The sequence below is a fragment of the Cupriavidus taiwanensis genome (assembly GCF_900249755.1).
GTDB classification, from domain to species: Bacteria; Pseudomonadota; Gammaproteobacteria; order Burkholderiales; family Burkholderiaceae; genus Cupriavidus; species Cupriavidus taiwanensis_D.
Genome location: NZ_LT976853.1, coordinates 282,530 through 340,200 on the forward strand (window position 1 = coordinate 282,530; position 57,671 = coordinate 340,200).

The 57,671-nt window shown below is 62.1% G+C and carries 46 protein-coding genes (2 of these 46 running past the window's edge); 31 read left to right on the forward strand and 15 right to left on the reverse strand.

All coding sequences use genetic code 11. From position 1 onward, the window contains the following. The 13 genes from dnaN to CBM2594_RS27100 form a co-directional block, all read left to right on the forward strand. Positions 1 to 816, forward strand: partial view of a DNA polymerase III subunit beta gene (gene dnaN, locus CBM2594_RS01260; protein ID WP_116355248.1) — the 3' portion only. Its footprint begins 300 nt before the window's first position; the window shows 816 of its 1,116 coding nt (coding positions 301-1,116); the start codon falls outside the window, past its left edge; its stop codon occupies positions 814 to 816. Positions 817 to 1,069: 253 nt separating this feature from the next. Then, the gene (gyrB, locus tag CBM2594_RS01265; RefSeq protein ID WP_116355249.1) at positions 1,070 to 3,595 is read left to right on the forward strand and encodes a DNA topoisomerase (ATP-hydrolyzing) subunit B; all 2,526 of its coding nucleotides are present in this window, start codon (positions 1,070 to 1,072) and stop codon (positions 3,593 to 3,595) included. An 87-nt stretch (positions 3,596 to 3,682) separates the two neighbouring features. Continuing rightward, complete coding sequence (locus CBM2594_RS01270; RefSeq protein WP_116355250.1) at positions 3,683 to 5,221, forward strand: endonuclease NucS domain-containing protein; 1,539 nt, start codon at positions 3,683 to 3,685, stop codon at positions 5,219 to 5,221. Positions 5,222 to 5,366: 145 nt separating this feature from the next. Then, the gene (locus tag CBM2594_RS01275; RefSeq protein WP_010811378.1) at positions 5,367 to 7,103 is read left to right on the forward strand and encodes a class I SAM-dependent DNA methyltransferase; all 1,737 of its coding nucleotides are present in this window, start codon (positions 5,367 to 5,369) and stop codon (positions 7,101 to 7,103) included. After that, positions 7,087 to 8,466 (forward strand): restriction endonuclease subunit S, encoded by a 1,380-nt coding sequence (locus tag CBM2594_RS01280; protein WP_198048080.1) that lies wholly within the window; start codon positions 7,087 to 7,089, stop codon positions 8,464 to 8,466. The genes CBM2594_RS01275 and CBM2594_RS01280 overlap by 17 nt, the downstream gene beginning before the upstream one ends. Then, positions 8,463 to 9,770 carry an FRG domain-containing protein gene (locus CBM2594_RS01285; RefSeq protein ID WP_116355251.1) on the forward strand — a complete coding sequence of 436 codons (1,308 nt, stop codon included), beginning with the start codon at positions 8,463 to 8,465 and terminating at the stop codon, positions 9,768 to 9,770. Before CBM2594_RS01280 ends, CBM2594_RS01285 begins: the two co-directional genes overlap by 4 nt. 243 nt (positions 9,771 to 10,013) lie before the next feature. Beyond that, the gene (locus tag CBM2594_RS01290; RefSeq protein ID WP_116355252.1) at positions 10,014 to 13,160 is read left to right on the forward strand and encodes a type I restriction endonuclease subunit R; all 3,147 of its coding nucleotides are present in this window, start codon (positions 10,014 to 10,016) and stop codon (positions 13,158 to 13,160) included. 41 nt (positions 13,161 to 13,201) lie between these two features. Continuing rightward, positions 13,202 to 14,239, forward strand: coding sequence for a restriction endonuclease (locus CBM2594_RS01295; RefSeq protein ID WP_116355253.1), 1,038 nt, complete (start codon positions 13,202 to 13,204; stop codon positions 14,237 to 14,239). Positions 14,240 to 15,045: 806 nt separating this feature from the next. Continuing rightward, positions 15,046 to 16,491: a DUF3375 domain-containing protein gene (locus CBM2594_RS01300; protein WP_290367794.1), complete on the forward strand. Its 1,446-nt coding sequence runs from the start codon at positions 15,046 to 15,048 to the stop codon at positions 16,489 to 16,491. Then, positions 16,478 to 17,341 (forward strand): DUF4194 domain-containing protein, encoded by an 864-nt coding sequence (locus CBM2594_RS01305; protein ID WP_198048082.1) that lies wholly within the window; start codon positions 16,478 to 16,480, stop codon positions 17,339 to 17,341. The genes CBM2594_RS01300 and CBM2594_RS01305 overlap by 14 nt, the downstream gene beginning before the upstream one ends. Beyond that, on the forward strand, positions 17,338 to 20,814 hold the full coding sequence (locus CBM2594_RS01310) for an ATP-binding protein (RefSeq protein WP_116355255.1): 3,477 nt from the start codon (positions 17,338 to 17,340) through the stop codon (positions 20,812 to 20,814). The genes CBM2594_RS01305 and CBM2594_RS01310 overlap by 4 nt, the downstream gene beginning before the upstream one ends. Continuing rightward, the gene (locus CBM2594_RS01315; protein ID WP_116355256.1) at positions 20,801 to 22,021 is read left to right on the forward strand and encodes a Wadjet anti-phage system protein JetD domain-containing protein; all 1,221 of its coding nucleotides are present in this window, start codon (positions 20,801 to 20,803) and stop codon (positions 22,019 to 22,021) included. Before CBM2594_RS01310 ends, CBM2594_RS01315 begins: the two co-directional genes overlap by 14 nt. Positions 22,022 to 22,268: 247 nt before the next feature. Next, entirely contained in the window at positions 22,269 to 22,628 is a 360-nt protein-coding gene (locus CBM2594_RS27100; protein WP_116355257.1) for a type II toxin-antitoxin system RelE/ParE family toxin, read from the forward strand. Here the strand turns inward: CBM2594_RS27100 and CBM2594_RS01325 are convergent. The 7 genes from CBM2594_RS01325 to CBM2594_RS01355 all read right to left on the reverse strand — a co-directional run bounded on the left by CBM2594_RS01325 (position 22,556) and on the right by CBM2594_RS01355 (position 32,815). Continuing rightward, the gene (locus CBM2594_RS01325; RefSeq protein WP_116355258.1) at positions 22,556 to 23,389 is read right to left on the reverse strand and encodes a YdcF family protein; all 834 of its coding nucleotides are present in this window, start codon (positions 23,387 to 23,389) and stop codon (positions 22,556 to 22,558) included. The genes CBM2594_RS27100 and CBM2594_RS01325 overlap by 73 nt on opposite strands. Positions 23,390 to 23,416: 27 nt before the next feature. Continuing rightward, positions 23,417 to 25,189: a DUF6880 family protein gene (locus CBM2594_RS01330; RefSeq protein WP_116355259.1), complete on the reverse strand. Its 1,773-nt coding sequence runs from the start codon at positions 25,187 to 25,189 to the stop codon at positions 23,417 to 23,419. Positions 25,190 to 25,339: 150 nt separating this feature from the next. Then, positions 25,340 to 27,856, reverse strand: a complete 2,517-nt coding sequence (locus CBM2594_RS01335) for a phospholipase effector Tle1 domain-containing protein (protein WP_116355260.1) — start codon at positions 27,854 to 27,856, stop codon at positions 25,340 to 25,342. A 36-nt stretch (positions 27,857 to 27,892) separates the two neighbouring features. Beyond that, positions 27,893 to 28,468 carry a DUF3304 domain-containing protein gene (locus CBM2594_RS01340; RefSeq protein WP_232346541.1) on the reverse strand — a complete coding sequence of 192 codons (576 nt, stop codon included), beginning with the start codon at positions 28,466 to 28,468 and terminating at the stop codon, positions 27,893 to 27,895. A 121-nt stretch (positions 28,469 to 28,589) separates the two neighbouring features. Continuing rightward, complete coding sequence (locus tag CBM2594_RS01345; RefSeq protein WP_345775023.1) at positions 28,590 to 28,889, reverse strand: DUF3304 domain-containing protein; 300 nt, start codon at positions 28,887 to 28,889, stop codon at positions 28,590 to 28,592. Between the two features lie 114 nt (positions 28,890 to 29,003). Further along, the gene (locus CBM2594_RS01350) at positions 29,004 to 29,897 is read right to left on the reverse strand and encodes a DUF4123 domain-containing protein (RefSeq protein WP_116355262.1); all 894 of its coding nucleotides are present in this window, start codon (positions 29,895 to 29,897) and stop codon (positions 29,004 to 29,006) included. Between the two features lie 20 nt (positions 29,898 to 29,917). After that, positions 29,918 to 32,815, reverse strand: coding sequence for a type VI secretion system Vgr family protein (locus tag CBM2594_RS01355; protein WP_116355263.1), 2,898 nt, complete (start codon positions 32,813 to 32,815; stop codon positions 29,918 to 29,920). Between the two features lie 9 nt (positions 32,816 to 32,824). Between CBM2594_RS01355 and CBM2594_RS01360 the strand changes: the two genes are divergently transcribed. The 6 genes from CBM2594_RS01360 to CBM2594_RS01385 are packed head-to-tail and all read left to right on the forward strand — an operon-like array spanning position 32,825 to position 35,674. Next, positions 32,825 to 33,076 carry a hypothetical protein gene (locus tag CBM2594_RS01360; protein WP_147310397.1) on the forward strand — a complete coding sequence of 84 codons (252 nt, stop codon included), beginning with the start codon at positions 32,825 to 32,827 and terminating at the stop codon, positions 33,074 to 33,076. Then, complete coding sequence (locus CBM2594_RS01365) at positions 33,073 to 33,579, forward strand: hypothetical protein (protein WP_147310398.1); 507 nt, start codon at positions 33,073 to 33,075, stop codon at positions 33,577 to 33,579. Before CBM2594_RS01360 ends, CBM2594_RS01365 begins: the two co-directional genes overlap by 4 nt. 7 nt (positions 33,580 to 33,586) lie before the next feature. Continuing rightward, entirely contained in the window at positions 33,587 to 34,174 is a 588-nt protein-coding gene (locus CBM2594_RS01370) for a hypothetical protein (protein WP_198048083.1), read from the forward strand. Beyond that, a complete protein-coding gene (locus CBM2594_RS01375; protein ID WP_116355264.1) occupies positions 34,171 to 34,812 on the forward strand; it encodes a hypothetical protein in 642 nt (213 codons plus the stop codon). Before CBM2594_RS01370 ends, CBM2594_RS01375 begins: the two co-directional genes overlap by 4 nt. Further along, on the forward strand, positions 34,809 to 35,219 hold the full coding sequence (locus CBM2594_RS01380; protein WP_116355265.1) for a hypothetical protein: 411 nt from the start codon (positions 34,809 to 34,811) through the stop codon (positions 35,217 to 35,219). The genes CBM2594_RS01375 and CBM2594_RS01380 overlap by 4 nt, the downstream gene beginning before the upstream one ends. Continuing rightward, positions 35,216 to 35,674, forward strand: a complete 459-nt coding sequence (locus tag CBM2594_RS01385; protein ID WP_116355266.1) for a DUF2846 domain-containing protein — start codon at positions 35,216 to 35,218, stop codon at positions 35,672 to 35,674. Before CBM2594_RS01380 ends, CBM2594_RS01385 begins: the two co-directional genes overlap by 4 nt. An 84-nt stretch (positions 35,675 to 35,758) precedes the next feature. Here CBM2594_RS01385 and CBM2594_RS01390 read toward each other — a convergent pair whose 3' ends face one another. The 4 genes from CBM2594_RS01390 to CBM2594_RS01405 form a co-directional block, all read right to left on the reverse strand. Further along, complete coding sequence (locus CBM2594_RS01390) at positions 35,759 to 36,157, reverse strand: DUF350 domain-containing protein (RefSeq protein ID WP_116355267.1); 399 nt, start codon at positions 36,155 to 36,157, stop codon at positions 35,759 to 35,761. Positions 36,158 to 36,219: 62 nt separating this feature from the next. After that, on the reverse strand, positions 36,220 to 36,942 hold the full coding sequence (locus tag CBM2594_RS01395) for a hypothetical protein (RefSeq protein ID WP_116355268.1): 723 nt from the start codon (positions 36,940 to 36,942) through the stop codon (positions 36,220 to 36,222). A 3-nt stretch (positions 36,943 to 36,945) separates the two neighbouring features. Further along, positions 36,946 to 38,121: a glutathionylspermidine synthase family protein gene (locus tag CBM2594_RS01400; RefSeq protein WP_116355269.1), complete on the reverse strand. Its 1,176-nt coding sequence runs from the start codon at positions 38,119 to 38,121 to the stop codon at positions 36,946 to 36,948. After that, the gene (locus CBM2594_RS01405; RefSeq protein ID WP_116355270.1) at positions 38,121 to 39,515 is read right to left on the reverse strand and encodes a saccharopine dehydrogenase NADP-binding domain-containing protein; all 1,395 of its coding nucleotides are present in this window, start codon (positions 39,513 to 39,515) and stop codon (positions 38,121 to 38,123) included. Before CBM2594_RS01405 ends, CBM2594_RS01400 begins: the two co-directional genes overlap by 1 nt. A 295-nt stretch (positions 39,516 to 39,810) precedes the next feature. Here CBM2594_RS01405 and CBM2594_RS01410 point away from each other — a divergent pair, with 295 nt between their 5' ends. Continuing rightward, the gene (locus CBM2594_RS01410; RefSeq protein ID WP_116355271.1) at positions 39,811 to 40,134 is read left to right on the forward strand and encodes a nucleotide pyrophosphohydrolase; all 324 of its coding nucleotides are present in this window, start codon (positions 39,811 to 39,813) and stop codon (positions 40,132 to 40,134) included. A 31-nt stretch (positions 40,135 to 40,165) separates the two neighbouring features. On the opposite strand, the gene CBM2594_RS01415 is transcribed toward CBM2594_RS01410, so the two are convergent. After that, the gene (locus tag CBM2594_RS01415) at positions 40,166 to 40,675 is read right to left on the reverse strand and encodes a DUF2938 domain-containing protein (RefSeq protein ID WP_116355272.1); all 510 of its coding nucleotides are present in this window, start codon (positions 40,673 to 40,675) and stop codon (positions 40,166 to 40,168) included. Then, positions 40,668 to 41,561, reverse strand: a complete 894-nt coding sequence (locus CBM2594_RS01420) for a class I SAM-dependent methyltransferase (RefSeq protein WP_116355273.1) — start codon at positions 41,559 to 41,561, stop codon at positions 40,668 to 40,670. The genes CBM2594_RS01415 and CBM2594_RS01420 overlap by 8 nt, the downstream gene beginning before the upstream one ends. A 65-nt stretch (positions 41,562 to 41,626) precedes the next feature. On the opposite strand from CBM2594_RS01420, the gene CBM2594_RS01425 reads away from it, so the two are divergent. Then, positions 41,627 to 42,070 carry a helix-turn-helix domain-containing protein gene (locus tag CBM2594_RS01425; RefSeq protein ID WP_116355274.1) on the forward strand — a complete coding sequence of 148 codons (444 nt, stop codon included), beginning with the start codon at positions 41,627 to 41,629 and terminating at the stop codon, positions 42,068 to 42,070. Between the two features lie 12 nt (positions 42,071 to 42,082). Here the strand turns inward: CBM2594_RS01425 and CBM2594_RS01430 are convergent, their stop codons facing one another. Continuing rightward, complete coding sequence (locus CBM2594_RS01430; RefSeq protein WP_116355275.1) at positions 42,083 to 43,882, reverse strand: methyl-accepting chemotaxis protein; 1,800 nt, start codon at positions 43,880 to 43,882, stop codon at positions 42,083 to 42,085. Between the two features lie 299 nt (positions 43,883 to 44,181). On the opposite strand from CBM2594_RS01430, the gene CBM2594_RS01435 reads away from it, so the two are divergent. From CBM2594_RS01435 to dbpA, 3 genes are all read left to right on the forward strand, one after another. After that, complete coding sequence (locus CBM2594_RS01435; protein ID WP_116355276.1) at positions 44,182 to 45,387, forward strand: DUF4382 domain-containing protein; 1,206 nt, start codon at positions 44,182 to 44,184, stop codon at positions 45,385 to 45,387. A gap of 139 nt (positions 45,388 to 45,526) precedes the next feature. Further along, positions 45,527 to 46,435 (forward strand): DUF72 domain-containing protein, encoded by a 909-nt coding sequence (locus CBM2594_RS01440; protein WP_116355277.1) that lies wholly within the window; start codon positions 45,527 to 45,529, stop codon positions 46,433 to 46,435. Between the two features lie 33 nt (positions 46,436 to 46,468). Next, the gene (dbpA, locus tag CBM2594_RS01445) at positions 46,469 to 47,878 is read left to right on the forward strand and encodes an ATP-dependent RNA helicase DbpA (RefSeq protein WP_116355278.1); all 1,410 of its coding nucleotides are present in this window, start codon (positions 46,469 to 46,471) and stop codon (positions 47,876 to 47,878) included. Between the two features lie 181 nt (positions 47,879 to 48,059). On the opposite strand, the gene CBM2594_RS01450 is transcribed toward dbpA, so the two are convergent. Continuing rightward, entirely contained in the window at positions 48,060 to 49,175 is a 1,116-nt protein-coding gene (locus CBM2594_RS01450; RefSeq protein WP_116355279.1) for a DUF2855 family protein, read from the reverse strand. A gap of 66 nt (positions 49,176 to 49,241) precedes the next feature. Here CBM2594_RS01450 and CBM2594_RS01455 point away from each other — a divergent pair, with 66 nt between their 5' ends. From CBM2594_RS01455 to CBM2594_RS01485, 7 genes are all read left to right on the forward strand, one after another. Next, entirely contained in the window at positions 49,242 to 49,955 is a 714-nt protein-coding gene (locus CBM2594_RS01455) for a TetR/AcrR family transcriptional regulator (protein ID WP_116355280.1), read from the forward strand. Positions 49,956 to 50,111: 156 nt separating this feature from the next. Beyond that, positions 50,112 to 50,552 (forward strand): CBS domain-containing protein, encoded by a 441-nt coding sequence (locus CBM2594_RS01460; protein ID WP_116355281.1) that lies wholly within the window; start codon positions 50,112 to 50,114, stop codon positions 50,550 to 50,552. Between the two features lie 329 nt (positions 50,553 to 50,881). Then, positions 50,882 to 53,491 carry a type VI secretion system Vgr family protein gene (locus CBM2594_RS01465; RefSeq protein ID WP_116355282.1) on the forward strand — a complete coding sequence of 870 codons (2,610 nt, stop codon included), beginning with the start codon at positions 50,882 to 50,884 and terminating at the stop codon, positions 53,489 to 53,491. Further along, positions 53,481 to 55,307: a lipase family alpha/beta hydrolase gene (locus tag CBM2594_RS01470; protein ID WP_116355283.1), complete on the forward strand. Its 1,827-nt coding sequence runs from the start codon at positions 53,481 to 53,483 to the stop codon at positions 55,305 to 55,307. Before CBM2594_RS01465 ends, CBM2594_RS01470 begins: the two co-directional genes overlap by 11 nt. Next, a complete protein-coding gene (locus tag CBM2594_RS01475) occupies positions 55,304 to 56,518 on the forward strand; it encodes a T6SS immunity protein Tli4 family protein (protein WP_116355284.1) in 1,215 nt (404 codons plus the stop codon). Before CBM2594_RS01470 ends, CBM2594_RS01475 begins: the two co-directional genes overlap by 4 nt. Beyond that, a complete protein-coding gene (locus CBM2594_RS01480) occupies positions 56,515 to 56,805 on the forward strand; it encodes a PAAR domain-containing protein (protein WP_116355285.1) in 291 nt (96 codons plus the stop codon). The genes CBM2594_RS01475 and CBM2594_RS01480 overlap by 4 nt, the downstream gene beginning before the upstream one ends. Before the next feature lie 261 nt (positions 56,806 to 57,066). Then, positions 57,067 to 57,671, forward strand: the beginning of a protein-coding gene (locus tag CBM2594_RS01485; protein WP_116355286.1) for an MDR family MFS transporter. The gene runs 886 nt beyond the window's last position; 605 of the gene's 1,491 nt are visible here — the first part of the coding sequence; its start codon is at positions 57,067 to 57,069; its stop codon lies beyond the right edge, outside the window.

Genomic DNA, 57,671 nt, shown 5'->3' on the forward strand with positions numbered 1-57,671 from the left:
TCCGGCAAGAGCCGCTTTGCCCTGCAGACGCTGGCCGCCGAAGAATTCCCGACCGTCGCCGAAGCCAGCGAGTTCAACGCCAGCGTCAGCCTGCCGCAGAAGACCTTCAAGCACCTGCTGGCGATGGTCCACTTCGCCATGGCGCAGCAAGACATCCGCTACTACCTGAACGGCATGCTGCTGGTGGTCGAAGGCAAGAAGGTCATGGCAGTCGCCACCGACGGCCACCGCCTGGCCTACTGCGGCGTGGAACTGGAACAGGAAGCCAGCGGCGTGGGCGCGCGCCAGGAAGTCATCATCCCGCGCAAGACCATCCTGGAACTGCAGCGCCTGCTCGAAGACAACGACGATCCGGTGCAGGTGCAGCTGGCCGCCAACCAGGTCAAGTTCACCTTCGCCAATATCGAGCTGATCTCCAAGCTGGTCGAAGGCAAGTTCCCCGACTTCCAGCGCGTGATCCCGAAGGGCTACAAGAACGCCTTCGCGATCGACCGCGTGCAGCTGCAGCAGGCGCTGCAACGCACCGCGATCCTGACCACCGACAAATTCAAGGGCGTGCGCTGCATCCTCGACACGCACATGCTCAAGATCAGCTCCACCAACGCCGACCAGGAAGAGGCGCAGGAAGAGCTGGAACTCGATTACTCGGGCGACGCGCTCGATATCGGCTTCAACGTGACCTACCTGCTCGACGTGCTTGCCAACCTCAAGACCGAGCAGGTGCAGGTCAGCCTCGGCGACTCGAATTCGAGTGCGCTGATCACCGTGCCGGACGACGACAACTTCAAGTACGTCGTCATGCCGATGCGCATCTGATGATCCGGTAATAGGACCTGTGCCAAAACCAGCGCAGCCAGCAACCGGAGCAGCAAACGGCACGCTACGACAGCCGGCCCCGGCCGGAACGTCCAGGGGATGACCATCCCGCCGCGGGGGCAGGATCGTTACGACGATCCGCCCCTTTTGCCGTTTTTAGTAACCCGCCATGCGGACCCATCGCGCCCCGCAGCCGGCATGCCAGCCATGCCCGCCCGGCCCCGATCCCGCATTCGCCGCAAGTAGGAAAGACATGACCGAACAGCAGAATCCGCAACAGGAAAACACCTACGGAGCCTCCTCGATCCAGATCCTGGAAGGCCTGGAGGCGGTGCGCAAGCGCCCGGGCATGTATATCGGCGATACGTCGGACGGCACCGGCCTGCACCACCTCGTGTTCGAGGTGCTGGACAACTCCATCGACGAAGCGCTGGCCGGCTACTGCACCGAGATCCAGGTCACCATCCACAGCGACAACTCGATCTCCATCGTCGACAACGGCCGCGGCATCCCGCCGCTGGTCAAGTTCGACGACAAGCACGAACCCAAGCGCAGCGCGGCCGAAATCGCCATGACCGAGCTGCACGCCGGCGGCAAGTTCAACCAGAACAGCTACAAGGTGTCCGGCGGCCTGCACGGCGTGGGCGTGTCCTGCGTGAACGCACTGTCCAAGTGGCTGCGCCTGACCGTGCGCCGCGACGGCCAGGTCCACCTGATCGAGTTCGCCAAGGGCGAAGTGCAGAACCGCATCATCGAGACCGTGACCGGCCCCGACGGCCAGACCGTTGAAGTCTCGCCGATGAAGATCACCGGCGCCACCGACAAGCGCGGCACCGAAGTCCACTTCCTGGCGGATGAAGAGATCTTCACCAACGTCGAGTTCCACTACGAGATCCTGTCCAAGCGTATCCGCGAACTCTCGTTCCTGAACAACGGCGTGCATATCAAGCTGGTCGACCAGCGCACCGGCAAGGAAGAAGACTTTGCCTTCTCCGGCGGCGTGAAGGGCTTTGTCGAGTACATCAACCGCGCCAAGAGCGTGCTGCACCCCAATATCTTCTACGCCAACACCGAAAAAGACGGCATCGGCGTGGAAGTGGCCATGCAGTGGAACGACGGCTACAACGAGCAGGTGCTCTGCTTCACCAACAACATCCCGCAGCGCGATGGCGGCACCCACCTGACCGGCCTGCGCGCCGCGATGACCCGCGTCATCAACAAGTACATCGAAGAAAACGAAGTCGCCAAGAAAGCCAAGGTGGAAACCACCGGCGACGACATGCGCGAAGGCCTGGCCTGCGTGCTCTCCGTGAAGGTGCCCGAGCCCAAGTTCAGCTCGCAGACCAAGGACAAGCTGGTCTCGTCCGAAGTGCGCCTGCCCGTGGAAGAACTGGTCAGCAAGGCCCTGACCGACTTCCTGCTGGAAACCCCCGTCGACGCCAAGACCATCTGCGGCAAGATCGTCGACGCCGCCCGCGCCCGCGAAGCCGCCCGCAAGGCCCGCGAAATGACCCGCCGCAAGGGCGTGATGGACGGCATGGGCCTGCCCGGCAAGCTGGCCGACTGCCAGGAAAAAGACCCCGCCCAGTCCGAACTCTTCCTGGTCGAGGGCGACTCCGCAGGCGGCTCCGCCAAGCAGGGCCGCGACCGTAAGTTCCAGGCCATCCTGCCGCTGAAGGGCAAGATCCTGAACGTAGAGCGCGCCCGCTTCGACAAGATGCTGTCCAGCCAGGAAGTGCTGACGCTGATCACCGCGCTGGGCACCGGCATCGGCAAGGACGACTACAACCTGGACAAGCTGCGCTACCACCGCATCATCATCATGACCGATGCGGACGTGGATGGATCGCACATTCGCACGCTGCTGCTGACGTTCTTCTATCGGCAGATGCCTGACATTATCGAGCGCGGGTATGTGTATATCGCGCAGCCGCCGCTGTACAAGATCAAGCATGGGAAGGAAGAGCGGTATATCAAGGACGATGTCGAGCTCAATGCCTACCTGCTGAAGCTGGCGATGGAGAAGGCTGTGCTGGTGCGGCCGGATGGTACGGAGATCAATGGGGATGCGCTGACTGAGTTGGCGCGGCAGTATCAGCTGACTGAGGGGGTGATTTCTCGCCTGTCACGTGTTGTTGATACCGATGCGCTGCGTGCGATTGCTGATGGGGTGGCGCTGGATCTGGACAGCGCGGCTGCTGCTGAGGCGTCTGCTGTGGCGCTGAAGGCTAAGTTGGCTGAGATGCATGCCAAGACGTTGATTGGGGCGGCTGTTAATGATGACGGTACGGCTGATGTGTATGCGCAGTTTGATGAGAAGACTGACAAGCATCGGTTGATGATTGCGCGTCGGCATCATGGCAACGTGAGGCTGTCGCATCTGGATGCGGATTTTGTTCATGGTGCTGATTACGCTGCCCTCTCCAATGCTGCTAAGACTTTCCAGGGGCTGACTCCGGAAGGCACCAAGGTGCAGCGTGGCGAAGGCGAAAAGCTGCGTGATCAGACTGTCAACGACTTCCACGGGGCCATGCAATGGCTGCTGGCTGAGGCTGAGCGTGGGGTTTCTCGTCAGCGGTATAAGGGGCTGGGGGAGATGAATCCTGAGCAGCTGTTTGAGACCACCCTGGACGTTACGCAGCGGCGACTGCTGAAGGTGCAGATTGAGGATGCTATTGCGGCGGATCAGATCTTTACCACCCTTATGGGGGATGAGGTGGAGCCGCGGCGGAACTTTATTGAGTCCAACGCCCTTGTTGCGCGGAATATTGATGTTTAAATAGACTAAATTCCGCTTGGAATTCAATGAGGCCGACCATGGGAATGGTTGGCCTTTCTTTTGCAAAAAACCGATTTCGGTAGCGACATGAACAATCTTGAGGCGAAAATACGAGATTATTTGGCTGACAATCTGTCGATTTTGGATTCGGGGTTGCAGCTCATAAAAAAGGAATTTCCTCTCAAGAATGAGTTCGGAGCTGGTGGGTTCATCGACATTCTAGCTCGAGATGTGCATGGTCATCTGGTTGTAATTGAGATAAAGCGCAGTGATCAAGCTGCGCGCTCGGCCTTGCACGAACTTACAAAATATGTGGCTCTGCTTAAAAGCACCCAAGGCATCTCTGCGGACCGGATACGGGCCCTGCTGGTGTCAACCGACTGGAGGGAGCTTGCTGTTCCATTTAGTGAATATCAAAGAGTATGTGAAGTTCCAACAGAAGGGCGGGTGATTGAAACAACTGGCGATGGAATCGTGCGTTCATCGCGAACATTTTCGGTGATTGCTCTTGAAACACCGTTGAATATTAGTCGCTGTCAAGACATTATACTTTTCGCAAATAAGATGGCGAGAGATCAATCTTTGCCTCTTGTCATAAGTGCCGCCGCCGCAGCTGGGCTAAATGATTTCTCGGTATTTCATGTCTCCTATGAAGGGCAAAAATCGCAAGTAATATATCCTTTCGGGCTATACTTGATTTTTTCATCTCCGTTGGTATCTCCTCACGAAGTGCCGGATGCATTTAAAGAGATGGGGTGGGATGATGAGCTCGATGATCCTGACGAGAACTTCCTCTGCTTCTTCCGGAGCAAATTGGGCCCACTCGGTGAAGAGAGCGGAGTCGGATATCCTGAGAAGCTTCAGAAGATTATTCAGGACGGTTGGAAGGTGGCTGCTGTTCATCGCAATGGCAGATATGCGGAAAACTCCCTACTCCTAAGTGATGATCAGCTGCTCGCAGAGGCCACAAAGGCTGAGGGTGGAGCTGCATACTATCTCGATCGAACTGTTTCCCCAAAATATGCGCCTAGCTGGGGAGCATTCGGCAGGGATGTCGACGTGGTGCTTGTTGGAAATCGCCAGTGGCGAGAGATTTTTCAATTGTTGTTGCGCGAAGCTGAGGTCGCTGCTATCAGTACAGTTTCGGCAAGTATTTATAATCCTACTAATATCCTTCTTTCACTTGTAGCTATGTTTCGCAAAAGCGAAGTTGGCTATCTTCCAAGGTTTCAATTGGTTTTCACTGATGAAGGCCAAGTAAAGATTTATATCGGCATTCTCGGCTGGAATGGCAAGAAGGTACCGGCGGACGGAGCTCGGTGGATTGAAGGGGCGTTCGGTTCGTTGGAAGACTTCATGTTCTTCCAACATTTTGGATGCCTTCATGACTATGACGACAAAGCCCGTGAGCTATTAGGAATTACCAGTCAAGTTTTTGAGATATGTGATCCCGGTACGCCAAGGCAGACAATCTCTGAACTTGTCGTTGAAGAGGGGGAACTTGTAAAGAAGGCCGTGGAAAACAATCAGTTCATGTCTATCGTCCAGTTCCCTAAGGGCAACCCTTCCTTCGGGAGGACATTAGTTGAAAGAATTGACTCTGTTTCAGTGGGTTTTGGCGAATAAATAGAATTATCTATAGCGTTTATAGCCAAGCGATAGGCTCGGTCTCTACTAGCCAGTCAACAAAATTTAGCACTTCCTGTCACCTATGCAGAGCGCCGCTGGCATTCCGCGTATTGCCAGCTTGTCTCTCATGAAAGCCTCAGTCATGAACCCAATCGAACAACAATTCTTCAACGACCTAGAAAAGAAGCTTTGGACTGCTGCTGACAAGCTGCGCTCCAACCTTGATGCCGCTGTCTACAAGCACGTGGTTCTCGGGCTGATCTTCTTAAAGTATGTCTCTGATGCCTTCGATGAGCGGCAAAAAGAGTTGAGTGCCCAGTTCCGCGATCCGGATCATGATTATTACATGGCACCGGGAGATTACGCCGGCGACTACGAAGGCCACATCGCCACCGAACTTGAGCGGCGCGACTACTACTTGGAGAAAAACGTGTTCTGGGTGCCGCAGGAAGCCCGATGGCAAACCCTGCGCGATTCTGCCCAACTACCTCCAGGCTCGGACTTACCGTGGCAAGTCCAGCAGCGCAACAAACACACGGGTGAACTGGAATGGGTGCCCGAGAAGATGCGTTCTGTCGGGTGGCTCATTGACAACGCGATGGAGGCCATCGAACGCGAAAACGAAAAGAAGCTAAAAAACGTGCTGAACAGGGACTTTGCCCGCACGCAGATCGACTCGCAGAAGCTGGCTGACCTGATTGCACACTTTTCAGACACTGAATTTCACGCCAAGTATTACAAGGGCCAGCCGCTTAACCTCAAGAGCAAAGACATCCTCGGCCACGTTTACGAATACTTCCTCGGCCAGTTCGCTCTTGCTGAAGGCAAGAAGGGTGGACAGTACTACACGCCCAAGAGCATCGTCACGCTGATCGTGGAAATGCTGCAGCCCTTTAAGGGCCGGGTATATGATCCGGCCATGGGCTCCGGCGGCTTCTTCGTGCAGAGCGAAGAGTTCATCGAACAGCATGGCGGCAAAGCCGCCAACGGCAGGAGTGGTCAGATCAGCGTTTACGGTCAGGAAAGCAACCCGACCACCTGGCGTCTGGCGGCCATGAATATGGCCATTCGCGGCATCGACTTCAACTTTGGCGGGCAACCGGCCGACACGATGCTCAACGACCTACACCCGGATCTGCGTGCCGACTATGTGATGGCGAACCCGCCCTTCAACATGAAGGAGTGGTGGAACGATAAGCTAGTTAGCGACCCGCGCTGGATTGTCGGCACACCGCCACAAGGTAACGCCAACTTCGCGTGGCTGCAGCACATGCTCTACCACTTGGCTCCTACTGGCAGCATGGCTCTGCTCTTGGCAAATGGCTCGATGAGCAGCAACACCAACAATGAAGACGAGATCCGCAAGGCGCTGATCGAGCGCGATTACGTGGAATGCATGGTGGCGCTCCCCGGCCAACTGTTTACCAACACGCAGATCCCAGCCTGCATCTGGTTCCTTACCAAAGATAAGGTCAACGGCTTCAACCTGGACAAGAGGAAGCGCGATCGTCGCGGTGAGTTCCTTTTCATCGACGCCCGCCAACTGGGTTATATGAAGGACCGCGTATTGCGTGACTTCACAGTTGAAGACATCCAGAAGATCGCTAACACCTTCCACGCCTGGCAGCACGGTGAGGGTTACGAGAACGTGCCCGGCTTCAGTTATTCAGCCGAGCTGGACATTGTCCGCAAGCACGAACACGTACTGACGCCGGGCCGGTATGTGGGCTCAGCCGAACAGGACGAAGATGAAGAGCCTTTCGCCGACAAGATGGCGCGGTTGACAGCACAACTGGCTGAGCAGTTTGCCGAAAGCGCCAAATTGGAGGGAGATATCAAGAAGAACTTGGCGGGGTTTGGCTATGCCCTTGAAGACTGAGCCTCTTGCCTCCTTGTGCGAGGCTGTGGTCGATTGCCCACACTCAACACCCGTTTGGACAGAATCGGGATTTCTTGTTCTTCGAAATCAGAACATCAAAGACGGCAAGCTCGACCTATCTGATCCCAGCTTTACTGACGAAGAGCATTTCAAGCAGCGCATTCGGCGCATGGCTCCGCGCGCCGGGGACATCGTGATTACCCGCGAGGCGCCTATGGGCGAAGTCTGCAAGATTCCGGAGGGTTTGACATGCTGTCTAGGTCAGCGGCAAGTGTTGCTGCGACCAAAGCCCGACGTTGATCCTGACTACTTGCTCTATGCCCTCCAGTCCCCCTTCGTACAGAACCAGATTCGATGGAACGAGGGCACTGGCTCAACGGTTAGCAATATTCGTATCCCCGTGCTTGAGAAGATCGACATTCCTAGGCACGGCGATGCGGAGCCAGATATTGCGGCCGTACTCGGATCGCTAGATGCCAAGATCGACCTCAACCGCCGCATCAATCAAACGCTTGAAGCGATGGCGCAAGCCATATTCAAATCGTGGTTTGTCGATTTCGAGCCTGTCAAAGCCAAGGTCGCTGCTAAGGAAGGAGGCCGCGACCCGCTGCGCGTCGCCATGAGTGCTATCAGCGGCAAGCCCGATGCTACGCTAGACGCGTTGTCACGCAGACAGTTCGATCAACTCGCCGCCACGGCTATGCTGTTTCCCGATGAGATGGACGAGTCGGAGTTGGGGAAAGTTCCAAAAGGGTGGAAGGTTAAGAAAATCGACGATCTGGTTGAAACAGTCGGCGGTGCAACACCGGACACGAAGAATCCCAACTATTGGGAACCCCCGGAGTTTGCGTGGACAACGCCAAAAGACCTCTCCGGCCTTCGCTCCCCGATTCTTCTAAAAACGGAGCGGAAGCTCTCAAAAAAGGGGCTCGAGAAGATAAGTTCCGGCCTACTTCCTGAGGGCACGCTAATCATGTCGTCCCGCGCTCCGATCGGCTATCTTGCATTGACGCAAATGCCGGTCGCGATCAATCAGGGGTATATCGCTATGCTGCCAGGGGGAGAGATACCACCTCTGTATCTCCTATTCTGGTGCAAAGAGAGCATGGACGCCATCAAGGGGAATGCCAATGGATCAACATTTCTCGAAATCAGTAAAAAAGCATTTCGACCTTTGCCTCTTTTGCAGCCAATGCCTGAATTGGTTCTTGAGTTTTCACGACGCGTCAAACCACTTATTTCTCGGATGGTGGCCAGCGAGAGGGAATCAGCTGAGTTGACCGCCCTTCGCGATGCTTTGCTCCCCAAACTTCTTTCCAGCGAACTATCTCTCACTGACGGAATGACGGGAGTTGAAGCATGAGCGAGGAAGTATTGGCAGGTGAAACCTTTGCGCCGCAATCCAGTGATTACTTCGAAAGGATTCCTCGCTGGAGCGCTGGGGACTCGGTCAAGCGCTTCGAGATCATGGCTGATGGGATTAGTGGACGCATCCCGGTTACTAGGCTGGAATCGTGGCGCGAGTTCACTGATTTGTTGGAAAGCGATTTCTATAATCGCCTCGGAGTGCAGCTAGTGTTTCGTGGGCATCGCCGACACGATTGGAGCCTGATGCCAACACTCGGCCGGATTTCGAGCACTAAGGGCATTGTGTCTGAGGAGCTAGCTCTTGCTCAACTTGAACGGTTCCGGCGCGCGGTTCGAGGACGTCTCAAGGATACATCACTCGTTGATGTAGAGGAGGCGGATGAGCTGTGGGCCGTTGGCCAGCACTATGGTCTAATGACTCCGCTGCTAGACTGGACTTACTCGCCCTACGTAGCATTGTTCTTTGCATTTCAAAAGGAAGATAGTGAAGACGAAGCTGAAAACCCATATCGTGCCTTATATGTGCTCAACAAGACGTATATCACAGAGCATCAAGAGGAGACTGGTATTCGCCTGTGGGAGCCCCGCAAGGATGAGCACGGAAGACTGGTGAGCCAAGCTGGTCTTTTTACATTTTCGCCATACGGCAACACTATCGAGAATAAGCTTACAGATGCACTGACCAATGAAGACGGTTTCGATGACGAAGATCTGAAGAATGCTTCGGAAGATGAGCAGCCGGACATATTGGCGCGCTACATCTGCAAGATCTACATTCGCAACACTGGGCCTGATCGAGAGGCTTGTCTGCGCCATTTGCGGCGTATGAATGTGCACCATGCCAGCCTGTTTCCTGACCTCCTCGGAGCCTCCGAATACTGCAACATACTAACCGCTGAAGCGGAATTAGAGGCAGAGCTACAGCGATTGGCGAAGCCGACAACAGATACTGTGACAGTATTACCCATTGAGCCTGTGACCGGAGTGGTCGGCGCTCCTTCCGCGGCAGTGGGTACGTCAAATATCATCGAGGCTATCCTTCGTGCTAATGCTGAAGCCGCTCAAGTAGAACCGGGTCGTATCGCTTTGATTGCGCAGGAACTGGCCCAATCGCTGGAAAGGAATCAGGTGGTGGACTGGGAAAGCCGGGACGCGGCGCAGGCACGCCTGCGCAATGCTGCACGAGTGATTCTGCGCAAGCTTGGTTACCCTGCCTCGCTTCGGGACGAGGTGGCTGAGCGGGTGGTAGAGATGGCGAAGCCCACACGTGGCGGAGGTGAGGTCACTGAAGCCGCTTAAACCCTGTCTCTCATTTGCTGGGGCTGCAGGCATGCGCGGACTGTTGGTAGATTACCGTTCCGCTACACTCGTCAACTAGGGGGGCGTGGCATACCACCGCCGTGCCCTATGGCCGCAGCAGTGAAGCGCAAATTTGGACCAACGTGTACACGGGGGGCGGCGGCGTCGGCAACAATTGCTTGCAATGGGTTCCTCGATCCGACCCAGGGCGGGGATGCGCTGGGTACAAGGGATTTCGTCACTATGAACGAACAACAACTCGAAGAACTGTCCCTAGGCTGGTTTCAGGAGGTCGGCTGGCATCACCTGGCAGGTCCGCACATTGCGCCGGATAGCTCATCACCTGAGCGTACCGACTACCGCCAGGTCATTCTGCGCGAGCGGCTCCTGGCAGCGATGGCGCGCATCAACCCCCAAATTCCGCCGGCTGCACTGGAGCAGGCTGCTCACACACTGCTCACTGTGAGCGAGCCGCAGATGGTGGTGCGTAACCGTAGCGTGCACCGTCTGCTGCTGGCTGGCGTGCAGGTGGAGTTCAGTGCCGGCGAGCAGAAGAAGACCGACTTGGTCCACCTCATTGACTTTGCCGACCCCAGCAACAACGACTTCCTGGTGGTGAACCAGTTGACAATCACTGGCACGAAGCAACCACGCCGGCCAGACATCGTTGCCTTCATTAACGGCCTGCCCCTGGCGGTGATCGAGCTGAAAAACCCCGCCAACGAACAGACGGACGTGTGGGATGCCTTCAATCAGCTGCAAACCTACAAAGACGAGATCGCAGACCTCTTTAACTGCAATGCCGCTTTGGTAGTGAGCGATGGTTGGACGGCGCGCGTGGGCTCGTTGACGGCGAACGCTGAGCGCATGCTCCCATGGCGTACCATCGCCAACGAAGACGACCGCCCGCGCTTGCAGATGGAGCTGGAAACAGTGGTGCGCGGCTTCTTCATGCCCAAGCTGTTTCTGGACTATGTGCGTTACTTTGTGTTGTTTGAGCAGGATGGCGACGGCATCATTAAGAAGATTGCCGGCTACCACCAGTTCCACGCTGTTCGTGAGGCGGTGCATGCCACGGTGATCGCAGCCAGTTCGCCGGAAAAAGGGCTGCTGGAAGTGCAGCAACCGCGCGCTACGTATGGCAAAGATGTGCAGCTCGGTTCCCGCAAGGCGGGCGTGGTGTGGCACACGCAAGGTTCTGGCAAGAGCATCACCATGGCCTGCTACGCCGGCAAGCTGCTGCAACAGCCTGAAATGAAGAACCCCACTCTGGTTGTGGTGACAGACCGCAACGATTTGGACGGTCAACTGTTCGCCACCTTTTGTGCCGCCAGCGACTTACTCAAGACGATGCCGGTGCAGGCCGGCAGCCGCGACGAGCTGCGCGACATGCTGGCCTCTCGCCAGGCCGGGGGGATCATTTTCACCACGGTGCAGAAGTTCGCGTTGCTGGAGGATGAAGACGGACACCCGCTGCTGTCGGACCGCTCGAATATCGTCGTGATTTCGGACGAAGCCCACCGCAGCCAGTACGGCATGAACGGGCGGCTGGATACCAAGACCGGCAAGTACGTGTTTGGCTATGCTAAGCATTTGCGCGATGCGCTTAGGAACGCCACCTTCATTGGATTCACCGGTACGCCGATTGCGCTGGAGGACAAGGACACCCGCACGGTGTTCGGCGATTACGTCAGCATCTACGACATCCAGGATGCAGTGGATGATGGCGCCACGGTACCCATCTTCTACGAGAGCCGGCTGGCCAAGCTCGACGTCAACCAGGCCGAGATCGATGCCCTCAACGAGCAAGTGGATGAGGTGGTCGAAGACGAAGAGGACATCGCGGCGCGGGAAAAAACCAAGAGCGAATGGGCCGCTCTGGAAAAACTGGTGGGGGCTGAACCGCGTCTGCAACAGGTGGCCCGCGACCTAGTCCAACACTTCGAGGCGCGTATCGGGGTCGTTGATGGTAAGGCAATGATCGTGTGCATGAGCCGCGACATCTGCGCGCATCTCTACAACGCCATCGTGGCGCTCCGGCCCGAGTGGTACAGCGAAGACCCCGAGAAGGGTGTGATCAAGATCGTGATGACGGGTTCTGCGGCAGACAAAACTCTGCTTCAACCGCATCTATACAGCAAGCAGGTGAAGAAGCGGCTGGAGGCGCGCTTCAAGGACGTGAAGGACCCGTTGAAATTGGTGATCGTGCGGGACATGTGGCTGACCGGTTTCGACGCCCCGTGCTGCCACACTATGTACATCGACAAGCCCATGAAGGGCCACAACCTGATGCAGGCCATTGCCCGCGTCAATCGGGTGTTTAAAAATAAGCCTGGTGGCCTGGTGGTTGATTACATCGGCATTGCCAATGAACTGAAGGCTGCGCTCAAGACCTACACCGACGCCAAGGGCAAGGGCGACCCGACCCACAATGCCGCAGAGGCACTGGCAGTGCTGATGGAGAAAATGGATATTGTGCGCGGCATGATGCACAGGTTTGACTACAGCTCTTTCGAGACGGATGCAATCAAACTGCTGGTTCCGGCCGCGAATCACATTCTGGGTTTGAAGGACGGCAAAGAGCGCTTCCTTGACACCATGGTGGCGGTAAGCAAAGCCTTCTCGCTCTGTGGCACGCTGGACGAAGCAGCGGTGCTGCGCAAAGAGATTGCATTCTTCTCCGCCATCAAGGCGGCGATTGCCAAGTTCACCACCGTAGATAAGAAGCGCAGCGACGCGGAGAAGAACAGCGCGCTTAAGCAGATTCTCGACAATGCCATCATTGCCGACGGTGTGGCAGACATTTTCGCGTTGGCTGGGCTGGACATGCCCAATATCGGCCTACTGTCGGACGAATTCTTGGAAGATGTGCGGCAGATGGAAAGCCGCAACCTTGCAGTAGAACTGCTGGAAAAGTTGCTACGTGACGAAATCAAGGCCCGTGCTCGCAACAACGTGGTGCAAGAGAAGAAGTACGGTGACCGCTTGCTTGAGACGCTGCGTAACTATCACAACCGCGCCATCGAGACAGCGCAGGTCATCGAGGAATTGATCCAAATGGCCAAGGAGTTCCAGACCACGTTGGAACGTGAAGCGGCATTGGGATTGGGGCGCGACGAGATCGCCTTCTATGACGCGTTGGCTAATAACGAAAGCGCTGTTCGCGAGCTTGGCGACGAAATTCTGAAGAAGATCGCTGTTGAGATCACCGAGAAGCTGCGCGCCAGCACTACCGTGGATTGGCAGGTGCGCGAGAGCGTGCGGGCGAAGTTGCGCATTCTGGTGCGGCGTTGTCTGCAGAAGTGGAAATACCCGCCCGACCAGCAGCCGGACGCCGTGGAGCTCGTGCTCAAGCAGGCGGAAGAGCTGTCCAACAGTTGGTCCGTATGAGATCGCACCGCGTCTAAGAGGCCATCCATTAGGGGAGAGGAATGGCGATTTGGCTCACCCGTGCCGGTTCGCACGGCGAATACGAACAGAAGTTCATCCAGGAAAACAGGGTCTATGTGACCTGGGCTGACCTCGATGTGAATCTATCCAAGCTGAAGCAACGAAGCGAGCTGTCAGCGGTCATGACGCAACTCTATCCGGACACCAAACCGAAGGCGATCCTGAACTGGGTTAGCCAGGTTTGGCCATTCGCCCACGATATGAAATTGGGCGATCTTGTCGTCTTGCCTCTTAAGAGCCAGCCGGTGATCTACATCGGCGAGATTACGGGCGACTATCAAGCCGCACCGGAAGGACCGAACCCGTTCTTTCACTGGCGGACCGTCAAGTGGATCGGTGAAGGGGTGCCACGCACGCACTTTGGCAAAGATTTGCTGTTTTCCTTTGGGGCGTTTCTGACGATCTGCCGTATTCAGCGTAATAACGCGGAGCAGCGCATTGCGGCGATGCGGGCCAACGGCTGGAAAGCGGAAACGCTGACAGCAACGACGAAGGTTGCTGCCCAAGCGGACGACCTGGCCGCTGCTGACGCGGATCTAGAAGAGTTGGCACGTGATCAGATCGCCGCCTTAATTTCCGCTCGCTTCAAGGGACACGGACTGACGCGTCTTGTTGAAGGTATCTTGAAGGCGCAGGGCTATACAACCTACCGCAGCCCCGAGGGGGCAGACGGGGGCGCGGACATCCTTGCAGGGTCAGGACCGTTGGGTTTCGCAGCGCCGCGCCTATGTGTGGAAGTGAAGTCAGAAGACTCACTTATTGGCCGCGAACCTGTGGACAAGCTGCTCGGCGCGATGACCAAATTCAATGCCGACCAGGGCCTCTTTGTGGCCTGGGGTGGCTTCAAGGGCAATGTGCAGAAGGAACTAGCTACCCAGTTTTTTCGCTTGCGCCTCTGGACTCAGAAGGACTTGCTCGAACAGCTGTTTGAGTTTTACGAGCGACTGGAAGAAGACCTTAAGGCCGAATTGCCGTTCAAGCGGGTGTGGATGGTTGCTGCACAGGATGACGCGCTCTGATGCTCACCCTGCATGACAGGTGGCGAACAAGTGTGAACTTCATCACTGAACGGCGTTTACTGGCTCGGTACGTGTGCGCATCGTAGCCGGAGCGGCTCACCAGCAATACCCGTCCGAGGAAATTAGACCACCACACTGCCGAACGTAGGAAAGAACGAGCATTTTGACCGCAACCGTTGACGCCTCACCCACTGGACCAGAGGGCGGGCGTTGGCCATAGCCTGATGCTAATATTGCGGTGAATCTACTAGTTGTCCAAAATGGCTCCCGCGCCTATTTGCTCTCGGGCGGCGGCCCTCTCGATAGATGGTGCATCCGATATGAGATTGTTCAGAGGCACCCGCCGTCCGCTCGGCACCTGATGTCGGTCCAACTGGCATATCAGGAGCAGAAAGTTCGTCAACAATGCGAGAGCCCGATATCGGCACGGCGTGCCTTTGGGCCGGACGTTGCACGAACTCTCCATACTCGCCTTGCTGACCTGCGCGCAGCCGATTCGGTGTCCGACGTTTTCAGCTTGCGGCTCGCCAAGCCGAGCGACGCTCTTACTTGTAGACTAATCCGTTGCAGCTCGCCAACGAGATATAGAGCCAGTACGCCGCGTTGCCTCATAGACGTGAGCGAAACGTCTGTTGTCGAATGATCTTCGACAAAGCAAGGAAAGGCGGTTGAGGAAAAATGGCGATATCACTTATTGTCCCGGGCTTGCACGTCAAGGAAGGGGCAGGCAAGACAGCTCGATGCAGAACTGCTGAAACCTGCGGGGGGAAATGAAGACAGCGCTGGCATTACATGAACTCAGGGTGATGCGAGAAGGGCCCATGTGGATGCTGCTGGCTTCCCAGCAAGCCCCCTTCACACTGTCGCTCCTGCAATCGATTTTTCCTGAGATCTCGACCCAATTGGGCTCGGCCAGTCTGATCGAGAAGCTCTCGGCTGAGTTGGAAGTGCTGCGCACACGCGGTGAGGACATCGATAAGACTCCTCAGATGCTTGTTGCAGAGTGGGTTCAGGCGAAATGGCTCGGACGTGGTTTTCCAGAAGGTGCCAGCGAAGAGGTGTACGAGCTTGCGGCCGATGTGGTCCCTGCATTGCGGTTGATGATGGGCCAACTTGAACCACGTCAGACGGCTACGGAAAGTGGTCTTGCGGTGGTCATCGATTCGGTCCTGCGGCTGGCTACGGAAACGGACCCCGATCCCGCTTCGCGGCTGAAGGCACTGCATGAGGAATCCCGGCGCATCGTCGAGGAGATCAAGCACGTTATGGCGCATGGGGTGTCCCCCCTGGAACCAGCCCGCGCCAGCGAGCGGGGGCGCCATATTGTGGCAATGACGGAGAGCATTGCTGCGGACTTCCGCCGAGTACGGGAGGCGTTTGAGCGTCTCAATCGCGACCTGCGGCGGCAACTGGTGGAGCATGAAGGCCCGCGTGGTGAGGTCCTGGAAAAGGTCTTTCTCGGCAGCGATGCCATTGCGGAGAGCGATGAAGGCAAGTCGTTCTTGGCATTCTGGCGGTTGCTGACGGACCCATCACAGTTTGAGGGACTGAAGGGCGCACTGGAGGCATTGGAGACACGACCATTCATACGAATGCTAAGCCTCGAGGAACGTCGACGGCTATTCAGGGTGACTGAGACTCTGCTGGCGGAAGGCGGCATGGTGCAGGAAGTGATGACGACCCTCGGGCGGGGTCTGAGAACGTTTGTTCAGAGTCGCGAATTCCAGGAGCAGCGCCAAATCCAACGTTTGATCCGTGCCGCGATCACGGAGTCGCTGGCGTTGAAAGATCAGTTGGTCAACGGCAGGACGCTCGATTACACCTTGACGCTTTCGACAAGCAGCCTGCGCTCAGTGGCGCAGTTGGTGCTGGATGACCCGCAGGAGCGCCCCGGGGAAACTTCCGTGGACGATGCCGAGGCCCCCGAAATCGATCTGATGGCGATGCGCGAGATGATCGATAACGCGGACATCGACATGCCCTTGCTGAAAGCCAATATCCGCATCGCGCTCGGCCAACGAGCGCAAGTCAGTGTCGGCGACCTGGCACGAATGTTCGAGGTCACGCAGGGTCTTGCCTCCATCGTTGGGTATATGTCGCTGGCACAACGATTCGGTGTCGTGCTGGAGAATCGGGAGCGGGACTTCCACCCGCGCGAGTTTGTTTCATGGACCGGACAGGATGGTGTCGTGCGTCAGGCCCGGATCGCGCAACTCCTCTTTACAAGAGATTGCCTGAATGACCTCAATTAGCCAACGGCGCACACGTCAAGCCGTGTTCAGGAAGGTGGGCGGCGGCACTCCAGCCGTGGACCGCGTAGCGGAGAGCCTTGATGAGGTTCCGCAGGACGAGGACCAAGATCTGTCCGGCAATGAGGGCCACGCGTTTCACCATCCCGAACACGGTGGCGAAGAGATGGCCCTTTTCGAGGGAGACACGTCCACACTGCCCTATGACGCGCGACGCGCCTTCGCCTTGCTGTTGCGCGGGCCCTCGATCGACGACCGGCACAGCAAGCTCTGGCCGGTGCTGATCGACCACGAGTCGCGGCTGCGCCAGTTGTTGCATGCGGCCTTCCTGGAACTGGTTATCGATCGTGACCAGAAGGTGGCCTTCACGCGGCCAGTGCACGCGCCCGAGCTGGACGTGCCGCAGTTACTGCGCGAGGTGCGGCTCACTTTCCTGGATACAGCTCTCGTGCTGTTCCTGCGCATGCGCCTTACGCTGGCGGAGGCGGCAGGTGAACGGGCCACGCTTTCACGCTCGGAGATCACCGATCATCTCAAGGCCTATGAGGCGAGCGACAACGTAGACGCTTCACGCTTCGGCAGGCAGATCGAAGCGGCGATCGAAAAAGCGAAGAAGTACAACTTTCTTCGCCTCATACGCAACAGCGGTGACCGTTTTGAGGTTTCACCAGCGCTCAAGCTGGTGTTCTCGCACGAGCAAGTCAGTGCGCTGTTGCAGACCTACCGACAGATTCAGTCGACGACGGACTCCCTGCCCGGCGGGAGGGCCCTGACAGGCGAGCTGGACGGCCATGTCTCGGAGCGCAGCGAAGCGGACATTGACGATGAAGCGGACGGGGGTGAGCCGGTATGAGCAGTGAGCAGAGACAGCTCTTTGACGCACAAGGGACATTGTCGAGGACCCCAAATGATGCGCAAGCGGCAGTGGGCGGCGACGGTCGCCAACAATGGACCGAGCGCGACCTGGAGGAGGCGCAGCAACAGCAGTTTCGCCTTCAGCAGATGCAGGTCATGAATTGGGGTACCTTCAACAAGCTGCACGTATTCGATATCTCGGGACGTGGGCACCTGCTCGTAGGGCCGTCGGGATCGGGAAAATCCACCGTTCTCGACGCGCACTCGGCGCTTATGGCGCCGCCCAACTCGGAGTTCAATGCCGCGGCCCGCGGCAACGACAAGGTGTCCCGAGATCGCACCTTGGTGACCTATATTCGCGGTGCCTGGGCTACCAACGAATCCGAGGAGGGGCTCATTGCGGCGCAGTACCTGCGTCCAGACACGACGTTAAGCGCCGTTGCCGAGGTCTACGCCAACATGCTCGGGCAGACGCTGACGTTGGTCGGCATGTGGTGGATCAAGGGAAAGTCCACGCTGGCAAAGGACGTCCGGCATTGTTTCTTTGTGATTGAGCGCAGGTTCAGCTTGAAGGAGCTCTCCTTCTTCATGCAGGCCGATTACAACGTTCGATCGTTTGTTCAGCACCTGCCTGAGGTACCGAAGCTTTTCGATACACATGCCGGCTTCAGAGAGCGTTTCAAGGCCAGGCTAGGCGTCGACCATGACTTGGCGCTGCGGCTGCTTCACCGTACGCAGTCATCCAAGAACCTGGGAGATATCAACGTCTTCATGCGTGAGAACATGCTGGACGAACCACAGACGTTCAGTATCGCCAAGGAATTGTGTGCCGACTTCAATACGTTGGCTGAGGCGCACGGGGACGTGGTCGAAGCTCGTGAGCAGCAGGAGCTGCTGAAAAAGGGGCGCACACAACATGATCAATACCTGCAGTATCACGCGCAGGTGAACAAGATCGACCATCTCCTTGGGCAACTGGAGCATCACCGCGACTACCTGCAGTACACCCTGCGTGGGAAGCAGGCAGAACGGCTCAGGGTCACGCTCGAAGGCTCGCGTCAGCGTGCCGAGAGCCTGGCACGCAAGGCGGACGACGAAGACGCGGAGCTTCAGCGCCTCAGAAAGCGTCGGCATGGCATGGATGACGGCAACGTCGCCGCCTTGCAGGAACAGTTGAGGAGCAAGGCGAAACTCCTCGAACAGGTGCAGCGAACGCGTACGCGGGTCGCGGGGTGGTTGAAGGTTCTTGGCTGGACGCAACCACAGGATGCCCAAACCTTTGGGGAACGGGTGGGCGAGGCCATCAGAATGCGTGAGCGAGGTCTGGCGGCGAGCGATGACACCAGGGAAACCGAACTGCTCAGAACGGTGTTTGAAGCCGATACCCGGCTGGGCGACCTCCTGGCCGACGTGAGATCGCTTGAGCTGCGGTCCTCGAATCTGCCCCGTGAACTCGTGCAGGTACGTGATCGGATTGCGGAGGCTTTAGATTTGGCACCCGCGCTCTTGCCATTCGGGGGTGAATTGCTCGACGTGCCGGAAGACCACCGGCAGTGGCAAGGCGCGCTGGAGCGTCTGCTGGCGCCGCTGACGCGCTCGTTCTTGGTGCCGGAGCCGCACTACCGTGGCGTGGTCGATTGGCTGGAGGACAATCATACGGGACAGCACGTCCTCTACCTGCGCATGCGAGAGCACCATCGTCGCAGCGAGGAGCATGCCCAAGCGCCCGGCAGAATGCTTGACACGGCGCCAGGCGACTACGGTGAATGGCTTCGCAAGGAACTGGCGCAGCAGTATGGGAACTACGTCTGCGCGGAGACGACTGAAGCGTTCCGCGCGGCGGATCGGGCTCTGAGCTTGCGCGGGCAGATTAAGCGCGGTGGCGCCCGACATGAAAAGAACGATCGCGCCAACTTGAACAACCGGCGCGAATGGGTGATTGGCTTCTCGAATGAGCAGAAGAAATTCGAGTTGCTTGAGGATATCCAAAGCCTGCAGAACGAGAAGGAAAAGGCCGAATTGGCGCTGCAGACGCTCCAGGAAAAGAAAGCCAGAGAACTGGAGAAGCTGAATGCAGCCAGCGAGCTGTCGCAGGTCGTCTGGGACGAGATCGACGAGGTTTCGGGCGCCTCCGAGATGCGACGGTTGGAGCAGGCCATTTCGGATGCGGAGCAGCTACATCCGGAAGTACACACACTGGACGCACAGATCAAGGAGCAGGAGAAGCAGGTCAAGAGTGCGAATGCCGCTCATACCGCCGAGACGCTGAAGCAAGAGGAGTTTGCTAAGCAAATCGCGCAGCTGGAGGAGCAGCGCACGGGGACGAGCGAGGCGGTGCGCGCACCTCCAGCCGATGGGGGTACGCTTCAGTCTCTGTTTGAAGAGGAGGGCGAAACCTCGCTGACAAACCTGCAGGTTCGATATCTGGGCGTTCGGGGCAAGCTCAAGGACGATAGGAACGAAGCTGACATGGGGCGGGAGCAAGCCAGGAATGCGCTGGAGGACGTGTTACGCACCTTCAGGCGCGAGCACGAGGCCGCGGCAGCCGACATGGGCGTGACGCTGGTGGACTGGCCAGACTACGCACGCCTGCTGTCCAAGATTGAAGAGGATGACCTGCCTCGTTTTGAGGAGCGGTTCTTCCGCTTGCTGAATGAGCAGAGCGATCGCCATCTGGCCAGGCTGCGTCAGCGGATTATCACGGAAAAGGACGAAATCCGTGGTCGGATGAATATCGTCAACGATGCCCTCTCGCAATCCGAATTCAATGAAAAGACGTATCTTCGGCTAGAGAACCGGCCCCGGTCGTTGCCCGATGTGACTGCATTCTTGAACGAACTCAGGTCTTGTCTGGAGCGCAACATCAAGCCTGACGCGACGCGCGAAGAGCGCGAGAAGCAGTTTGACGCGCTTAATGCCATCGTGCGACGCCTGCACAGCGACAAAGCGGAGGACGAACGCTGGAAGGCGCAAGTGCTGGATGTGCGTCAACACGTCGACTTTGTAGCCAAGGAATACGACGAGAGCGGTCGGGTCTGCGACATTTACCAGTCCGGGGCGGGGAAATCCGGAGGTCAGCGACAGAAGCTCGCCGCAACGTGCCTGGCTGCGGCGTTGCGCTATCAGTTGGCCGGCACCGGGCGGGCGCTACCACAGTTCTGTACGGTCCTGATGGACGAGGCGTTTGACAAGGCCGACAGCGAGTTCACGGCGATGACCCTGAACATCTTCAATCGCTTCGGATTCCAAATGCTGATGGCAACCCCCATGAAGGCCGTCCGGACGCTGGAACCGTTTATCGGCGGCGCTCACGTGTTCAGCAACAAAGATCGCAATAATTCCGGTGCGGTTCCAATTGAATACGATATGGCACATCGGCGATTGGTCGGTCTCGGCGCGCGCCCGACGGAGGGCGGCGACGGCATAAACGAAGGCGACTCTACCGGGAAACGCTTCCATGCCGGTGAGTGAGCTTGGTGGCGCGCTGATGCCGGCCGATCTGGCCGCAGCATGCAGAGGTCTTTTCGAGCGGCAACGAGGCGACTGGCTAATGGGCGCGGTCGAGGGGAGTTGGCCGAAGTCTGTGGCAGTGCGATCGCCATCGGATCGTGTGGCCGCCGCAGCGCCCGCAGCAATGCGAGCCTGGTTGTCGGCGTGGGCGGCCTTCGATAACGGTTACCAGTCGGCGGAGCGACGTATCCGCGTTGTTTGGAGATCGGTGAACTGGCGAGTGATGGGTAATGTATCGCTACCCGAGAAGATCCTGTTCGAGGACGCTGATGCAGTCGCTGCCTGCGCGGGTGTGAGTCGGTCCTGGGAGGTCTTGAGCAGGCGCTGGCGGTCACTTTGCGAAGTGTTCCCGAGCGTGGCGGGACGGCGAGATTGCGTGAAAGCGGCAATCATTGTGGGCGGGTGGGCCGAAGCCGATTTCGAGCGGCTGTTGTCGTTTCTCGCTTGGTGTGAGCGCAACCCGGCCAGCGGGGTCTACTTGCGCCAATTGCCTGTGAACGGAATACACACCAAATGGGTCGAGGCTCGGGGCGGGGTGATTGTGCCTCTGCTGCAAGCTGTGATGGGCGAGGGCGGCGATTTGTATCAATTGCTCGGAGTTAAGCGGCTGCCCGACACGGTACGAATGCGACTACTCGATCCAAGCCTGCGCGAACAGTTTGGTGGAGCAGAAGATCTTCAAATGCCAGTAGCCCAGTGGAGTGCGTCGTTCAAGCGACCACCAAAGCGCCTGCTCATCGTGGAAAATCTTGCTACAGGTCTGGCGATCCCAGACATGCAAGAAGCGGTTGTGGCAATGGGGCTCGGAAACAATGGGACCGTGCTGGAAGGGATTGCGTGGGCACATCAAGCGCGCATTCTCTATTGGGGCGACATCGATACCTGGGGCCTACATATACTGTCGAGAGTGCGCGGAGTTTTCCCCCGATTGCAGTCAGTGCTAATGACAGAGTCTGTATTGGAATCACACAAGGACCTCTGGACGGAGGAGGTATCTCAGGAGACCAGAGCAGCTTCGCACCTCACTGACGAAGAGTCTCGACTGCTCGCAGATCTCCAGAATGGGCGTTGGGGAGAGCGGATTCGTTTGGAACAGGAGCGAGTCAACTGGGCTAGCGCCGTTGAAGAGCTGGGTCGCCGTTGGGTCACTCCCGTAATTCCGTATTGAATCGCGCTTCACGAACTGCTGCTGGAAGCCGTCGAGCATGACCTGACGCTACGCGAGAACGGGGCCGAGCATCGCTTGTATGAGGTCATCGTGGAAGGGCTTAGCAGCGGCGAAGGAACGGAGTACGAGCGTGTAGATGGTTCGCTGCCGAGTTCCGCGCCCGCGTGCAAAGCCGCAAGCGCTAAGTTGTCGCACTGCGCCTGAAGCTACGTCCCGCCGCGCGCGGTGATGCCCATGCGGCCCAGGATTGTATGATGGTGCCGCCCCGGGCCTTGGCAATGCCTTTACCGACGAGTTTTTGAGTGTGCTGGCCTACCTGGTTGAGCATCCGAGTGTCGGTTCCCGCCGTTACGCCCACCTCTTGCCAGACGAATCGCTGCGCGTCTGGTCATTCGACCGCTTCCCCTTCCTGGTGTTCTACCGTGTGAGCGGCGACGTGCTGGACGTCGTGCGCGTTCTGCACGAGCGTCGGGACATCGTTGCGAGCCTGATTCGCATTGAGCCGGGTTGGCTGTCCGCAGACGGCGCTCGGGCTCAATACTCCCTCAACACCCATCCGCTGATCGCGGCAAAGTACTCGCGGAGCCAGGCGTTATATCGAAGGTAGATCGGCGTTCCAGCCCCGACTCCGGCGACTTTGCCGAAGCCTGCCTTCCCGGCAATCTGCACCGCCCGCCGCACATGGAAGTCGCTGGTCACCACCACGATGGGGTCGGTGGCATCAACGCTTTGCCCCTCCAGCAATCGCCGGCTGAACACCAGGTTCTCCTCGGTACTGGTGCTGCGCCCTTCGCGAATCACCCTGTCCGCCGCGATGCCACGCGCAACGAGGTAGTCTGCCATGATGTCCGCCTCGACACACTGCAGCCCAAAGTCCTGCCCACCGCTCACTACGACCCTGGCGTCCGGCCACCTTCGCGCCTGCGCCAGCCCCTGATCCAGCCGCGCAATCAATGTTGGCGACGCCTTGCAGTTTGGCGTGCCAGAGCCAAGAATGACGACGGCCTTCACCGCCATCCCCGCCGGCACGGAAGTGCCCATGCCGCTGCGGATGCCATAGAAGAACGCCCCGACAGTGACTAGCCACACGGCAAACGCTATCCATCCAGCATGCCAGAGCCACTGCCGCCGGCGATTAGCCTTCCGCCATCGCGCGACGCCATTCCAGCACAACGCGAGTAGCAGGAACGCGATGCCAATGCACGCCGGCAACGTGATGCCGAAGTTGAACAGCCCCATCCCCATTAGTGCGACGGCATCGCCGAGCAGAACGGCGCCGACCAGGGCCAGGGCAAGGCGTAGCCAGCGCGTGCTTTGTTTCACTGCAGGGTTCTTCAGGTTGTTGGTTGCTGGATTATCGAGCGGCATAGACCACTTGGTAGAGCGACACCACACTCAGGACAACTTGTCGAGCAACTTGATGAAGTTGCGCTTTGCGCGATAGGTGTCGCGGATCTCTTCCAGTTCCCTGGCGAACTCGGCGCGCTCGTCCAACTTTGTCCGCAGGCTTCCGATGGCGCGCACGATTTCAAATGCCTCGTCATAGCGCGCGTTGCGCGTGCCGCGGTCGGCAGCGACCGGCAGCAGTCGGTGATAGAGGGCGATCGCGTCATGCGGATGCGATCTAGCGCGGAAGGCCGCCATCCGCGGCCAGATTTCCGTTGCCACCAGGCCGCCGAGGAAGGCGTCCCACGCCGCATCTGCCTTGTTTTCAGAGATGAAGAGTTTCACGAGTTCAGTGCGCGTTGGCGTCTCCCACGCACGGCGCTTCGATTTTCCGCGCGACTCCTCATTCTTGACGAGCGTCCACAGATGGGCCAGTGCACGCTCCCGGATCGCATCATGCCGATCGATGGCCGTAGCGACCTTCATCAGGTCAGCAAACCTGTCTGCCGTTGGATCCATCTCGAAGCGACGCCAAGCGAGCATAGCGGCCTCGTCGGAATCGCCGCGACGCAGATATCCGTCGACGCAAAAGTCGAGCAGGCGCGGGTCGACATGCCCGGCCGGTTCACGAAGACCTCGCTCGGCCCACGCGAGGCCTTCATCCGGACGTCCGTGTTTCACGCAAGCTTCTGCGATCTGGAGAAAGCGGTACGGACTTGAAAGATCCTTGGCGAGAATCCGGACCAGTGCATCGATGTCGCCGTCATGCTGTGCCAGGGCTTGCATGGCGTTCTCGAGATGCAGTCGACGCGTCTCGAATGACTGGTCAGGGTCTTTGCCAGGAGCAAGCGGGGCAAGCGCTTCCCATGCCTCGCTGACGAGTTTGCGATAGCGGCTCAACCCGCTCTTGCCCAGCGGTTCTGCGTAAGCCGGCAAGACATTGTAGAAAGTATCCCATTGCCCTTGCGTCTGCAGGCGGAACAGCCGCTCCGCAAGCTTCAAAGGGTCGGGGCGGGTCTGGCCGCATGCGTCGAGATGGACGGCCGCCAGTTCCAGGATGCCGGGCATCACGCCTCCGCCGGAATCGTCGATCTGCTCAAGGCTCTTCTCCGCGCCGGCAATGGCCAGTTCCGTGAGTTCGACGACGTCCGCGGCGTGCGGTCCGGCAAGCCGCTGGCGCAAGGTATCGGCGAGCGACCACAGGCTGCTGCCATATTCGTCAGCCTCGTTCCAGGCCAGCGGCCGGGCGATGCGCGTTACCTGCTGCACCGCGGTTCTCATGCTAGGCAAATCTGACTGCGCTGTACGTGCGGCAAACAGCAACTTGTCGCGTAACGTCCGATCAAGCTCGGCGGCCTCCAGCAGCAGATCCTGAAGCGCACTCTTGTCCAGCGTTTCCACGTATTTACGAATCACCTCACCGTAGGTCTTTCGTTTCTTGCGTGGTTTCTCCCGGCTGGTCTCTTCGGCATGGAACACCTCTTCTCCCGAGTTTTCGAGCCAGGCGAGTGCAACCGCTACCGCGTGTTTGCAGAAAACACCTTCATCGCCCACCGGACAATTGCACGAATAGGCGAGTCCGCCATCGCCAGCGACGGCCAGCTGTACACGGTAACGGTGCGTTCCGCGTACGCTGGCGCGAACGGCGCCTTCACGTTCCTCAACGCGGGACACGGCACCATCATGGAAATAGGCCACGCCGCGCTCGAACGACCCGGTATCGGCAAGCGTCTGAACTGCGGCGAGTGTGAGAGTCTCAGTGAGTGTTGCAGGGGTGGACATGGAAGGAGGCATACCATTGAAGGAGTGCCGCAACGGACGGTGGATTGATGCGATGATACCTGTCCGGGCGCTGCGAATCCTGCCCTGCGCGCAAGCCGCATCACTCGAGGCACATGGAAATCGCTGGTCATCACCTAAGTCAGCGCGGCACTAGTTGGCCCGTTCCTCCATAAACGCCGTAATCGCAGCCATTTCTTCCTCTATCGCCTGCACCAGGCGAAACTGTCCCGCCAGGTCGTTATAGAGGTCCTGTGGTATCGACCCGTAACGAGCCGAATCGCTCAGCGTCCGGTTAAGCGCTTCGGATCGGGAGCGCGCCAGCTTGAGCTGCGGTTCCAGTTCCTGCATCCGCCTTTTCAATGCGCTGGCGTCCAGTCCGGCGAGCTGCGGGAAGTTGGCGCGGTAGTCCATGTACTTGTCGTCATAGACCGTCCGCCACCGCAGGTAGCCCCACATTGGCCAGAGCTCCCGGCCACTGGGCTGCTGCGGCAGTTGGCTGGTGTAGGCCGGATCCTTCAGCGCGGCGTCGACCGACTGGCCCTTGGCTTGGCGTTGACGCTTGAGGCGTGCGTGTGTCTCCAGCATCGCCTGTTCCTTATCGCTCAATGGCGGAGGCGGCAATGCCCCCATCTTGGCCGTCATCGGGCCAATCATTATGGGCGCAGCTTCCTTGCGGGCCGCTTTTGCCGCGACCGCGTCGAGTTTGTCCTGTTGCTTGCGGTACCAGACGTCATCGTCGTCGCCCAGTGGCTTGAACCAGGCGCGGGAGTCGTGCGCGTAGCGGGAGAAGAGGACATCGATGGCAGGTGAGACATCCTTGTTTTCCCACGCTTGCTTCACGTCCTTCCAGCTATCGAACTTGATGCGGATTGCTCTCTTGCCTTGAGAGAACACGGTGGCGCCTTGCACGGCTCCCGATGGCGGAAGCCACGCGATTGGTCCTCCGGGCGCTTCGGGGACCGCCGCATGTACGGCCGGGCTTGTGACTTCACCGGCGACGGCGGAGACCACAGAAGCCCCGGTCGAGGCCAAAGCCTCGGCAATCCATTTCGCGCCTTTTATCAGCCAGTCGGTGTAATGGCCGCTGATCCAGTCCGGCACTGGGTTTTCGTAGTTGACGTAACGTTGGACCCATTTCAGTTCCTCGGCCAGCTCGGCATCCGCCTGAATCAGGTCCGTGCGGTCGTTCGCGGGAGCGCGTTTGACGCTGGGCATGGCTGCCACTTTGCCAAGCTGGAGATGCCGCCAGCGTAGGAAGTAGCCGTAGTGGTGTCGGATCAGGTCCGGGGTTGTGGTGGGACTGACGCTGGAGGCGTCGGTGGCATCGCGGTAGGCGTTGAAGGCGGCGATGAGGTCGGGGTCGATCTTGAACTGGTCCTGCAGTTCGCCTGGTGCATCGGCCGGGCTCATCAGCGGGACCCCTGAGATGACGGCCTCACGGAACATATGCGCCAGCGCAATCTGAGACAGCTTGGTGCTGTCGTCAGGCGTCCCGTCTGCGCGGCAGCCGCGGCCCTGTTCGCCAGGCTCATAGCCCCCGCCCAGATCGGAGTGCACGCCTGGGTAGACGAATTCATCCACGTTGCTGCCTTGGGCGCTGTCCAAAGGGAAGGAGCCGCGTACTTCATGGCTGGATACCAGATGCACGCAGCGCTTGACTAGGTCTGGGCCGGGAATGCGCAGCCAGCGCTTCTGCGCCCAGGCGCCATGTCCGGAGACGATGGTTTCCATCATGCTCTGCGCGATGCCGGCGGAGGCGACGGTATCGAACAGCCCCAGGAAGTCGATCTGTACGGGGATGCTGCACAGGCTGAGCTTTTCACCGTTCGCATCGCAGGCATCGCGCAGCCAGTTGCAGAACACCCTCGCCTGCGCGGCCCCTCGTGAGAAACCGAAGACGTGCAGGTGGATTTGCTTGATGATCGGCTTGCGGTCTCTGGGCAGGTTGCCCAGAGCTTTAGCCAACGCAGCCTTGCGCTCGTTGAGTACGCGACGACGGCCCTTGGTATTGACTTCGCGCCAGTTGGTACGGGCCACGGCAGTCAGGGAGGCAAGCGTGCCGACGCATGCGCGCAGGTCGCGGTCGAATTCGCCTTTGGCGCGGTACTTACCTTTCAATTCACGTTCGATATCGCCACTGCTGCCGAGTTTCGGGATCTGGATCTCTGGCGCGTTCATGTCCGCGCTCATCTGCCTGACGAGATCGCGGTCTGTAGGTCGATCAGTCAATGTTCGGCCGTGGTAATGAGCATGCAAGTGGTTATGGATTTGCAGCAGGGCCCAATTGATACGTGCTTCCCCGCCCCACCCGGCGGCAGCGCCGGCGACCGCTTGAATGCCGATCCCCACGTCGCCAACCTCGTTGTAGAAAGGCGTACCGACGCCTGCGGCATAGCTACTGAAGCGAAGTTGCTTCAGTTCAGCCGGCTTTTTCTTTACCTCGAAGAGGTCGGCGAGTCTTGCAACGTTACTGTGTGCCTCTCTCGCCCGGTCGTTGTCCCTGTTGTTGCGCGTACCGTCGAAGAAGAACCCAAAGTGCAATTCTTCCTCACAGGGAGCTGGACTCCCAAGGGTTACCTTCAGCGTTGCGAGCCTGAAGAGCTTTACGTCGGGTGCGAGTTCAAACGGTGTAATGGGACAGTGCGGAGCGAAATGAACGGCAGTCATAATTTTGTACTTGGTACAGTAACGGGGACACAAAGCTCATTTGCGTTGCTCGGGGAGATCCTGCAGTGCCCGGTACTCCTCGCGATACTTTTTGGCGTAACAGGTCTCTCGATCTTTTGACGCTTTCCGTCTGAGGCAGGCGTCCGTTGGATCTTCCAAACGATATGGATCCGCTTCCCAGCCCGGAAGCCAGTCGGTCAAATATAGTTTGACCTCCTGATCCGGGTAAAACGCCACATAGAAATAAGACCCCCCTTCGGGCGGATACTTTTCGACCGGAACCTCTTTGGTATAGAGCGCCTTTTTGTCCTTCTCGAAAAGCTCATCGTCGCTCCACTTGATCGTGACCTTAAAGTTGGGGTCCCATTGTTTGGGTACCGAAATTCCACCAATCCATTTTGTCCCGCCGGCGTTCGCCACCATCCCTCCAGCCCATTGACCATTGACGTACACCACGCCAATCGGAATGTCGGTGTAGTTGAGCACGCCGATCTGGCCGCCGAGTGTGTCGTCCTCTTCCTCGACGGCGACCTTTGGCGCTTCAGTTTTGCCGCACGCGGCAATGCCCAGCAGTGCTATGGACAGCAATACAAGGAAAAGACATCGGATCATTCTTGTAGCCATCATTGTTTATCCCGTTGTAAGCACGGCATAGTTCGCATGGCCTGCTCGCTTTCTGACTGAGAGAGCTCGAACGGTTCGTTAGGGCAACGTGGAGCAGAGCTAGTGATGGTCATGCTGTAGCAACGTAGATTTGGAACGCGGCGGGGCCCCATTTCTTGGGTATGGCAATGCTGCCTGTCCAACTGGCACCCCCGGTGTGTGGCACTATCGATCCAGCCCATTGCCCATTCACATAAACTACGCCGATCGGCACGTCGGTGTAGTTGAGCACGCCGATCTGGCCGCTAAGCGTGTCGTCGTCCCTGACGGCGTGCTTCGGCGCTTCAGCTTTGCTGCACGAGGCCAGACCGAACAGTGCTGCGGCTAGGAATGCAAGGAAAAGGGGTCTAAGCATTCTTGGAAACATCATTGTTTGTTAACTTCATGATTCGAATAGAACGCGACATAGAAGTATGCGCCTCGCGTTGGCGGATACCTTTCGACTGGAACCTATTTCGTATGCCTGTCTCTTTACCCAGCGCCATCACAGCGCACCTCCATCGCCTAGCCCCGAAAGCAAGTATTCCCGAAACGTCGATTCCGATTGTCGCGATCTACCCAGCCATTGCAGAAGCTCCGGCGCCTCCAGACTCGCCTCTCCCCTAGCCATCGCATAAAGCGCAAGCAGCGCGATATCCAACGCTGCTTCAATCCGATACATCCTGGCCACCCCACAGGACCGCGCCACAAGGCGATACGCTTCTGCCCTTTCAATCTCGGGAAGAAGTGCCTCCCGGTACATCAAGTCCAGCACAGCATCAGGCATGGCCGCGTCGACCATCCGGTCCAGCTCGTCCTGAGACAGCACCAGTGGCTCGTTCGGATATGCCTCGGGTTCGGCCCTTGGTTCTGCGAGAGGTAGCATCTCGAGCGCGCCTTCGCGGTTCACAAGATGCCACTGCACAAGCGGCGCAGTCAGCCGGTCCCACCCTTGCTGGCTCAAGACCGCAGGCAGCGCTGACAGCACGCGCGTATCGGCAAAGCGCAGCAGATAGGGGGTGTCATCGTCCGCAATGATCGGCTGCAGGCAAGGCTGCCACAACGCCGCCAGGCGTTCCGCGGATTGCCATGAGGCCACAAAGCTCAGCATCGGTCGCCCTTGGCAGTGCGTACCTAGCGCTGCCAGCAAGTCGCGCCGTTCGACGCTCGCCATGCCATCAAGCGGCAACAGGTAAGGCGATGCCGGCACCAGGTCGCGGAGCGCGCCGGCATCGCTGTACAGTGGATAACGCTGCGCCAGTGCCGTGAAGGGCCTGCCCTTATGGTCAAACACGCCATCGACCAGGGCACACCAGTGGACGCTTGGCGTACCGTCGATGCGCTGTAGCAGCCCATCCAGCCATATCCCAGGATCGCGCGACTCGACTGCGTAATACATAAGAGCTCCGGCAAAAGTCTCTACGCGGCGGCGAGGTGCGAGCCGGCGGCGGCCGCCTTCAGCAGGCAGTCGAGGCAAGCATGCTGCGGAAACACCGGCAACGGATAGGGCGTGTTCACCGGCCCCTCGAATTTGCGCTGCGCGGCCTTGTAGGTGATCGGCCCCGGGCATTCGACGGTGATGTTGCCGCCCTCCAGCGTGATCGAGGCACCGCCCGCAGTGGCCAGGCGAATGCGTTTGGCCGACGCAAAATCGACGTTCATGTTGGCGGAAACGATGACCAGGTCTTCGCGGGCCGCCAGCTTCAGCAGGTCGTGCTGCGCCTGGAGGTCGATATCGTCCTGCCCGGCGGTCACTTGCAGCCCGACGTTGCCTTCGCCGGCGGCGGAGAGCCCGGCTGCGATGCCGATCGCCTGGCCGGCATGCACGCGCCCCTGGCCTGCCACGGCGATGCTGTGGTCCTGTCCGCTGAGCAGCGCTACGCTCTCGCCGTTGGCGAGTTGCAGGTCCTGGCCCGCGACTACGGAAATCCCCGCGCGGCCGCTCAGGTGGACCATGGGCTCTGCCTGGTGCGGGACCTTGCCGGCGGTTGTGGCAGTGTTGCCGGCGGCGGCATCGGCCAGTGCGGCATCGAGGTCCTGACCGTCGACCATGCCGGCGGCCGCCCTGGCCTGTGCGGGCAGCGGCGCCTGCTCGTCGGCTGCGACGCTGAGCGGTGGCACCTGATGTACGGCAGCGGCCTGGCCCAGCGTGCGCGCGAGGTCGCTGCCCTGCCGCAATAGTGCGATGCCGGCCGCGTTGTCTCCTGTCGGCAGGGTCCGGCCGGTGACGGCGTCGCGGTAGGTGGTCAGCAGCAGTCCGGCCCGCCCGCGCACGGCGGCGTAGCCGTCGGTGCGCAGCTCGAAGCCCTGCCCGCGGAAGCTGCCGCGGCGGTTGTCCTGCTGGTGCACCACATGGCCGAGGTTCAGCTGCGTCGCCGCTTGCGTGGTGGCCAGCTGCGCGCGCAGTTGCGCGTCGCTGTCGTCCAGCACCAGCTGGTTGTGGCCTTTGCCGCCATGCTCCTGGCTCTTGAAGCCGGTCAGCGCCGCCGCGTTGCGGTGCCCCTGCGCGTCCGGGCTCATGCCGTGCCATGGTGGGCTGTTGCCCTGCGCGAGGTTGCCCTGTGCGCTGCGGTGGGTATCGCTGCCCTGCGCATACAGACCCTCGGCATCATAGGGTTGCGAGAACGTCGTGCCGCATAGTGCGCGGCCGCCTGGAGTCGGCGCGATGCCTGCCTCGCCCTGCCCGTTGTACACGGCAGCCAGCACGAAGGGCTGGTCGATATCGTCGTCACTGAACTTGACCAGCACCTCCTGGCCGATGCGCGGCAGCCATTGCCAACCCATGCCGGCGCCAGCCTGGCGCTGCGCCACGCGGATCCAGCGGCTGCTGCGGTCGTCGGCGCGCTCGCCGCGCTGCCAAAGGAACCGTACCCGCACATGCCCCTGGCGGCTGACGTGATGCTCGGCGTTGCCGTCGGCGCTGGTCTGGCCATCCGGCCCCACGACGATGGCCGTGTGTACGCCAAGTGGCACCGGGCGGCTGTACAGGCGCGGACAGTCCGCGCCGAGAATGGGCGCGCGCCACGGCCGTCGCGCGTCGAAAGCGCGGAGCAGCGCGCCATAGCCGTGCTCGCGGGCCGCCGTTACCAGGTGTGGCGGCGTGGCATTGCGCGCTGGCATGGGCGGCGGCCCAAGCAAGCCCTGGATCTCGGCCATCGATTCGGGGGCGTCCGGAGCGTTGTCCAGGGTCAGCGCAGCTTCGGGTGCGCCCAGGCGCTTCGAGAGCTCTGCTTGCGTGTCGTGACCCAGGTTGTTGAAGCCGCAGTGCTCGACGGCATCGAGCAGCAACGGATAGCCATCGGTATCGTTTTCCGGCGGCGGCAAGTGTGGACAGCCGGTGACAGCGAACCGCGTGCCGGCGCGCAAGGTGCGTACCGTGGCGGCGCCGGTGAACAGCAGCGCGCGGGCTTCGATGGCCTCCATCACTTGCTCGGCAACCCGTTGCGCGGCCTCGGCGTCAGGGGCCAGCGAAGGGCTCACCGACAGGTAGGAATCGGGCATGCCTTGCATCGAGCCAAAGCGCGCAGGAGCATGGCCGCGCACGGTGCGTTTTGCCTCGGCATCCCAAGCGGTGACGGAGACGCCGGGGATTGCTGAACGCGTCTCGCAGGTCAGTTGCTGGACGGCGTCGGTGGCCTCCTGGCTATCGGCGCGGTGGTAGCGGATGCCACTGGTTGTCGCGGACTCAGGATCTTCGTCCAGACGCGTACTGTCGGCAAAGATCAGCACCGTGTGGCGATGCGGCGCTTCCTGGTCTTCCACCACGGAGTATCCAAGGCCCGCCTCGGCCAGCAGCCGCGACACGAAGTGATAGTCGGTCTCGCGGTACTGCGCGATATGCGGCCATTTGCGGGCCATGCCGATCCGCGCCAGCGCGCCCGGCGCATAGCGCCAGCTTGCGTAGGGCGCGTAGGGGCGCAGCACCTCGTCGATGATGCTGTCGAGCGTGCGCTGCTGGAACACCTGGCTGTGCCGCTGCTGGGTGGTCAGCCACAGCCACGGCACGACGGTCAGGCGATAGCGCGCCAGGCCGCCATCGGCACCCAGCTTCTCGGCCTGGCGCACCAGCCCCGAGCGCGCCGTCTGGCCGCCGCCGGCCAGCGTGGTCGACAGCGTCAGGCGCTGGCCGAGGAACGCATCCAGCGACAGCGAAGGATTGGCGCTGACGGTGACGATGCGCCATTCAAAGAGTTCTGAGATGGCTTCGCGGCCGATCCAGGCCTCGATTGCCAGCGCATCGAGCGGGCCGGTGCCGTCCATCGAATAGAGGCGATGGGCCGGGGAAAACAGGTTCCGAAACAGGGCTGCGGCGTCCATAGCATTTGGATGAAATCCATTGCCGGGAAAGGAACGCCATTAGGTCCACAACGCGATACGGAAATCATTTATCCAGATCAAGAATGGATTTGTTATTTTTTTGCTGTTACTTTGTCCGTCTGGGAGGAGGCATGCGGCCTCAGGAAAATCCTCACTTCGCTGCTGAATCTGCTGCAGGCAGCGTTGCGGCCGGATGGGTGCGTCGATATAACGTCGGCTCCGATGTGGAAAACGCACTCACTTTCCGAGCCTTCGCCATGAAGACATTGATTCTTGCGCTGCTGATGCTCGGCGCCGCTATTGCCGGACACGCTCGTGGCGCCGCGTTGACCCCAGGCATCTACCGCATAGACGCCGGTTCCTACTTGACCGCTGTGCAGCGCGCTGAAGCCGGGCCCAATAAGCGCATCGAAGAAAAATTCGAGCATGCCTTCTGTGCAGCGGCCGGTGTCGCGTATGCCGTGGTGTCGCGCGAAGCGAGATATGCCGAACCCGAGCGCAACAGGGTGCTGTTCCTGACAGCGGACGGCTACAAGGCCGATGTCGAGCATGGCGAACGGTCTTGCATTGCCTATGCCCTGCCAGGCGGGAACGATTATTCAACCGCCGATCCGTTTTGTGCTGGCGCGGAAGCGCTGTCCGATCGGACACTTGCAAGCTTTATTCTGTGGCCGCCGCCGCGGCGCAGGGATCTGGGCGACATTCATATCCCGCGGGAACGTACTCCCACTCAGGACGACAGGGTCGGCTGCCTGCTCGGCTGAGGCCGGGATGGCTACGTTGATCGCTACAGGATCCATGGCAGAAGCGACAGCCGCTGGTGGGATTTTGGCGAGTTCCGCATTTGCTGCAGGTGGCATAGCAAACCTGGCTATTGCCGGGGCTTTAGGGAGCATTGCTTCAAGTGCTGCGATTCAGCTTGGCACGACTGGCAGGATCAAGTTCGATCGAGTGGCGACGGCAGGCTTGGCAGGCGCCGTAACCGGTGGCCTTGCGGGGTACTTTGGAGGCAACTACGGTGTCGACCGACTACTCGCTTCCGGGTTTGCTGGATGCGGCACGGCAGCGATGCAGGGGGGCGACTGCAAGTCCGGAGCGATGACCGGATCTGCGACGGCCGCGGTTGCCTGGACGGCTAATGTGATGCGGCAGGATCAGATTGAGTCCTCGCGGCGATTCAAGGGAATCTATGACGGAAAGGAAGGAATGACCGCCTTCCAACGGATGATGTTCGAGATCCAGACCGATATCGACATTCCACTAGCGGCTCCGTTTGCAGGCGTGACCTTACTCAACCAGTACGGGATCGATTGGTCCGTCTTCCGCAACCAGACCCAGCAATCGAAGGATCGAAAATGAAAGGATGGAAAATAGTTGCGGTGATGGCCTTGGGCTGTTCGGGGTGCCTTCATTCACCGCCGAACTACCCAGGCGCCGGCGATAACAATATTGATCCGGCCGAATACGCTAGCGTTGCTTGCCCCGACCTGAGTGGCCGATATGAGGGCAGAGGCGAGCTATTGGATGGGGACGCTACGGCTCAAGGATGGGCGAAGACTATGCGCATTGACTATGTCTTTCCATTTGCCAGTAGCGCAGAGGCGATGAAATTTATGAGCGCAGCAAGATCTGATGCAGGCGATACCTCGTATCCAAAATACGGGGAAGTGACGTGGATCGCCGAGCGGTCATTCCAAGTCAGCGTGAACTATGAGAATGGTAAAAGCGCATCACGCGCCCTCTTGTTTGAAGACAAAGGCAGATTCGTATGTACTGGTTCCCATGGAAAGATCATATGGGGAGGAGCTAGCAAAGGCGGCAGATCTGAATTCGGACCAAATACCACGGATTCGATGGCGATGCTGTACCTGGATGACCAAGGAAATCTAATTTCGGAAGCTTCAATGCAGGTTCACATGAGCCTACGACTCGGCGGCATCCCAACCGGTACGGCCAAGCACTTCTCAAAATATAGATTCAAACGGCTACCTGAATGAGAACATCATTACCACTCTATCCCTTTTGCAAGGCACTTGCCGCAGCAGGCTGCCTGGCGCTTGCCGCCTGTGCCCCGATGGTCGCGACAACCCCATCGGCCATCGAGGCCACGCAACCCAACACAGCCATTCGACGCATCCAGATCCTGGCACCCTCCACCATCAAACTTGACACAGGCTATTCCCGTACGCTGCCTGACAAGTCAGTCTGGTCGAAAGTGGGTCGCGTTCCACAAGGCGATGTCTACAGGCCCGTCGGCAACGTCTTCACGATCGAGGGCCGCCAGGTACACGAGGCCTACCTGGTCATCCATAACCAGACCCTGGTGGGTTTCTATTTACCCGGGGAACAGAACTATTCCCCTCTATCCACAGCAGTACCTTTGAACTTGGGAGAATCGGAATGAAACGGGTTGCTCGCATGCTGTTAGCCGGGCTGGCGGCGTCATCGCTGCTGGCTGGATGTGCTTCGGGTGTGAAACACGCCGACATGGCGGCATCGATCCCGACGCTGAAGCCCGGCGACGGTCGGGTCTACTTCCTGCGTTCGGCGTCGATGTTCGGCGCCGCGGTGCAGCCGGATTTGCGTCTTAACAATCAGGTTGTCGGAGAATCCAAGCCCGGCGGCTTCTTCTTCGTGGACCGTCCGGCAGGCAAGTATGTGGCTTCGGCCGCGACTGAAACCGAAAAGACGCTGAGCTTCGCCCTGGACGCTGGTGAAACCAAATACGTGCGCAGTTCACCGTCGATGGGGTTGATGATGGGCCGCGTCGTGCTGGAATTGGAAACGCCGGAGAAGGCGCAGGCAGAACTTCCTTCGCTGAGTTATACCGGCGACTTGATCAAGACGCCGGCGAAGTAATGCCGATGCGGCCGGGGGTGATCTCTCACTAGGGTTGAGATGCGGGGCGGTGCAGTCCCCGCCCGGCGGGAGGTTCCCCCCATGTCACGTCAAACAAGCCGCATTCACCACCCCCACCGACAACGAAATCACCCCCATCACCGCCCCCACCCCCCGGTTATCCCTGGCAATCGCCTCACCCACACCCCCCAGCGCCCGCGCCGCCACCAGGTAGGCCAAAACCTGCACCGCAAACGCCCCAAACGCCCACAGCAAGAACATCGCAAACGTAGCGTTATGCTGAATGCTCGACGACAGCGTCAGCGAGAACCCCAGCACCGCCCCGCCCAGCGACAACGCCGCCGCGACGTTCCCCTGGCGAATCAGTGTGAATTCCCGATGCGGCGTGACCCGCGTATAGACCAGCAGGAACAATCCCAGCATGGCAAAGCTGGTGACGATATAGATCAGGTAGGCAAGCGCCGGGTGCATGGTGTTGACCATTGGATGGACTCGTTGTCAGTGTTCAGGGTTGTCAGGACGATATGGCGGCCGGCAGGCGGCGCTCAGCCGCCGCCGGAGCGCCCGGAGCTGCCGAAGCGGCTGGTGAAGCCGCCGCGCGATACCACCGGTGCGCGCGATACGGCTGCGGTGCGCATGGTCAGGCCCATGGAGCGTCCGCCGCTGAGCGAGCTGCGCCGCACGGTGGCTTCTTCGACCATGGCGGCGCGCGGGGTGGCGTTGGTGAAGGATTGCGTGGGCGTGCCGTTGCGGTCGTAGACCTGCATCGGGCGCAGCGGGCCGGATGACAGGTCACGCTGGGTCTGGGTGCCGTTGGGGTGGTAGACCGTGCCGCTGGCGGTGTAGTACGGGCCGTACCAACGGGCGTAGTACGCGCTGCTGCCGTGCGTGGTGCGCGAGCCTGAGGCTTCGCTGGCGGGGGCGTTGAGGCTGGAGCTGTAGAGGGTGTTGGGGTCGTCGATCGGCACGCTTTCGCAGTCGTTGGGCGTGTTCCAGTCGGCTTCGCAGTCCTCCAGCGTGGCGTAGCTGGCGCGGCGCACGGTGACGCCGGGATCGTCGTCGGCGTCGTCGCTGCAGGAGCCGAGCACGGCCACGCCGGCGACCACGGCGCAGGCGCCGACGATCCACAGCGCGGGCGACGTGCCCTGCTTTTTCTGTCCGGCCTGGTAGGCGGCGATGCGCGGCGACGGGCCGCCGGAGCCGCCCCTGCCGGGCTGGTACGGGCTGCCGTATTTGGAGCGCTTGGTGCCCTTCTTCTTGTTGGCCATGTCTTACGCGTGGGTGAAGTAATGGGGGACGAAGAAGCTGGTGTTCTTGGCGATGGGTCCGGATTCTTCGCGCACGCACAGGCCGCTGGGCACGTCGTCGACGATCCAGACGCCCAGCGTGGTGTAGCGGCCGTCAAAGCGCCGCGCCGGTTCGTAGGCCTGGTAGATGAAGCCTTCCTCGCCGTACTCGCCGGGGTTGTGGACGTGGTCGCCCTCGGGGGTGAGCAGCGTCACGCTTTCGCCTTCGCGCGACAGGAAGGGCTTCTTCGCGTGCGGACGGCCGGCGAAGGGGCCGGGGTCGAAGCTGGCTTCGATCAGGTTGGGGTGTCCCGGGAACAGCTGCCACAGGATCGGCAGGATGGCCTTGTTGGACAGCACCGCCTTCCACGGCGGCTCGACCCAGCGCACCGGGCTGTGTGCGAGCTGGCCGCGGTAGTCGGAGGTGGCCATCCATTCCCACGGGTAGAGCTTGAACACGACTTCCATCGGCACGTTGTCGGCATCGTAGAAGTTGCCGCGGCCGTCGCTGCCGATCTCCTGCAGGTCGACCAGCTTGACCGACCAGCCGGCCTGCAGCGCGGTGTCCATCAGGTACTCGGTGTTGCAGACGTCTTCCTGGCTGTCGAACATGCAGGCGAGGTGCAGCAGGCCGGCGTTGCGGTAGTGCTTGCGCAGCCATTGCCAGCGCGCCACCAGTGCTTCGTGCAGGCTGTTGAACTGGTCGGCATGCGGTTGCACGGCGTCTTTCCAGTACCACTGGGCCACGGCGGATTCGATCAGCGAGGTGGGCGTGTCGGCGTTGAACTCGTACAGCTTCGGCACGCCGTGCGGGTCCAGCGTCATGTCGAAGCGGCCGAACAGCGTGGGCTCGTCGCGGTCCCATGAGGCGCGGATCAGTTGCGCGAAATCCGCATCGATCGCCAGCCGCGCGAACAGGTCGTGGTCGATCACATGCTGCACGGCTTCCAGGCAGCGCTGGTTCAGGTCGTATGCGGCGGCGTAGAGCGTTTCCACCTCTTGCTTGCTGAAGGCGTAGGCGGCGTCTTCGCGCCAGTAGAAGAAGGTGTGGTCATCGACTTCGCGCGGAACGTTGAACTCGTCCAGCGAATGGAAGTGGAAGCCCACCTTCTCGAGTTCGCGCGGCCAGTTGCGGCGCGGGGTTTGCGGGATGCGTTGCATCAGCAGGCAAGGGTCAGGAGAGCGGGTTCGGGCCGGACCGTGGCGTGGTCCAGCAGGAAGTCGGTGAAGGCGAGCGAGGTGGCGCCGGGCCGCGGCAGCCAGTCGGTGAACTCGACGATGAGCGGTGCCCACCAGTGCGCGGCATCGGCCAGCACGGGACCGAAGTCGAGCGCATCGGATTCCACCACGCCGCGCGCAGGATTGGCCAGCATCCAGCGCATGCCGGCAACCAGGCTCGATGCCACCTGCAGGCTGGTGGCGGTGTTGTACGGTGCCAGCGAACGCGCGCGCTGCACCGACAGCCGCGATCCATGCCAGACCGCGCCGTGCCGGCGGCTCATCAGCAGCACGCCGAGTTCGTCTTCGCCGCACTGGATCTCGTCGCGCAGGATGCGTTCGCCGCGCACGCGCGGGGCGGCGCGGTCGTCCAGCCATTGCATCGAGGCCTGCGTGGCGGCGGTCGGGCGATAGGCGTAGTAGACGGTGGGGCGATACAGCGGCTGGCCGGCGCGGGTGTCGGTCAGGTACTCGGCGATCGAGATCGATTCGTTGTGGGTGATCAGGCAGGCGTCGAACGGGCCGTGCACCGGCGACCACGACCGCACGCGCGTGCGATGCCCCGGCCGGTCCAGTGCGATGGCCGCGCCGCTGCCGTAGCCGTGACGATAGCCATCGCGCGGCAGCGCCGGCTCATGGCTGCCCCAGCCGAGTTCGGCGTCCTGCAGGCATTCGGTGATAAAGCCCTCGGCCGACCACGTGTTGGCGAACTCGCCGTCGCGCGGATAGCCCGGGGCCTGCTGGCTGTCGTACTCGGCAACCTGGATCACGCGCACATCCAGCGCGCGCGCCAGCGCGGCCCATCCGGCGCGATCCCGCGGCTCAGGATGGTTCAAGCCCGCCTTGCCGGCCAGTGCCATCAGCGCGGCCTTGACCAGCACCGATACCAAGCCGGGATTAGCGCCATGCGCGACCAGCGCGGTCGGCAGCGTCTCGCGGCCGCGCGCGAAGGCCAGCATGTCATGGCGCAGCGCGTAGTTGCTCAGGTGCGACGCCTGCGGATCGGCGGCATAGTCCCAGGGCTCGATGCCAGCATCGACATAGAACGCGCCGCGCGCCTGCGCCAGTGCGATCAGGTCGCGGCTGCAGACCGATGGCGCCAGGTTCAGCAGGAAGGTGCCGGGCCGCAGCAGCGGGGCCAGCATGGATTCGTAATTGGCCTCGGTGATGGTGGCATGGATGGCGTGCAGCTTGTGGCGGGCGACCAGCTCCTGGCGCGTGTGGTCCAGCACGCGGTCCACCACGGTAATCGCTGCCTGCGGCCAGGTTCGCTCCAGCAGCGGCAGCACGGCCTGGCCGATGCAGCCAAAACCGGCGATGACGATTTGTTCGATCACGCAGACCCTTCCGCCCGTCCTGGCGAACCGCTGCACCGGCATCACGCCAGCAAGGTTTCGCCACGCATTGTTAATTCTGTTGAGATTCGACAAAAATGCAGGGCAATACTATAGCGGGTGGTCGCTGCTGCCAACAGCCCTCCCACGGCTTGGGCAGGCATTGGCAAGGGCGGTAGCTGTGCAAACAAAGGGTAAGCCTTGGGTGGCTTGTTTCGAGGGCGGACGCGCCGTGCTTAAATCTGTGTCTTGCCCCCCGCAAGATTAGCGCGTAGTGAAACGATATGGCCACACCATCATGCCCCTGATCGATATCAAGAACCTCCAGCAAGCCGCCTACGACTTCGGCGAAGCCCGCCACTGGGGCAAGTACCACAGCCCCAAGAACCTGGCGATGGCGCTCAGCGTCGAGGTCTCCGAACTGGTCGAAATCTTCCAGTGGCAGACCGAGGACGAATCGCGCGCCATCATGTCCACGCCCAAGCGCGAGCACGTTGAGCAGGAGCTGGCGGACATCACCATCTATCTGACCCAGTTGGTGACGGCACTCGGCGTGGACCTCGACGCCGCGGTGCGGGCGAAGATGGAAATCAATGCGAGGAAGTATCCGGTGCCGGAGTGAGTTGCGCAGGCGGATGCGCTCACGCCAAGGATCAACCCGGATAGGCGATCAGCCGCGCCACCCAACCCGCCGCATACAACCCCACCCCAAACACCGCATGCGTCACCACGCTATGCATCCGCGCCAGATTCGGCCGCGGCGTGCGGCTGGCAGCGATACCCGCGCCCATCGCGGGCTGCATCAGCAGGAAGGGCGCGGCGACGCTGCCGATGCCGACGATCAATGCCGGTGCCAGCGTCGGATGGCGCGCCCAATCGAGCCCCCATAACGCCAGCAAGATTCCCGCGAACGCGATGCCGGTCAGGTAATGCGCGATCCAGCCGATGGCCTGCTCGCCGCGCACCGGTGGCGTGGCGGCGATGGGCTGATGGCGGAAACGTCCGCGTGGCAGCCAGGCCAGCCAGCGGTCGACCAGGCCATAGTTCAGCGCGGGTACGCCGAGCAGCCGTTTGCGCAGGATGGTCCAGGCATCGATGGTCAGCGTGGCGCCGGTGCCGATCACGGTGGCATGGAACAGCATCGCGATGGCGTGATCAGGCATGGTTCGCGTCCTGGCCACTGGGCGAAGCGGCGGCGGTCGCGCGGGCGGTGATGGTCCAGCATGCCGCGGTGTAGCGCACGGTGTCGCCCTGCACGTAGGGCTCGAACGCGGCGCGCACGGTTGCGGCGACGCGTTCGCGCGTGGTGGCGTCGGCGCCTTGCAGCGCCAGCCCGACCGGGCCGAGCCGGGACAGGTAGCCAGCCAGGGCCCGCTCCGGCAGCGCGCAAGTCACGTCGGCCGGACGGACGTCGATATCGCCCCAGCCGCTCGCCTGCAGGATCGCCAGCACGCGCTCGCGCTCGCCGAAGGCAAACTGCCCGGGCGCGCCCGGCTGCCGCGGCGGCAGGTTGGGCAGCAGCGGCGCTGCGGCGCGTTCGGCGGTGGTCATGAAGGGGTTCTCGGCGGCGCTGCGCCAGGCGATGCAGTGCAGCGTGGCATCTGACGTCGCGGCCCAGCGCAGGTTGGCGAAGGCGCGTGCCGGGTCGCTGAAGAACATCACGCCCAGGCGCGACACGATCATGTCGAAGCTGGCCGGGGCGAAGGCGTGCTCCTGCGCGTCGGCGTGGATGAAGGTCGCGTCGATGCCATCGCGTTGGGCGCGAGAGCGCGCGGCCGCTAGCATCGGCTCGGAAATATCGATGCCGGTGCAGTGGCCTTCCGCACCCACGTGCCGCGCCAATGCCAGCGTGGTGCTGCCGGTGCCGCAGCCGACGTCGAGGATGCGTTGCGCCGCGGCGCGGCCGGCGGCTTCGACCAGCTGTGCTTCCAGCGGCCGGAACATGTCGTCCAGCACGCCTTGATGCTCGACCCACGCCTGGCCCGATGCGCCGTTCCACAGTGCCGCTTGCTCGCCGCCGTTGCCGCTGATTTGCCGTTGTTCACTCATGGTCGTATCCCCTTTGCCTGGCTGGAAGCTACACTGTGCCAGTTCAAGTCGACTTGAGGTCAAGCGTGCAAAGCCTGGAGATTGCGGAAGTGGCCCGGCAGGCCGGCGTGCCGGCCTCGACGCTGCGGTACTACGAGGAAAAGGGGCTGATCGTGCCGATCGGCAGGCGCGGCATGCGGCGGGTGTACGACGCCGGCGTGCTGGAGCGGCTGGCGCTGATCGCGCTGGGGCGGGCCGCCGGCTTCTCGCTGGATGATATTGCGGCGATGTTCTCGCCGCAGGGCCAGCCGCGCATCGACCGCCAGATGCTGGCCGCCAAGGCGGACGAGCTGGACCGGACCATCCGCAAGCTGACAGCGATGCGCGACGGATTGCGGCATGCGGCGGTGTGCCCGGCGCCCAGCCATATGGAATGCCCGACTTTCCGGCGCATCGTCCAGGCGGCGAGTACCGGGGCGATCGGCGGGCGGCGCGAGCGCGCGCCCGTGCCGCCGGCCAGGGCGCGATGACTGCCGGGGATCTCAGCCCAGCCTGAACTGCCCCACCGCCCCCGCCAGGCTGCCGGCCTGCGTCTGCAGCGCCGCCGCCGCCGCGGTTGACTGCTCCACCAGCGCCGCGTTCTGCTGCACCATCTGGTCGAGCTGGCTGACCGCCATATTCACCTCTTGAATGCCGCGGGTCTGTTCCATCGCTGCGTGAGTGATCTCGTTGATAATGCCGGTCACCTTGGAGACGTTGCTGACGATCTCGCCCATGGTGTCGCCGGCGCGGCGGACCTGCTCGGAGCCCGACTCGACGCTGCCCACGGTGGTCTCGATCAGGGTCTTGATCTCGCGCGCGGCCTGGGCGCTGCGCTGGGCCAGCGCGCGCACTTCACCGGCCACCACCGCGAAGCCCCGGCCCTGGTCGCCGGCGCGCGCGGCTTCGACGGCGGCGTTCAGCGCCAGGATGTTGGTCTGGAAGGCAATGCCCTCGATCACGCCGATGATGTCGGAGACCTTGACCGACGCGGTTTCGATCTGGCCCATGGTGCCGATCACTTCGCCGATCACCACGCCGCCGTCGGCGGCGACGCGCGAGGCGGCGGCGACGGAGTCGTTGGCGTGCTGCGCCGAGTTGGCCGACTGGCCGACGGTGGCGGTGATCTGTTCCATCGACGCGGCGGTCTGCTGCAGGCTGGCGGCGGCGGACTCGGTGCGGCGCGACAGGTCCGTGTTGCCCGCGGCGATTTCATCGGCGGCGGCGCGCACCGATTCGCTGGCGTCGCGGATCTGGCGCATGATCGTGCAGAGCTTGTCGGCGAAGGTCTTGAAGGCGCGCGCGATCTGCGCGACCTCGTCGTTGCCGTGCGCGGGCAGGCGCTGGGTCAGGTCGCCGTCGCCGGAGCCGATCGCGTCCATGGCGTCGCGCACGGTGGACAGGCCGCGCAGCGACAGCGTCGCCACGCCCCATACCACCGCGGCGGCCACGCCTGCAATCAGCACCAGCGCGATCACCGACGCAATCAGCACCGACCGCATGCCGGCGGTAGCCTCGGCCTTGTCCAGCGCGACGACGACCATCCAGTCGGTGCCGGGGATGGCGCGCGCGCCCAGCAGCTTGGCGCTGCCCTGCACGTCGACTTCCAGCGGAACCTTCGCGCCGGCCAGCGTGGCCAGCTTGTCGGCGCCGAGCGCGGGCACGAGCTCCGTCACCGGCTTGAGCGTGAGCTTGTCGTCGGTGTGGGCGACGATGTTGCCGTTGCTGGCGACCAGCATGCCGAAGCTGGCCGGCGAAGGGTGGATTGCCCTGACGTTGGCGATCACGCTGTCCATGGCGACATCGCCGGACACCACCGCTTGCACGGCGCCGTCGCGCACCACCGGCGCGGCGAATGCCACCACCAGCTTGCCGGTGCCGGCATCGACGTAAGGCGGCGTGACCACGGGTTTGCCGGCCGCGGCGGCCTGCTGGTACCACGGGCGGCCGGTGGGGTCGTAGCCGGGCGGGATGCCCTGCGGGTTGGAAAACTTCGCGGTCTTGTCGGCATAGCCGACGTAGACGTTGGTAAAGCCGCCGGCCTGCGCGATCTGCCTGAGCGCAGCATCGGGTTCGGGCTGCAGCACGGCTTCCTGCAGCGACTGGATCATCTGGCTGTGCGACGCCACCCAGTCGACGATGGCGCTGGCGTGCCCGCTCTGCACCGCGGCGAGGCTGCTGTCGATGGCGTCTTCGTTATAGCGGTTGGCAACGAACTGGTTCAGTGCCGTGTTGATGGCGAGCGCGGCGACGACGATGGCCACGCATAAGGCCACGATCCGCGCGCGGATGGTAGTGAACATCAAGGGAGATCCTTCGTAAGGAATCGTTGGGGGCGTTTGCAGGAACCTGCAGCGTGGGATTTCCACCCCGCTGTATACGGAGCGCGCCGGGCCGACTTGAGAAATGTGATGCAATCGCTTGCGATCACGGTGTTGACGAAACAATGCCGCGAGAATCGTTGCGATCGCTCAAGACATCCTGATCAGTCAAGCAGACAATGGCCCGGACTTTTTCACAACGTATTACAAAGATTTACACCGGTTATGCGAACCGCCACATATGCTGCGATCAACCCATGAACAATAAGCGGAGACCCATCGTGTCAGTCCTTTCCCATGCTTCTGCACCGTTGCGCCTGCTCGCGCTGAGCGGCGCCCTCGCGCTGGCCGCCTGCGGCGGAGGCGGCGGCGATGATGGCGATGCCGGGCGCGGCACGCTGCAGGTGTCGATGACCGACGCGCCGGCCTGCGGTTTCAGCAACGTCTTCGTGACCGTGAACAAGGTACGTGTGCACAGCAGCGCCAGCGCAGAGACCACCGCCGGCGGCTGGGTCGATATCGATGTCGTGCCCGCACGCAAGATCGACCTGCTGTCGCTGACCAACGGCGTGATGACGGTGCTGGGCCAGACCGCGCTGCCGGCCGGCAACTACCAGCAGGTGCGGCTGGTGCTGGATGCCAACCGCGGTGGCGGCGCCTCCGCGCTGGCGAATTCCGTGGTACCCATCGGCGGCGCCGAGCAGCCGCTCGATACACCCAGCGCGGTGCAGTCGGGCATCAAGATCAATCGGTCGTTTTCGGTGGCGCGCGGCACGCTGACCGACCTGGTGCTGGATTTCGACGCATGCAAGTCGGTGGTGACGCGCGGCAATGGCACCTTTGGCCTGAAGCCGGTGGTGACCGCGATCCCGATGACCGTCAGCGGCGAAGTGACCGGCGTGGTGGCCGCGGCCCCGGGGGCGCGCGTCTATGCCGAGCGCAATGGCGTGGTGGTGAAGTCGACCGTGGCGGATGCCAACGGCAGCTTCCGCCTGTCGCCGATCGAGCAAAGCAGCACCGCCGGCCCGGTCGACGTGGTGGTGGTGCCGGGCGCGGCCAACGCCAGGGCCGCGGGCATCGTGCGCGGCGTGCCGGTGGTGGTGGGCACGCCCACAGCGATCTCGACCGCCGCGGCGCCGATGACGCTGCCGGCATCGACCTATCGCCGTGTCTCGGGCGCGGTGGCGCCGGCGTCGGCCGAAGCCACGCTGCGTGCGCTGCAACTGGTCAGCGGCGGCACCTTTGAAATCGCCGCGACCGCGGCGGCCAGCGATACCGGCGCCTACAGCCTGTTTGCGACCGAACCCGCGCTGCCCGTGGCCGCGCCGGTGATCGGCACCTACCAGGCCGCGCTGCCGATCCCGTTGTCGCCGGACGGCGCAGCGGCAGGCAAGTACAGCATCCAGGCCACCAGCGCCAGCGGTGCCGTGCAGACGCAGCCCGCGGATGTCAGTATCGCGGACGCGCTGCTCAATTTCTCGTTCTGAACCGGGGGATCGGGGAGCGGGCCGGAAGGGGGCATCGCCCTCTTCCGGTTTTTTCATGGGCGATCGGCCTGGCCGCGTCGCCACCGCGTGGCGCGGTTTCCCGCTAGACTGCGAATCTCGCGTCTCGGGAGACCCCGTCATGCCAGCACGCACTGCGGCGAAGGCCGCATCCACACCTGCCGCAACCGCTGCGGCCGCGTCCAAAGCCCCATCGACCACGCCATCGCGCAAGCCCGCGGCAGGGCCGGTGCGCGTCGGTATCGGCGGCTGGAATTACGCGCCGTGGCGCGACAACTTCTATCCCGCCAAACTGCCGCAGTCGCGCGAACTGGCCTACGCCAGCCGGCACCTCAGCGCGATCGAGATCAACAGCACCTATCACGGCACGCAGAAGCGCAGCTCGTTCGCCAAGTGGCGCGACGAAACGCCCGACGACTTTGTCTTTGCGGTGAAGGCCTCGCGCTTTGCCACCAACCGGCGCGTGCTGGCCGAGTCCGGCGAGTCGATCGCGCGCTTTGTCGACAGCGGCATTGCCGAGCTGGGCCGCAAGCTCGGGCCGGTGGTATGGCAGTTCGCGCCGACCAAGCAGTTCGATGCGGAAGACTTCGAGGCCTTCCTGCAATTGCTGCCGCAATCGGTGGAGGGCGTGACACTGCGCCACGTGCTGGAGGTGCGCCACGACAGCTTCCAGTCGCCGGACTACCTGAAGCTCGCGCGCAAGTACAAGGCCGCGACCGTCTTTACCGATTCGCCCAAGTTTCCGTCGATGGCCGACCTGACCGGCGACTTCGTCTATGCCCGGCTGATGGCCAGCAGCGACAAGCTGAAGACCGGCTACGCGCCCAGGGCGCTCGATGCGTGGGCCGAGCGGGCGCGCACCTGGGCCGCCGGCAGCGTGCCCGGCGACCTGCCCGCGGTGGAAGATCGCAAGCCCGCCGCGCGCAAGCGCGAGGTCTTTGTCTTCTTCATCAACGGGGCCAAGGAACGCGCGCCCGCCGCGGCGCAGGCGCTGCTGGAGCGCCTGGGCTGGACACCGGCCGAGGCGTGACCGCCGACCGTCCCCGCATCGCTATAATCGCGCATGAACTCGACCCCCGCCCCGCCGCAAGCCGGCACTGCTTTCTCCACCCTGCCCTTGTCGCCCGCCATGCTCGCCACGCTGGCGCAGCTGGGCTATGACGAAATGACGCCGATCCAGGCGGCCAGCCTGCCGATCACATTGGCCGGCCAGGACCTGGTGGCGCAGGCCAAGACCGGCAGCGGCAAGACCGCGGCGTTCGGGCTGGCGCTGCTGCACCGGCTCGATCCGCGCCGCTTCGACGTGCAGGCGATGGTGCTGTGCCCCACGCGCGAGCTGGCCGACCAGGTGACCCAGGAAATCCGCCGCCTGGCGCGCGCCGAAGAAAACATCAAGGTGCTGACGCTGTGCGGCGGCGCGCCGATGCGCCCGCAGGTCGACAGCCTGATCCACGGCGCGCATATCGTGGTCGGCACCCCCGGGCGCATCCTGGACCACATCGACCGCGGCAGCCTGGATCTGTCAGGCATCAACACGCTGGTGCTGGACGAGGCCGACCGCATGCTCGACATGGGTTTCTTCGACGATATCGCCTATGTCGCCAGCCGTTGCCCGAAGGACCGCCAGACGCTGCTGTTTTCGGCGACCTACCCGCCCGGCATCGACAAGCTCAGCCACCGCTTCCTGCGCAATCCGCAGTCGCTGAAGCTGGAGGCGACGCACGACAACAGCACCATCCGGCAGCGCTTCTACGAAGTAGAGGAAAGCGAGCGCCTGAACGCGGTGGGGCGGCTGCTGGACCACTTCCGCCCGGCCAGCACGCTGGCCTTCTGCAATACCAAGGCGCGCTGCCGCGAGCTGGTGGAACTGCTGCGCGCGCAGGGTTACCAGGCGCTGGCGCTGCATGGCGAACTGGAGCAGCGCGAGCGCGACCAGGTGCTGGTGCAGTTTGCCAACCGCAGCTGCTCGGTGCTGGTGGCCACCGACGTGGCCGCGCGCGGGCTCGATATCGCCCAGCTCGAGGCGGTGATCAATGTCGAGATCACGCCCGACCCGGAAGTCCACGTACACCGCATCGGCCGCACCGGCCGCGCCGACCAGGAGGGCTGGGCCTTCAGCCTGGTCAGCATGGACGAGATGGGACGCGTGGGCAACCTGGAGCAGCACCACGGCGGCGAGTTCGAATGGCACCCGCTGGCCGAGCTGACGCCAGCCAGCACCGAGCGCCTGCTGCCGCCGATGGTGACGCTGCAGATGCTGGGCGGCCGCAAGGAAAAGATCCGCCCCGGCGATATCCTGGGCGCGCTGACCGGCGAGGCCGGCTTCGCCAAGGAGCAGATCGGCAAGATCAACGTGCTGGAAATGTCGACCTATATCGCGGTGGAACGCAGCATCGGGCGCGAGGCGGTGAAGCGGCTCAACGCCGGCAAGGTCAAGGGCAAGAAGGTGAAGGTGCGGATGTTGACAGAGTGAGCGCGGACGTCAATCACGCCACTGGTTTTCTCCCCTCTCCCGCAAGCGGGAGAGGGGCCGGGGGTGAGGGCAGGCGCTGGCATACCGACGGCCCTGACTTCGTCGACGCATCGTCCCTCACACCAGCCCCCTCCCGCAAGCGGGAGAGGGAGCATGCCGCAGCGGTTTGAACCGTCGTCGCCTAGCTGACGACCACCACATACCCCTCCTGCGGCGCTGCGCTTCCCGTCGCCAGCCGCGCGATCCGTGCCTGCGCCGCTTCGAACCCGCTCTCTTCCACCAGCGTCAGCCAGCCATTGCCCGGGTCGCGCGCATGGTCGATAAAGCGCCGCTGCGCGGCGTTGAAGCGCCGGTTCACCTCCTGCGGCCCCCAGTCGGCATTGCGCTTGCGGATCTGCACCGGCGCGAAATAGAACTCGGGCCTGGGCCCGGGCAAATGCAAGTCGCGCAGGAAGCCGGTGTTCTGGGTCGAGCCCACGAAGCAGTCGTACACCAGGCTGTCGCCGAAATGGGCATGCACGCGCGCGCGCAGCGATTCGTCGCCGGAGAAGTCGACATAGAGCGTGGGCTCGCTCACCGGCACTGAGGTCAGTTCTTCGTAGCAAACGGTGTCGTGATAGCAGCCCAGGCCTTCGACAAAGCCGCGGTTGCGCGCCGAGGTCAGCGCTGTCAGCGTGATGCCGCTGATCTCGCGCAGGCAGAAGGCCGTGCCATAGGCGGTCTTGCTCGACGCGCTGGACACCACCAGCCGGCGCGCGCCGAAGAAGCGGTTGTCTTCCAGGAAATCGGCCAGCATGAACGAGGTGATGAACAGCGGCCGGTACAGCATCTGGTGGTGCTCGAGTTCGGGTGCGTAGGCGGCGTCGTTCTGCACGCGGGTGTACTGGTTGTAGGCCGAGGTCAGCCGGGCGCGGTGCGCGGCGCCATCGTAGAAGCCGCGCGCGGTGACGCGCTCGGGCTGCATGCGCACATGGCTGGCGATGGGAAAGTAGCCGTAGAAGCGCTCGCCCGGCGCGATGCCGTCGACGGCCGAAGCCACCACGTCGGCGAAGCCCCAGACCGGCATGTGCCCCCACTGCGGCTGGCCGGTCGGGAAGAAGTCCCAGTACTGCATGGCTTCGCCGAAGGCGGCGTAGGTGATGTTGTTGGTGGTCAGCGCGAAGCGGTCCAGCCGCAGCAGCACTTCGCCGGGCGCGGCGTGCGCGGGCTCGGCTGCGGCTTCCAGACGGCTTTCGTTTAGGGCATCCTTGCGGCTGAACAGCCGCGTGACGGCAAGGTAGGGTTCGGTGGCTGCCATGGTTTCTCCTGGTTCGCGGCCGCGCCGTCCGGCGCGCAATGGCGCGCCATGACTTCCGTGAGGCCGATGCCAAGAATCTATCGCCGCCCCGCCGCCGCCGGGTTCGGAAACAAAGCGCCCGCCGCCAGCGGACTGAAACGGCCCGCCACCCCGCGCAGCAAGCCGCTCAAGCGCCCTTCGCAGCAGCGCGCGCACTTCACCGTCAACGCCATCTACGACGCCTTTGTTCGGATCTGGCGCCGCCACGGCTGGGACGGCGTGACCACCCGCGCGGTGGCGCTGGAGGCCGGTTTCTCGGTCGGTACGCTGTACGAGTACTTCCCCGGCAAGGAGGCGCTGGTGTCGGGCTATGTGCGCCACACCGTGGAGGCCATGGTGGCGCGCATCGATGCCGAGGTCACGCAGCGCACCGATGCCGACTGGCGCACGCGGGTGCGGCGGCTGGTGGCGATTGCCTGCGGCGCCGACGATGCGGCGATGGGCATTGTCTTCGACGCCGGCATCATCGCGCTGGAGCCGCGCATCGCCGAGGCCAAGCACCACCGCCGCGTCTTCGAGGAATTCTGCGAGGCCTGGCGCCGGGCGCTGGCGGCTTGCCCCGACCTGCCCGCCACGCCGGATGCCGCGCGGGTGCAGGCGCTGGTGCTGGCGGTGTGGGGCGCGCGCCGCTACCGGGTGCTGCTGCAGGACGAAGGGCCGGACCAGGACGCGTGGGTGTCCGAAATGCAGGCGCTTTGCCTGGCCGCGCTGGGCGGCAACGCGCCGCCGCGGCAACCCTGACGCCCGGGCCTGCCATGCGCGCATCACACCCTTGCTTACAAAGATTCGCGTAAGTCACCCTGTAAGGGGCGCCGTTACTTTGCTACTCTGATTGCATTGGCGCCGAAGCCGGCACCGCCAGCCGTATCTGCATTGTCGACGGAAAAGGAGTTGGTGATGAAAACCGCACGCCAGGTTCTGGAGTCCAAGCCGAGTCAGGCCATCTACAGCATTCCGCCCACGGCGTCCGTCTACGCCGCGCTGCAGCTGATGGCCGAGAAAGGCATCGGTGCGCTGCTGGTCATCGAGCATGGCGAGATCAAGGGCATCCTCAGCGAGCGCGACTATGCGCGCAAGGTGATCCTGATGCAGCGCACCTCGCGCGAGACGCTGGTGCGCGACATCATGACCACCGCGGTGATCTACGTCAGCGCCAACCAGACCACCGACGAATGCATGGCGCTGATGACCCGGCACCGGCTGCGCCACCTGCCGGTGATGGAAGGCGACGAGCTGATCGGCATGCTGTCGATCGGCGACCTGGTCAAGGACATCATTTCCGAGCAGCAGTTCATCATCGAGCAGCTGGAGCATTACATCACTGGCGGGGGGCGCTAGGCCTGTCTTGTTCGGGGATCAGGTCGTATTCCCCATCCGCCCGCCCCGTCCACTATCCCGCGCACGGCCGCTGGTTAGCCCAGCGTGCCGAACTTCACGCCCAAGGTAGCCGCCCGGTGCGGCGGCTGCGATTCCATGCCCGCCTTGACGTGCAGAAAATGCTGCGTTGGCGCTAGGAATCGTCCTAATTGGCTGGCCTTTCGATTAGCGTTGCAATCTTTGGAACGTGTAACGTCCGTTTTGCGGATAACATCGCCTGCGCTCCGCAGATGGTGCTTCGCGCGTAACACGGGTGCCTTGCGGTAATCCTCTCTCAGGAGGCCGCTCGCATGGGTATCCGCGACAACCTGCCTTTTCCCGCCCGCACCGTCACGGTCTCCGGCCCCGCCTTGCCGGAAATTCTCGGGCAATCCCCCTTTACCTTCGTGCGCCTGGCGGGCAGCGAGGGCGTCTGCGGCCTGTTCGAATACGACATCGAACTGAAAACGCCGGACAAGGCCTACAACTTCCACGGCCCGGAAGGCAACTTCGACCTGCGCGAGATGAACGGGCGCGAGCTGACCGTGCATATCGAACTCGACGGCATGGGTACGGGGCTGGCGGGGCGCATTGGCGCAGGCACTCGCGAGATCAGCGGCATCGTCGATCGCGCCCGCTACCTGCGCGCCGAAGGGCGGCACTTCGTCTACGGACTGACGCTGCGTCCCTGGCTGTGGATTGCCTCGCAGAACAGGAACAGCCGCGTCTTCGAGAACCGCACCGATATCGAAATCATCGAAGAGGTCCTGTCTGCGTACTCCTTTCCGGTCGAGCGCAGGCTCGACGTGGCGAAATACCCCAGGCGGGTCTACCGCACCCAGTGCGACGAGAGCGATTACACCTTCATCGCCCGCCTCATGCAGCACTGGGGCATATCGTGGTTCTTCGAACATTCTGACGGCAAGCACCGCCTGGTTCTGGCCGATCACCTCGGCGGTTACTTCAACATGCCGAGCGAGGCGTACCAGGTGCTGGAAATCCATCCGCCCGGCGTCAGGGTCGACCAGGAACACCTCGATGCCTTCTCGGTCGTCGATGCCGTGGTCGCAGGCAAGTACACGACCAATGCCTACAGCTTTACCCAGCCGCGTGGCAACCTGACCGCCAGCAGTTCGGACCCGCGAGACACAGGACTGAACACTGGCGCGCTGCATCAGGAGGTGTACGACTTCCCCAGCGAGCACGCCCAGCCTGCCACGGACAACCGCCCATGGGACGAAGGCGACATGATCGCGCGCCTCCGCATGGAGGAAATCCGTTCGCGCGGCCTGCGCTGCTTTGGCACCGGCAACCTGCGTGCCGTGGTGCCTGGCTGCACCATGCACGTCAACGGACACCCCCAGCAGGCGGCCAACCGCGAGTATGTGGTGCTCAACGCCAGCCTTAGTCTGGAAGACGTGGCCGAAGCCTCTGGTGAAGGCCAGCGGTGGCACTGCCGGGTGGAATTCGAGTGTCACCCCACCCATGAGGTCTTCCGCCCGGCACTGAGCATCCCGTGGCCGGTGGTCACTGGTCCGCAAAGCGCGACGGTAGTTGGCCCCGAAGGCCATACCGTATGGCCCGACCGCTTCGGGCGCGTGCGCGTGCAGTTTCCGTGGGACCGCTTCAACAAGATGTCCTGCTGGGTACGCGTGGCGACGCCATGGGCGGGCTCGCAGTACGGCCAGGTCAGCATCCCGCGTATCGGCAGCGAAGTGCTGGTGATGTTCCTGGACGGCGGCGACCCGGACAAGCCCATTGTGATGGGCGCGGTGCCGAACAGCCTCAACATGCCGCCGTGGCAGCTGCCGCATCAGCATGCGCTGACCGGCATCCGCAGCCGTGAGCATGACGGCTCCAGCAGCGGTCATCTGGTATTCGACGATACCAAGGGACAAATCCAGTCCCAGCTGTCCTCGGACTACCAGCGCTCGCAACTGAGCCTGGGCTACCTGAGCCGCATCGAGGACAACCGGGGTCGCCAGGATCATCGGGGCAACGGCTTCGAATTGCGCACCGATGGGCACGGTGCCGTGCGCGGCGGCGACGGCCTGCTGATCAGCACCGAGGCCCGGCCCGATGCCAGGGCGCACCACAAGGACATGGACGAGACGGTTGAGCGGCTGCAGCAGGCCCAGCATGCCCACGACATCATGGGCCAGCTCGCGCAGCACCATCACGCGCAGGACGACGAGCAGCAGGACGTCGCCAAGGCGCTCAAGGCCCAAGATGAAGAAATCCGCGGTTCGGGCGAGGTCAATGGCGAGTTGACCGCGCCTCATCTCGTCCTGGCCTCTGCAGCAGGATTGGCCGCGACGACCGCCAAATCCACCCAATTGCACAGCGGCGAGCATCTGGCTGTCACGACTGGCAAGCACGCATCCATCGTCAGCAGCGGCGGCATCTTTGCCAGCGCGGCGCGACGGATTGCGCTGTTCGCGCACAGCCTGGGCATACGGCTGGTGGCCGCCACGGACCACATTGCACTCGAAGCGCAGGACGGCGACATCAAGGGCACCGCCAAACGCCACATTCATTTGCGCGCGCTTGGCGACATCGTTTTCGAAGCCGACCAGGGCATTTTGTTGAAGGTCGGGCAGACCTATATGCGCTTGACCCCTTCGCAGATCGTCGAGGGCATGAGCGGGGTGAAACAGATTCACGCGTCCGATCTGAGTGTCGATGGCCCGGATGGCATGAACCCCAGCGCCCTGGCGCTGCCGCAGAGCGATTTCGATCAGCAGGTGTACTTGCATCTGCCCGACGGCTCGCCCGCCAGGAACCGGAAATTCCGCCTGACGCAATCCGACGGCAGCGTGATCGAGGGCTTCACCGGTCCCGATGGGCTGACCAGACTCCAGCAAAGCCAGGGCGCTGAAAACATCATGATTCAGATTCTGGAGTCCGCAAGTGGGCACTGATCGCATCCATCTGCAAACCGGCGAAGAGATCGGCGGACATGCCGGCGCCACCATTGCGCTGACGCCTTCGACCGACACGCGCCGCGTCAGCCTGCTGGTGCCGCCTGACAAGGTGATTCCGGTCATCTTCCTGCCGGGGATCATGGGTACCCACCTGCGAATGAGCCGGAAGCGGCAGGAGGATCTCAAGCGCGACGACAACATTGCCTGGCGGCCGGATGACACTGGGGACACGCTTGCCCGCCGCAACGACTCTCCGGGCCGGCGGCAAATGAACTTCGATCCCGATGAAACCGAAGTGGACCGTTACGAGATCACCGAGGACGCCGGGAAGTTCGACATGACCGGCGAGGAAACGGTCAATTCCGACAAGCGGCACGGCAACGTCCCCGATGGGCTGCCCGATATCGGCTTGCTGATGAGCGCGCCGTTGCCGCCTGCCGCCGAGCAGTGGAAGGCCAAGCGTGGCAGGCACGAGGCCACCGCCGCGCAGAAGGCCCGCTGGCGCGGCTGGAGCGAAGTCATGTTCGAGACCTACGGCGAGGTGATCAAGCTCATGGAGGCTCACCTGAACGACATGCTGGTGGCCGGGGAACTTTCGCCGACCTGGAAGAAGGGTCGGAAGGTGGAGGTGCTGGGCGTCAATCCCGCCTATTGGGGCGGCGCCGGCGATGCGCTGACCGAGGCCGATGTCCTGCGCGTGGCGAACTGCTGGTATCCGGTCTACGCGATGGGCTACAACTGGCTGGAAAGCAATGGCACGTCCGCCAGGAAGCTGGCCAGGCGCATCGACGAAATCATCGGCATGTACAAGGCCAACGGGCGGCAGTGCGAAAAGGTGATCGTGGTCACGCACTCGATGGGTGGCCTGGTGGCCCGCGCGCTGCTGCATCCGGACTATGGCAACGCGCAGGACAGGATTCTCGGCGTCTACCATAGCGTCCAGCCCGCGCTCGGCGCCGGGGCGGCCTACAAGCGGGTGCGCACAGGGTCCGACGTGCAGGACAATCTGGCTGGGGATATTGCCCGCAATGTCATGGGCAGAACGGGCAAGGAAGTGACGGCGGTCTTTGCCAATGCGTCGGGGCCGCTGGAGTTGCTGCCGACCGCCTCCTATCCACGAGGATGGTTGCGTCTGCAGACTGGCGACTACCGGCAGGCCATGGCGCTGCCAATTGCATCGGATGCGCCGCTGAAGGCGTATCTGAGCGATCTGGACTTGCATCAGAAGCTGGGCGTGGACGAGCCTGTGCCGCCGATGGCGGTGGGCGATCCGGTCTACGACATCTACACGCGCAATCCGAAGTGCTGGTGGCGGCTGCTGAATCCGGATTGGATCAATCCGGCTAACAAGCCATACAAAAGGACTGATCCATATGCAAAGGCGAAACAGCGGATTGCCGATGCGCGGGACTTTCACAAGAACATCAAGGATCTATACCATCCGACCACCTATGCGAGCTACGGCGAAGACAGTTCGCAGAAGTCCTACGGCAGCGTGACATGGCGGGCGGATACTGCCGATCTGGCACCACATGGCGATCCGCTCACGTGGACGATCGAGAGCGAGGACGCCGAGGGCCGCATCGTGGTACGCACGAAGAGCAACCAGCCACTGACCTTACGGCTGGAGCCGCCGACAGATGCCGGTGACCAGACGGTGCCGGCCAAGGCGTCCGCTGAAGCCGTGCGCGGGACGCTGTTCCGGCAGACCGGCTACGAGCATCAGGGCAGCTATCAGAATGACCAGGTGCTGGCCAGCGCCCTGTATTCGATCATCAAGATTGCCAACACCGCGGCATGGTGGGACCGATGACGCCCCGTGGCTTTGCAATCATTCTGGCCAGCGTGCTGCTCGCGGGCTGCCAATCGTTTGCGTATCCGGAGAACAAGATGTCGGAACCTGTTGCGCTGTTGCCGCGCTTGCAGACCCTCTTCGCCAAGACCAAGCCGGTTTGCTTTGGCCGCTATGTGATGGAAGTCCCGGCAGAAGCCAAACTCCTGTGGGGCTTCCGGGATTTTTCGGGCAAGATCATCACGCATGTCGGTGCAGCGGGCCAACTGAAGGAGATGGCGGAAACGTATCGCGCCAAAGAACTGGCCAAGAGCAAGACTGCCGAGATTACATATTTCGGGCCGGGGCCTACTCGCAATAGCATCGAAGTTCGCTCGTTCGAAAGCGAAAACGCGAAGGCTTACGGGGTCGAAGAATATATGACCTTCGTCTCAAGCGGACCACATCTGTTCGAGTGGTTCTATGGTGGCGAAGAACTTGCGCCTTTGGTGCGTGGCATCCGGGCACGCGACAACGCGGACATCCCCACGGCCCCCGGCGTCTGCATCGACCACGGCTTCGTCGCGGACGCGTCCGGCAGCTATCAGGAAATCTTTGGTGCGGGCATTCGGCTGCCCAGCCTGCCCGATGTCAGCTTTTCGGTGGACTCCAACAAGCTGGCCAGCGTGGACGGCGAACCCGGTCTGCTGACTTCGATTGCCCAGCAAAGGAAATATCTGGGTAGCCGCTACCCGAAACTGACGACCCTGCGCGAGGGCAAGCGCACGGTCGGCGTCTGGCAAGGGGAAGAATCGCTGGTCCGCCGTGCGGATGGCACACATGACTTCGAGTGGGAGGCTGTTGGCAGGGAGCGAACGACGCTGCATCCGGCTGTGATCGGCGCCAGGATGTACACCAAGGTGGCGGCCAATCGCATCGGCGCTGCGGATCAGGCGTCGCTGACGGACGAGGAAGCTGTGGCCCTCTGGGACAGGTTGCTGGATGGTGTGCGTTTCCGCGTGAACGCGCCGCCGACGCAGACCGGCGATCCGGTCACGGTGCGCTCGGGCGAAACCACCCCGCTGTCCGGCATCTGGCGCGCCTCGCTTCCGCCCGGACATCCTCAGGCGGATTGGGTGGCCAGCAAGTCCGGCATCCTGCGGCAAAAAGGGATGCCGATGATCCGCTTCGGGCTTTCGCCATCGGACGAGGCGCTGGTCGTCTGGACGTGGATGGGCGAGGCCGGCACATGAGCCGCCGCATCATCACGGTTGGCGATATGACCGACCACAATGGCGTGGTGGCCACGGGTTCCCCCAGATACAAGCTCTGGGGGCGCGCCGTTGCACGGTTGCATGACGAGGTGGATTGCCCGCAGGTTTATCCGGACGGGCGGCCCCATGGGCGCAACAAGATCATCCAGGCCTCGGGGCCGAAGTTCGGGGGCGTGCCCGTTGCGCTTGAAGGGGATGGTTGCGAATGCGGCTGCAAGCTGATTGGCAGTTCCCGTGCGACGATAGGCCAAGGTGGTGTCAAGTGAGCACCAGGCAGCAGCAAGCGTGATATCCGCTGGCCGCATATAATTATGCGTTCGCTGAATTAGGCCGCCCGCTCCGGCATCACGCCCCCCTCGCGCGGTTCCCGGCCCCGATTCCCTGCTTTGACGTTGCTTTCGCCGCACATTGCTGCGGCCTTGTGCTTGCCCATGTCTTCGCCTGCCTCCGCCGGTTCCGCCGCATCCGCTGTTTCGTCCACGCCAGATCACCCCACCGCCCTGCCCGTCCACGACCATCGCGCCGTGATGCGCGTGATCGGCGGCATCGTGCTGTGCATCCTGCTGGCCGCGCTCGACCAGACCGTGGTGATCCCGGCGGTGCCGGCGATTGCCAATGACCTGAACGGCTTCGGCCACCTGTCGTGGATCGTCACGGCGTACCTGATCGTGTCGACGGTGACGACGCCGCTGTACGGCAAGTTGTCCGACAGCTTCGGGCGGCGGCGCCTGCTGATGGTGGCGATCACGCTGTTTATCGGCGCCTCGGTGGCGTGCGCGCTGGCGCAGACGCTGGGCCAGCTGATCCTGTTCCGCGCGCTGCAAGGCGTGGGCGGTGGCGGGCTGATGTCGCTGGCGCAGGCGGCGATCGCCGACGTGGTGGCGCCGCGCCAGCGCGGGCGCTACCAGGGCTACCTGGCCACGGTATGGGCGGTGGCGTCGATCGCCGGGCCGCTGGTGGGCGGCTGGGTCTCGGACCACATGTCGTGGCGCTGGCTGTTCTGGGTCAACGTGCCGCTGGGCCTGCTGGCGATGTTCATGTGCTACCGCGGCCTGGCCATGCTGCCTGCGCGCGGCGGGCGCGCGCGCGTTGACTGGCTGGGCGCGCTGCTGCTGGCGGTGGCCATCGTCGC

What these genes read in the sequence shown, in the direction of transcription:
- gyrB (WP_116355249.1), top strand. Translation starts at nt 1,070, where the DNA reads ATGACCGAACAGCAGAATCCGCAACAGGAAAACACCTACGGAGCCTCC.
- CBM2594_RS01270 (WP_116355250.1), top strand. Translation starts at nt 3,683, where the DNA reads ATGAACAATCTTGAGGCGAAAATACGAGATTATTTGGCTGACAATCTG.
- CBM2594_RS01275 (WP_010811378.1), top strand. Translation starts at nt 5,367, where the DNA reads ATGAACCCAATCGAACAACAATTCTTCAACGACCTAGAAAAGAAGCTT.
- CBM2594_RS01280 (WP_198048080.1), top strand. Translation starts at nt 7,087, where the DNA reads ATGCCCTTGAAGACTGAGCCTCTTGCCTCCTTGTGCGAGGCTGTGGTC.
- CBM2594_RS01285 (WP_116355251.1), top strand. Translation starts at nt 8,463, where the DNA reads ATGAGCGAGGAAGTATTGGCAGGTGAAACCTTTGCGCCGCAATCCAGT.
- CBM2594_RS01290 (WP_116355252.1), top strand. Translation starts at nt 10,014, where the DNA reads ATGAACGAACAACAACTCGAAGAACTGTCCCTAGGCTGGTTTCAGGAG.
- CBM2594_RS01295 (WP_116355253.1), top strand. Translation starts at nt 13,202, where the DNA reads ATGGCGATTTGGCTCACCCGTGCCGGTTCGCACGGCGAATACGAACAG.
- CBM2594_RS01300 (WP_290367794.1), top strand. Translation starts at nt 15,046, where the DNA reads ATGCGAGAAGGGCCCATGTGGATGCTGCTGGCTTCCCAGCAAGCCCCC.
- CBM2594_RS01305 (WP_198048082.1), top strand. Translation starts at nt 16,478, where the DNA reads ATGACCTCAATTAGCCAACGGCGCACACGTCAAGCCGTGTTCAGGAAG.
- CBM2594_RS01310 (WP_116355255.1), top strand. Translation starts at nt 17,338, where the DNA reads ATGAGCAGTGAGCAGAGACAGCTCTTTGACGCACAAGGGACATTGTCG.
- CBM2594_RS01315 (WP_116355256.1), top strand. Translation starts at nt 20,801, where the DNA reads ATGCCGGTGAGTGAGCTTGGTGGCGCGCTGATGCCGGCCGATCTGGCC.
- CBM2594_RS01325 (WP_116355258.1), bottom strand. Translation starts at nt 23,389, where the DNA reads ATGCCGCTCGATAATCCAGCAACCAACAACCTGAAGAACCCTGCAGTG.
- CBM2594_RS01330 (WP_116355259.1), bottom strand. Translation starts at nt 25,189, where the DNA reads ATGTCCACCCCTGCAACACTCACTGAGACTCTCACACTCGCCGCAGTT.
- CBM2594_RS01335 (WP_116355260.1), bottom strand. Translation starts at nt 27,856, where the DNA reads ATGACTGCCGTTCATTTCGCTCCGCACTGTCCCATTACACCGTTTGAA.
- CBM2594_RS01340 (WP_232346541.1), bottom strand. Translation starts at nt 28,468, where the DNA reads ATGATCCGATGTCTTTTCCTTGTATTGCTGTCCATAGCACTGCTGGGC.
- CBM2594_RS01345 (WP_345775023.1), bottom strand. Translation starts at nt 28,889, where the DNA reads ATGATGTTTCCAAGAATGCTTAGACCCCTTTTCCTTGCATTCCTAGCC.
- CBM2594_RS01350 (WP_116355262.1), bottom strand. Translation starts at nt 29,897, where the DNA reads ATGTATTACGCAGTCGAGTCGCGCGATCCTGGGATATGGCTGGATGGG.
- CBM2594_RS01355 (WP_116355263.1), bottom strand. Translation starts at nt 32,815, where the DNA reads ATGGACGCCGCAGCCCTGTTTCGGAACCTGTTTTCCCCGGCCCATCGC.
- CBM2594_RS01360 (WP_147310397.1), top strand. Translation starts at nt 32,825, where the DNA reads ATGAAATCCATTGCCGGGAAAGGAACGCCATTAGGTCCACAACGCGAT.
- CBM2594_RS01365 (WP_147310398.1), top strand. Translation starts at nt 33,073, where the DNA reads ATGAAGACATTGATTCTTGCGCTGCTGATGCTCGGCGCCGCTATTGCC.
- CBM2594_RS01370 (WP_198048083.1), top strand. Translation starts at nt 33,587, where the DNA reads ATGGCTACGTTGATCGCTACAGGATCCATGGCAGAAGCGACAGCCGCT.
- CBM2594_RS01375 (WP_116355264.1), top strand. Translation starts at nt 34,171, where the DNA reads ATGAAAGGATGGAAAATAGTTGCGGTGATGGCCTTGGGCTGTTCGGGG.
- CBM2594_RS01380 (WP_116355265.1), top strand. Translation starts at nt 34,809, where the DNA reads ATGAGAACATCATTACCACTCTATCCCTTTTGCAAGGCACTTGCCGCA.
- CBM2594_RS01385 (WP_116355266.1), top strand. Translation starts at nt 35,216, where the DNA reads ATGAAACGGGTTGCTCGCATGCTGTTAGCCGGGCTGGCGGCGTCATCG.
- CBM2594_RS01390 (WP_116355267.1), bottom strand. Translation starts at nt 36,157, where the DNA reads ATGGTCAACACCATGCACCCGGCGCTTGCCTACCTGATCTATATCGTC.
- CBM2594_RS01395 (WP_116355268.1), bottom strand. Translation starts at nt 36,942, where the DNA reads ATGGCCAACAAGAAGAAGGGCACCAAGCGCTCCAAATACGGCAGCCCG.
- CBM2594_RS01400 (WP_116355269.1), bottom strand. Translation starts at nt 38,121, where the DNA reads ATGCAACGCATCCCGCAAACCCCGCGCCGCAACTGGCCGCGCGAACTC.
- CBM2594_RS01410 (WP_116355271.1), top strand. Translation starts at nt 39,811, where the DNA reads ATGCCCCTGATCGATATCAAGAACCTCCAGCAAGCCGCCTACGACTTC.
- CBM2594_RS01415 (WP_116355272.1), bottom strand. Translation starts at nt 40,675, where the DNA reads ATGCCTGATCACGCCATCGCGATGCTGTTCCATGCCACCGTGATCGGC.
- CBM2594_RS01420 (WP_116355273.1), bottom strand. Translation starts at nt 41,561, where the DNA reads ATGAGTGAACAACGGCAAATCAGCGGCAACGGCGGCGAGCAAGCGGCA.
- CBM2594_RS01430 (WP_116355275.1), bottom strand. Translation starts at nt 43,882, where the DNA reads ATGTTCACTACCATCCGCGCGCGGATCGTGGCCTTATGCGTGGCCATC.
- CBM2594_RS01440 (WP_116355277.1), top strand. Translation starts at nt 45,527, where the DNA reads ATGCCAGCACGCACTGCGGCGAAGGCCGCATCCACACCTGCCGCAACC.
- dbpA (WP_116355278.1), top strand. Translation starts at nt 46,469, where the DNA reads ATGAACTCGACCCCCGCCCCGCCGCAAGCCGGCACTGCTTTCTCCACC.
- CBM2594_RS01450 (WP_116355279.1), bottom strand. Translation starts at nt 49,175, where the DNA reads ATGGCAGCCACCGAACCCTACCTTGCCGTCACGCGGCTGTTCAGCCGC.
- CBM2594_RS01455 (WP_116355280.1), top strand. Translation starts at nt 49,242, where the DNA reads ATGCCAAGAATCTATCGCCGCCCCGCCGCCGCCGGGTTCGGAAACAAA.
- CBM2594_RS01460 (WP_116355281.1), top strand. Translation starts at nt 50,112, where the DNA reads ATGAAAACCGCACGCCAGGTTCTGGAGTCCAAGCCGAGTCAGGCCATC.
- CBM2594_RS01465 (WP_116355282.1), top strand. Translation starts at nt 50,882, where the DNA reads ATGGGTATCCGCGACAACCTGCCTTTTCCCGCCCGCACCGTCACGGTC.
- CBM2594_RS01475 (WP_116355284.1), top strand. Translation starts at nt 55,304, where the DNA reads ATGACGCCCCGTGGCTTTGCAATCATTCTGGCCAGCGTGCTGCTCGCG.
- CBM2594_RS01480 (WP_116355285.1), top strand. Translation starts at nt 56,515, where the DNA reads ATGAGCCGCCGCATCATCACGGTTGGCGATATGACCGACCACAATGGC.